53 protein-coding genes and 1 pseudogene (1 of these 54 running past the window's edge) are annotated in these 56651 nt (G+C 64.6%); 25 read left to right on the top strand and 29 right to left on the bottom strand.

Features of this window, described 5'->3' with window-relative positions; genetic code table 11:
- Positions 1 to 248 precede the first annotated feature (248 nt).
- The 6 genes from XI09_RS38130 to XI09_RS38155 form a co-directional block, all read right to left on the bottom strand.
- Complete coding sequence (locus XI09_RS38130) at positions 249 to 1217, bottom strand: NAD(P)H-dependent flavin oxidoreductase (protein ID WP_271571497.1); 969 nt, start codon at positions 1215 to 1217, stop codon at positions 249 to 251.
- A gap of 261 nt (positions 1218 to 1478) precedes the next feature.
- A complete protein-coding gene (locus XI09_RS38135; RefSeq protein ID WP_271571498.1) occupies positions 1479 to 2879 on the bottom strand; it encodes an aspartate ammonia-lyase in 1401 nt (466 codons plus the stop codon).
- A 36-nt stretch (positions 2880 to 2915) separates the two neighbouring features.
- Positions 2916 to 3446, bottom strand: coding sequence for a hypothetical protein (locus tag XI09_RS38140; RefSeq protein WP_271571499.1), 531 nt, complete (start codon positions 3444 to 3446; stop codon positions 2916 to 2918).
- A 47-nt stretch (positions 3447 to 3493) separates the two neighbouring features.
- Positions 3494 to 4096, bottom strand: coding sequence for a YqaA family protein (locus XI09_RS38145; protein WP_271571500.1), 603 nt, complete (start codon positions 4094 to 4096; stop codon positions 3494 to 3496).
- A 45-nt stretch (positions 4097 to 4141) separates the two neighbouring features.
- Complete coding sequence (gene hisE, locus XI09_RS38150; protein ID WP_271571501.1) at positions 4142 to 4546, bottom strand: phosphoribosyl-ATP diphosphatase; 405 nt, start codon at positions 4544 to 4546, stop codon at positions 4142 to 4144.
- Between the two features lie 118 nt (positions 4547 to 4664).
- The gene (locus tag XI09_RS38155) at positions 4665 to 5042 is read right to left on the bottom strand and encodes a hypothetical protein (RefSeq protein ID WP_271571502.1); all 378 of its coding nucleotides are present in this window, start codon (positions 5040 to 5042) and stop codon (positions 4665 to 4667) included.
- A gap of 228 nt (positions 5043 to 5270) precedes the next feature.
- Between XI09_RS38155 and XI09_RS38160 the strand changes: the two genes are divergently transcribed.
- The 6 genes from XI09_RS38160 to XI09_RS38185 all read left to right on the top strand — a co-directional run bounded on the left by XI09_RS38160 (position 5271) and on the right by XI09_RS38185 (position 12896).
- A complete protein-coding gene (locus tag XI09_RS38160; protein WP_271571503.1) occupies positions 5271 to 6320 on the top strand; it encodes an ABC transporter substrate-binding protein in 1050 nt (349 codons plus the stop codon).
- Positions 6321 to 6406: 86 nt separating this feature from the next.
- Positions 6407 to 8215, top strand: a complete 1809-nt coding sequence (locus tag XI09_RS38165; protein WP_271571504.1) for a glucan ABC transporter ATP-binding protein/ permease — start codon at positions 6407 to 6409, stop codon at positions 8213 to 8215.
- A gap of 190 nt (positions 8216 to 8405) precedes the next feature.
- Positions 8406 to 9854 (top strand): serine hydrolase, encoded by a 1449-nt coding sequence (locus tag XI09_RS38170; protein ID WP_271571505.1) that lies wholly within the window; start codon positions 8406 to 8408, stop codon positions 9852 to 9854.
- A 192-nt stretch (positions 9855 to 10046) separates the two neighbouring features.
- The gene (locus XI09_RS38175) at positions 10047 to 11732 is read left to right on the top strand and encodes a long-chain fatty acid--CoA ligase (protein ID WP_271571506.1); all 1686 of its coding nucleotides are present in this window, start codon (positions 10047 to 10049) and stop codon (positions 11730 to 11732) included.
- A 15-nt stretch (positions 11733 to 11747) separates the two neighbouring features.
- Positions 11748 to 12302: a DUF924 family protein gene (locus XI09_RS38180; RefSeq protein ID WP_271571507.1), complete on the top strand. Its 555-nt coding sequence runs from the start codon at positions 11748 to 11750 to the stop codon at positions 12300 to 12302.
- A 108-nt stretch (positions 12303 to 12410) separates the two neighbouring features.
- On the top strand, positions 12411 to 12896 hold the full coding sequence (locus tag XI09_RS38185; protein WP_271571508.1) for a peroxiredoxin: 486 nt from the start codon (positions 12411 to 12413) through the stop codon (positions 12894 to 12896).
- 119 nt (positions 12897 to 13015) lie between these two features.
- Here the strand turns inward: XI09_RS38185 and rnhA are convergent, their stop codons facing one another.
- From rnhA to ispH, 3 genes are read right to left on the bottom strand one after another with little or no spacing between them, the layout of a single operon-like run.
- A complete protein-coding gene (rnhA, locus tag XI09_RS38190) occupies positions 13016 to 13480 on the bottom strand; it encodes a ribonuclease HI (RefSeq protein WP_271571509.1) in 465 nt (154 codons plus the stop codon).
- A complete protein-coding gene (locus XI09_RS38195) occupies positions 13477 to 14460 on the bottom strand; it encodes a homoserine kinase (protein ID WP_271571510.1) in 984 nt (327 codons plus the stop codon). Before XI09_RS38195 ends, rnhA begins: the two co-directional genes overlap by 4 nt.
- 6 nt (positions 14461 to 14466) lie before the next feature.
- On the bottom strand, positions 14467 to 15435 hold the full coding sequence (ispH, locus tag XI09_RS38200; RefSeq protein ID WP_271571511.1) for a 4-hydroxy-3-methylbut-2-enyl diphosphate reductase: 969 nt from the start codon (positions 15433 to 15435) through the stop codon (positions 14467 to 14469).
- Between the two features lie 254 nt (positions 15436 to 15689).
- On the opposite strand from ispH, the gene XI09_RS38205 reads away from it, so the two are divergent.
- Complete coding sequence (locus XI09_RS38205; RefSeq protein WP_271571512.1) at positions 15690 to 16385, top strand: DUF1013 domain-containing protein; 696 nt, start codon at positions 15690 to 15692, stop codon at positions 16383 to 16385.
- A gap of 294 nt (positions 16386 to 16679) precedes the next feature.
- Complete coding sequence (locus XI09_RS38210) at positions 16680 to 16865, top strand: hypothetical protein (RefSeq protein WP_027546983.1); 186 nt, start codon at positions 16680 to 16682, stop codon at positions 16863 to 16865.
- A 69-nt stretch (positions 16866 to 16934) separates the two neighbouring features.
- Here XI09_RS38210 and XI09_RS38215 read toward each other — a convergent pair whose 3' ends face one another.
- From XI09_RS38215 to XI09_RS38235, 5 genes and pseudogenes are all read right to left on the bottom strand, one after another.
- The gene (locus tag XI09_RS38215; RefSeq protein ID WP_271571513.1) at positions 16935 to 17681 is read right to left on the bottom strand and encodes an OmpW/AlkL family protein; all 747 of its coding nucleotides are present in this window, start codon (positions 17679 to 17681) and stop codon (positions 16935 to 16937) included.
- A 183-nt stretch (positions 17682 to 17864) separates the two neighbouring features.
- A complete protein-coding gene (locus XI09_RS38220) occupies positions 17865 to 18134 on the bottom strand; it encodes a hypothetical protein (protein WP_092186583.1) in 270 nt (89 codons plus the stop codon).
- Positions 18135 to 18364: 230 nt separating this feature from the next.
- Positions 18365 to 20275 carry a propionyl-CoA synthetase gene (locus XI09_RS38225; RefSeq protein ID WP_271571514.1) on the bottom strand — a complete coding sequence of 637 codons (1911 nt, stop codon included), beginning with the start codon at positions 20273 to 20275 and terminating at the stop codon, positions 18365 to 18367.
- A 324-nt stretch (positions 20276 to 20599) separates the two neighbouring features.
- A pseudogene (locus XI09_RS38230) lies at positions 20600 to 21071 on the bottom strand (tetratricopeptide repeat protein); the annotation flags it as partial.
- 181 nt (positions 21072 to 21252) lie between these two features.
- On the bottom strand, positions 21253 to 22014 hold the full coding sequence (locus tag XI09_RS38235) for a tetratricopeptide repeat protein (RefSeq protein WP_271571515.1): 762 nt from the start codon (positions 22012 to 22014) through the stop codon (positions 21253 to 21255).
- A gap of 70 nt (positions 22015 to 22084) precedes the next feature.
- Between XI09_RS38235 and XI09_RS38240 the strand changes: the two genes are divergently transcribed.
- Together XI09_RS38240 and XI09_RS38245 are read left to right on the top strand one after the other, a co-directional pair.
- Positions 22085 to 23662, top strand: a complete 1578-nt coding sequence (locus tag XI09_RS38240; RefSeq protein ID WP_271571516.1) for a cation:proton antiporter — start codon at positions 22085 to 22087, stop codon at positions 23660 to 23662.
- Positions 23663 to 23875: 213 nt separating this feature from the next.
- The gene (locus XI09_RS38245; RefSeq protein WP_271571517.1) at positions 23876 to 24646 is read left to right on the top strand and encodes a hypothetical protein; all 771 of its coding nucleotides are present in this window, start codon (positions 23876 to 23878) and stop codon (positions 24644 to 24646) included.
- A 103-nt stretch (positions 24647 to 24749) separates the two neighbouring features.
- On the opposite strand, the gene XI09_RS38250 is transcribed toward XI09_RS38245, so the two are convergent.
- The 5 genes from XI09_RS38250 to XI09_RS38270 form a co-directional block, all read right to left on the bottom strand.
- Positions 24750 to 25556: an SDR family NAD(P)-dependent oxidoreductase gene (locus XI09_RS38250; RefSeq protein ID WP_271571518.1), complete on the bottom strand. Its 807-nt coding sequence runs from the start codon at positions 25554 to 25556 to the stop codon at positions 24750 to 24752.
- A 93-nt stretch (positions 25557 to 25649) separates the two neighbouring features.
- Complete coding sequence (locus XI09_RS38255; protein ID WP_271571519.1) at positions 25650 to 26027, bottom strand: DUF1850 domain-containing protein; 378 nt, start codon at positions 26025 to 26027, stop codon at positions 25650 to 25652.
- Positions 26024 to 28135 (bottom strand): TRAP transporter permease, encoded by a 2112-nt coding sequence (locus XI09_RS38260; protein WP_271571520.1) that lies wholly within the window; start codon positions 28133 to 28135, stop codon positions 26024 to 26026. Before XI09_RS38260 ends, XI09_RS38255 begins: the two co-directional genes overlap by 4 nt.
- Before the next feature lie 156 nt (positions 28136 to 28291).
- Entirely contained in the window at positions 28292 to 29239 is a 948-nt protein-coding gene (locus XI09_RS38265; protein WP_271571521.1) for a TAXI family TRAP transporter solute-binding subunit, read from the bottom strand.
- Positions 29240 to 29432: 193 nt separating this feature from the next.
- Entirely contained in the window at positions 29433 to 29912 is a 480-nt protein-coding gene (locus XI09_RS38270) for a hypothetical protein (RefSeq protein ID WP_271571522.1), read from the bottom strand.
- Between the two features lie 195 nt (positions 29913 to 30107).
- On the opposite strand from XI09_RS38270, the gene XI09_RS38275 reads away from it, so the two are divergent.
- Positions 30108 to 30410, top strand: coding sequence for a hypothetical protein (locus XI09_RS38275; protein ID WP_092186570.1), 303 nt, complete (start codon positions 30108 to 30110; stop codon positions 30408 to 30410).
- Positions 30411 to 30630: 220 nt separating this feature from the next.
- Here the strand turns inward: XI09_RS38275 and XI09_RS38280 are convergent, their stop codons facing one another.
- The gene (locus tag XI09_RS38280; protein ID WP_271571523.1) at positions 30631 to 31845 is read right to left on the bottom strand and encodes a hypothetical protein; all 1215 of its coding nucleotides are present in this window, start codon (positions 31843 to 31845) and stop codon (positions 30631 to 30633) included.
- 56 nt (positions 31846 to 31901) lie between these two features.
- On the bottom strand, positions 31902 to 32531 hold the full coding sequence (locus tag XI09_RS38285) for an NUDIX hydrolase (protein ID WP_271571524.1): 630 nt from the start codon (positions 32529 to 32531) through the stop codon (positions 31902 to 31904).
- 68 nt (positions 32532 to 32599) lie between these two features.
- On the opposite strand from XI09_RS38285, the gene XI09_RS38290 reads away from it, so the two are divergent.
- From XI09_RS38290 to XI09_RS38315, 6 genes are all read left to right on the top strand, one after another.
- Positions 32600 to 33025, top strand: coding sequence for a PaaI family thioesterase (locus XI09_RS38290; RefSeq protein ID WP_271571525.1), 426 nt, complete (start codon positions 32600 to 32602; stop codon positions 33023 to 33025).
- A gap of 306 nt (positions 33026 to 33331) precedes the next feature.
- Positions 33332 to 34342, top strand: a complete 1011-nt coding sequence (locus tag XI09_RS38295; protein WP_271571526.1) for an aldo/keto reductase — start codon at positions 33332 to 33334, stop codon at positions 34340 to 34342.
- Positions 34343 to 34357: 15 nt separating this feature from the next.
- Positions 34358 to 35671 carry a tetratricopeptide repeat protein gene (locus XI09_RS38300; RefSeq protein ID WP_271571527.1) on the top strand — a complete coding sequence of 438 codons (1314 nt, stop codon included), beginning with the start codon at positions 34358 to 34360 and terminating at the stop codon, positions 35669 to 35671.
- Positions 35672 to 35704: 33 nt separating this feature from the next.
- Complete coding sequence (locus XI09_RS38305; RefSeq protein ID WP_271571528.1) at positions 35705 to 36523, top strand: CoA transferase subunit A; 819 nt, start codon at positions 35705 to 35707, stop codon at positions 36521 to 36523.
- Positions 36523 to 37266, top strand: coding sequence for a CoA transferase (locus tag XI09_RS38310; RefSeq protein ID WP_271571529.1), 744 nt, complete (start codon positions 36523 to 36525; stop codon positions 37264 to 37266). The genes XI09_RS38305 and XI09_RS38310 overlap by 1 nt, the downstream gene beginning before the upstream one ends.
- 203 nt (positions 37267 to 37469) lie before the next feature.
- Complete coding sequence (locus XI09_RS38315) at positions 37470 to 38048, top strand: hypothetical protein (RefSeq protein ID WP_271571530.1); 579 nt, start codon at positions 37470 to 37472, stop codon at positions 38046 to 38048.
- A gap of 4 nt (positions 38049 to 38052) precedes the next feature.
- Here the strand turns inward: XI09_RS38315 and XI09_RS38320 are convergent, their stop codons facing one another.
- Positions 38053 to 39612 (bottom strand): oleate hydratase, encoded by a 1560-nt coding sequence (locus XI09_RS38320; RefSeq protein ID WP_271571531.1) that lies wholly within the window; start codon positions 39610 to 39612, stop codon positions 38053 to 38055.
- 274 nt (positions 39613 to 39886) lie between these two features.
- Positions 39887 to 41707 carry an AMP-dependent synthetase/ligase gene (locus XI09_RS38325; protein WP_271571532.1) on the bottom strand — a complete coding sequence of 607 codons (1821 nt, stop codon included), beginning with the start codon at positions 41705 to 41707 and terminating at the stop codon, positions 39887 to 39889.
- Positions 41708 to 41816: 109 nt separating this feature from the next.
- On the opposite strand from XI09_RS38325, the gene XI09_RS38330 reads away from it, so the two are divergent.
- From XI09_RS38330 to XI09_RS38340, 3 genes are all read left to right on the top strand, one after another.
- Positions 41817 to 42164, top strand: a complete 348-nt coding sequence (locus XI09_RS38330; protein ID WP_271571533.1) for a DUF3088 domain-containing protein — start codon at positions 41817 to 41819, stop codon at positions 42162 to 42164.
- Between the two features lie 170 nt (positions 42165 to 42334).
- On the top strand, positions 42335 to 42904 hold the full coding sequence (locus XI09_RS38335) for a cysteine hydrolase family protein (protein ID WP_271571534.1): 570 nt from the start codon (positions 42335 to 42337) through the stop codon (positions 42902 to 42904).
- Between the two features lie 162 nt (positions 42905 to 43066).
- Entirely contained in the window at positions 43067 to 43387 is a 321-nt protein-coding gene (locus XI09_RS38340; protein ID WP_271571535.1) for a hypothetical protein, read from the top strand.
- A gap of 82 nt (positions 43388 to 43469) precedes the next feature.
- Here the strand turns inward: XI09_RS38340 and XI09_RS38345 are convergent, their stop codons facing one another.
- The 6 genes from XI09_RS38345 to XI09_RS38370 form a co-directional block, all read right to left on the bottom strand.
- A complete protein-coding gene (locus XI09_RS38345; protein ID WP_271571536.1) occupies positions 43470 to 44741 on the bottom strand; it encodes a flavin monoamine oxidase family protein in 1272 nt (423 codons plus the stop codon).
- Between the two features lie 9 nt (positions 44742 to 44750).
- A complete protein-coding gene (locus XI09_RS38350; RefSeq protein ID WP_271571537.1) occupies positions 44751 to 45461 on the bottom strand; it encodes a RibD family protein in 711 nt (236 codons plus the stop codon).
- Positions 45462 to 45480: 19 nt separating this feature from the next.
- Positions 45481 to 46149, bottom strand: coding sequence for an FABP family protein (locus XI09_RS38355; RefSeq protein ID WP_271571538.1), 669 nt, complete (start codon positions 46147 to 46149; stop codon positions 45481 to 45483).
- Between the two features lie 493 nt (positions 46150 to 46642).
- A complete protein-coding gene (locus tag XI09_RS38360) occupies positions 46643 to 47266 on the bottom strand; it encodes a hypothetical protein (RefSeq protein WP_271571539.1) in 624 nt (207 codons plus the stop codon).
- A gap of 53 nt (positions 47267 to 47319) precedes the next feature.
- The gene (locus XI09_RS38365) at positions 47320 to 48195 is read right to left on the bottom strand and encodes a hypothetical protein (RefSeq protein ID WP_271571540.1); all 876 of its coding nucleotides are present in this window, start codon (positions 48193 to 48195) and stop codon (positions 47320 to 47322) included.
- 4 nt (positions 48196 to 48199) lie between these two features.
- Positions 48200 to 51241 carry a patatin-like phospholipase family protein gene (locus XI09_RS38370; RefSeq protein ID WP_271571541.1) on the bottom strand — a complete coding sequence of 1014 codons (3042 nt, stop codon included), beginning with the start codon at positions 51239 to 51241 and terminating at the stop codon, positions 48200 to 48202.
- Positions 51242 to 51699: 458 nt separating this feature from the next.
- On the opposite strand from XI09_RS38370, the gene XI09_RS38375 reads away from it, so the two are divergent.
- From XI09_RS38375 to XI09_RS38395, 5 genes are all read left to right on the top strand, one after another.
- Positions 51700 to 53007 carry a hypothetical protein gene (locus XI09_RS38375; RefSeq protein WP_271571542.1) on the top strand — a complete coding sequence of 436 codons (1308 nt, stop codon included), beginning with the start codon at positions 51700 to 51702 and terminating at the stop codon, positions 53005 to 53007.
- Between the two features lie 170 nt (positions 53008 to 53177).
- Entirely contained in the window at positions 53178 to 53807 is a 630-nt protein-coding gene (locus XI09_RS38380; protein ID WP_271571543.1) for a SapC family protein, read from the top strand.
- Between the two features lie 363 nt (positions 53808 to 54170).
- Positions 54171 to 55310 carry a TRAP transporter substrate-binding protein gene (locus XI09_RS38385; protein WP_271571544.1) on the top strand — a complete coding sequence of 380 codons (1140 nt, stop codon included), beginning with the start codon at positions 54171 to 54173 and terminating at the stop codon, positions 55308 to 55310.
- A 93-nt stretch (positions 55311 to 55403) separates the two neighbouring features.
- Positions 55404 to 56072: a TRAP transporter small permease subunit gene (locus XI09_RS38390; RefSeq protein WP_271571545.1), complete on the top strand. Its 669-nt coding sequence runs from the start codon at positions 55404 to 55406 to the stop codon at positions 56070 to 56072.
- Positions 56069 to 56651, top strand: the start of a protein-coding gene (locus XI09_RS38395; RefSeq protein WP_271571546.1) for a TRAP transporter large permease. It continues 1169 nt past the right edge of the window; only the first 583 of its 1752 coding nucleotides appear in the window; the start codon lies at positions 56069 to 56071; the stop codon falls past the right edge of the window. Before XI09_RS38390 ends, XI09_RS38395 begins: the two co-directional genes overlap by 4 nt.

The raw sequence follows: 56651 nt of genomic DNA on the forward strand, positions 1-56651 counted from the left end.
ACGCTCCGACGGCATCTACGCGAGCCACCAAGACGAAAACGGCGCTATCAAGCAATGCAACTATTTTAGCGCCTGTGGGCGAAAGCCAGGACCCATTACCACAGGGAGAAGTTGTAGCGCGTAACTCTCAACTCCAAGTCTTCGCCAGACTACGCCCTGTGCTCCGCTCCAGACAACGCTACGCGTTGTCGGAGCTGCGCTTGTCCAGGACGACGGAGGAAAGATACGCGTACTGCAATCGCCGCCGATCACAACGGCGGATCGATCGCCTCGTCGTACTCCTTCTTGAAACGCGCGATCAGGTCGGCGGCGGGGACGACGCCGTCGATGCTGCCGATGCCCTGGCCCGAGCCCCAGATCTCCTTCCACGCTTTCGGTTTGGCGCGCTCGCCGGAGGCGTCGGTGCCGAAGTTCATCTTGGACGGATCGGACGTCGGCAGGTTCTCCGGATCCATGCCGGCGGCGAGGATCGAGGGCTTCAGGTAATTGCCGTGCACGCCGGTGAAGAGGTTGGAATAGACGATGTCGTCGGCCGTCGAGCCCGCGATCATCTCCTTGTAGCGCTCGACCGCATTGGCCTCCTTGGTCGCGATGAAGGCTGACCCGATATAGGCGAAATCGGCGCCGAGGATGCGCGCGGCGCGGATCGCCTTGCCGTTGCCGATCGCGCCCGACAGCGCGATCGGGCCGTCGAACCACTTGCGCGTTTCGGCGACGAAAGCGAGCGGCGAGATGGTGCCGGCGTGGCCGCCGGCACCGGCCGCGACCAGGATCAGGCCGTCGGCGCCCTTCTCGATCGCCTTGTGCGCGAATTTCTGGTTGATGACGTCGTGGAAGATGATGCCGCCCCAACCGTGCACGGCCTGGTTCAGCTCCTCGCGCGCGCCGAGCGAGGAGATGATCATCGGCACCTTGTACTTGGCGCAGAGCTGCATGTCGTGATCGAGCCGGTTGTTCGACTTGTGCACGATCTGGTTGACCGCGAACGGCGCCGACGGCCTGTCGGGATGCGCGCGGTCATAGGCCGCGAGCTCTTCGGTGATCCGCGCCAGCCACTCGTCGAGCAGCTCGGGCGGGCGCGCGTTCAGCGCCGGAAACGAGCCGACCACACCCGCCTTGCATTGCGCGATCACGAGATCGGGCACCGAGATGATGAAGAGCGGCGAGCCGATCACGGGGATCGACAGGCGTCCTTTGAACAAGGCAGGCATGGACATTGCGAAACGATCCTCTATTGGCGGTCAAATCGAAGTTGGGAGCCATACCAACAAGGCAATCTTTCCACTGTCAAGTATTGCGTTTTGGCGCCGTGGCGGATGCCGTTACCGCAATTCCAAACCGCGGAATTCCTCTTCCGTCATTCCGGGGCGCGCCGAAAGGCGCGAGCCCGGAGTCCATCGGACCTCAGCACGCGCGGCGAAATGGATTCCGGGCCTGCGCCTGTCGGCGCATCCCGGAATGACGAGAGGAGAGACTGTCTACCCAATCAAATCCGGATTGATCAGCCGCTCGAACGAGAACATCTCGTCCCACTTCTCCTGCGTCAGCAGCTTGCGCTCGACCACCACGATCTGGTGTAGCGACTTGCCGCTCTTGTAGCCCTCGCGCGCGATCTCGGCGCACTGCTTGTAGCCGAGCAGCGGTTTCAGCACGGTGACAATGCCGAGCGAGTTCAGCACCATGTTGCGGGTGTGCTCCTCGTTGGCGGTGATGCCGACGATGCAGTTCTCGCGCAGGCTGTTGACCGCGCGCTCCATGGTGCGGATCGAGAAGAACAGCGCGAACGAGATCACCGGCTCCATCACGTTGAGCTGGAGCTGGCCGGCGGAAGCGGCGAGCGTCACTGTGGTGTCGAGCCCGATGACGAGGAAGCTGGTCTGGTTGACGACCTCGGGGATCACGGGATTGACCTTGCCCGGCATGATCGAGGAGCCCGGCTGGAGCTGCGGCAGGTTGATCTCGTTGAAACCGGCGCGCGGGCCCGAAGCCAGCAGGCGGATGTCGTTGCAGATCTTGGTGAGCTTGCTCGCGGTGCGCTTGAGCACGCCGGAGAGCTGCACATAGGCGCCGGTGTCCGAGGTCGCCTCGACGAGGTCGCCGGCGAGAATGAAGTCGATGCCGGTCAGCGCGCTCAGATGCCGGACCGCGAGCTTGGGATAACCGTGCGCCGCGGTGACGGAGGTGCCGATCGCGGTCGCGCCGAGGTTGATCTCGCGCAGCAGCGCCCGTGCCTCGGAGATACGATCGACCTCCTCGCCCATTGTGGTGCCCCATCCGCGGAATTCGGCACCGAGCGACATCGGCACGGCATCCTGAAGATGCGTACGCCCCATCTTCAGCACGCGATCGAACTCCCTGCTCTTGGCGAAGAACGCCTCCTGGAGCTGGCGCAGCGCCGTCATGTAGCTCTCGAGCCGCAGGATCAGCGCCAGCCGAAAGGCGGTCGGATAGGTGTCGTTGGTCGACTGGCCGTAGTTCACATGATCGTTCGGGCTGACGTGCTGGTAGTCGCCCTTCTTGAAGCCCAGCGATTCCAGCGCGAGGTTGGCGATCACCTCGTTGGCGTTCATGTTGGTCGAGGTGCCGGCGCCACCCTGGATGAAGTCGGTGACAAACTGATCCATCATGTCGCCAGCGATCACGCGATCGCAGCCGAGAATGATCGCATCGGCCACCTTGGCGTCGATCGCGCCGAGATCGCGATTGGCCATCGCCGCGGCCTTCTTCACGTAACCCAGCGCCTTCACGAAATAAGGCTCCTGGCTCATCGGAATGCCGGTGATGTGGAAGTTCTCCTTCCCGCGGATGGTCTGGACGCCGTAGTAAATGTCGTCGGCGATCTCACGCTGTCCGAGGAAATCCTGCTCCGTACGGCTCATGGGCGCTCCTTGTTGCTCGCGCGCGGCGTCGTCACGTCAGTTCTGGCACAGAGCGCTGGTCACGAAAGTATCGGTGCGGCAGTCGTCCGGTTTGCGTTGCCTGCCCGGGATGAGAACCTTGGCCGAGCATTTCTCGGCGGAGTCGGCGTTGAGGCTCTTGCCTTCCCTGTAGCCCCTGCCCTGGCAGAGCTGGTCGGCGGCCTGCTTGCAGTCCGGCGCGCCGTTCGACGAGACCGGACAGGCCACGCGCCCCGAGACCATGGTCGAGGGTTTGGCCAGCCGCGACAGGTCATTCATGGTCTCGCTCGGGCTTTTGATCGGCGGCAGGATCGAGGGCAGCTTGTCGAACAGCTTGCCCATTTCGTTGATCAGCCCGGGATTTTCCTCGCGTGCCGGCGGGGCAGGCGTTGATGGCGGCGGCGCAGCCTGCGGTCCCTGCTCCTGCAAGCCGAGCGTAGGCGGCGCGGATTGCGGCCATCCAGTCCCGCCTGCACCCAGCAGGAGCAGCAGCACTGCTGAAGTCAGCGTCCCGAGCCGCACGGCCGGATTGCCGGATCGAACCATCATGACGGCAACCGTAGCCGAAGCCGGCGCAGCGGCAAAGCGCTGCGGCTCTAGATCAGCTTGACCGCCACCACGAAGCCCAGCACCAGCACCGCGGCACCGATCGCCACCCACAGACCGAGATGCTTCTCGATCCGGACCCGGATCCAGTCGCCATAGCGGTTGAGCAGGATGGCGACGATGAAGAAGCGGCCGCCGCGGGCCACGATCGAGCACAGGATGAACAGGACGAGATTATAGCCGGCAAAGCCCGAGGTGATGGTGACGAGCTTGTAGGGGATCGGTGTCAACCCCTTGAGCAGGATGATCACCGCCCCCCACTCCGCATAGGAGGCGCGGAAGGCCTCGACCTTGTCGCCGAGGCCATAGACCTGGATCAGCCAGTGACCGACCGAGTCGAACAGCAGTGCCCCGATGGCGTAGCCGAGAAGGCCGCCGAGCACCGAGGTCGCGGTGCAGACCGCCGCGTAGACCCAGGCGCGCTGCGGGCGCGCCAGTGACATCGGGATCAGCATCACATCCGGCGGGACCGGAAAGAAGGAACTTTCTGCAAAAGCCACGGCTCCCATGATCCAGAGCGCATAGGGCTTGTGGGCGGCGTCGATGCACCAGTCGTAGATACGTTTCAGCATGGCGCCGCGATGAAGCACCATGGGACGGATTTGTCCATGCCGAGATTGAGGCGAATTATGACGCTTCTAGTGGCGCTTGCGTGCCGTACGGCCCTCGAGCGCGACAATTGGCCGCCGCGCGGCGACGCGCGGTGACGCAACTTTGGGCAGCTTCATCGTCGACTTCGGCAGCTTCTCGGCGATGCCGAGCATATCTTCCCGCCGCGTCATCTCGCGCCAGACGTCCTCGGGGCGCACGCCGGCCGAAGCCCAGAGCACGGTGAGATTGTAGAGCAGGTCGGCGCTTTCCCGGATCACGGCATCGGTGTCGCCATTGACGGCATCGATGACGACTTCAATGGCCTCTTCGGCCAGTTTCTTCGCCATTTTGGAGGGGCCACGCTGAAACAGCCGGGCGGTGCGCGATGTTGCCGGATCAAGGTCCCTGGCCGCGAGCACAGCCAGATATAGCCGCTCAAGCGAATCACTCATGGTACTCAAAACTACTCTAAACTAATGGCGAGCGCGTTAACGCCCGGCAATAAAAGCAAAAAACAGGCCGGCGCGGCAGGTGCGACGGCCTGTTCGTCGATGACGTATTACCAACCGGTTAATAGCAGCCGTAGCCGGAATAGCCGTGGGCGCAGACCTTGGTGTAGCCGCCATAGCGCTCTTCGTAGCCCGAGCCGTAATAATAGGGACCATAGCCGGGGCCGCTGTAGTAGCCGGGGCTGCTGTAGTAGACCGGGCCGCTTTCGTAATAGTAACCCGGGCCCGGATCATAGGCGTAGGCATCGCGGCTGGCTGCGATCGCGAGGCCGGTCGCGGCCAGGCCGAACATCGCAGCGGCAGCGGCGCCACCGCCACCATGATGCCAGTGACGACCGCCCGCGTAAGAGGCGGTGGGTGCAACGGCAGTCAGAGCCACCACGGCCGCAGTGGCAAGAACGGCCTTGCGGCCGGTGAATTTCGAAAAGCTGTCAAACATCTCCTGGACCCTCCTTGGGACCTCGAATGGCGCCTGCAGACAGGCTCATGTCTTTCAAACACCCACGTCCCATGTTGGGTTCCCCAACCCCAACACAAGCTGAACGGGGTTGCGTGATCATGACGCAACCCCCGCTCATCCACCGTTCATGTTGGCGCGCGCACGCTCAGCGCGGGCCGGCGCTGCGAGCGTCACGAAACCACAACAATGCGGGGACCGGCGCAACTGATGTCAGGATTCAAGACGACCACTTTTCGCTGCCTGCTGGCGCTCTCGATCTCGCTTGCGACACTGACCGCACGCGACGTCACGGCGGCCGAGACCGCCGCGCCCTCCGTCGCGATCCACTTCACCTTCGACCGCCCGATCGATGCGAGCATGGCGCCGTTCTTCCTCGCCGCGAAGGACGGCCAATTCGGCGCCGAGCATCTCAACGTCTCCTTCAACACCGCGCCCGGATCGCCGGAGACGCTCGCGCGCGTCGCCAAGGGCGACAGCGAGCTCGCGCTCGTCGACATCAACGAGCTGATCCGATTTCGCGACAAGGACGATGCGGCGCCGCTCAAGGCGGTGTTCGTGCTGTTCAACCGTGCGCCCTACGCGATCGTCGCGCGCAGGAGCCGCGGCATCCATCTGTTGCCCGATCTCGACGGCAAGACCGTCGGCGTCGCCGACAGCGATCTGTCGATGCGGCTGTGGCCGGCGCTGGCGCAGCAGAACGGCATCAACACGTCGCGCGTGAAATTCCACAAGATAAGTGCCGCGGTGCGCGAGCCGATCCTGTCCGCGGGGCAAGTCGATGCCGTCGCCGGCTTCAGCTATCTCTCGGCGGTGAACCTGCGCGACCGCGGCGTGCCAGGCGACGATCTCGTGGTGCTGCGTTACGCCGACTATGGCTGCGAAGCCTATGGCTTTGCCGTGGTGGCCAACCCCGCTTTCGCCGCGGCGAAGCCGGACGCGCTGAAGGGATTTGTTCGCGCCTTGATCGCCGGTATCAACGCGACCGTCAAAGAGCCCGCCCGTGCGGCGGCCGAGGCCACAAGCCGTATCGACGACGGCGACCACGACCTCGAACTGGAGCGCCTGCGCACCGTGCTCGTCGACAACATCCTGACCGACGAGGTCAGGCGCAACGGCCTCGGCGGCATCGACCCGGCGCGGCTGGACCGCTCGATCGACCAGATCGCCCAGAACTTCAAATTCCGCAAGCGGCCGGCCGCGGGCGACATCTTCGACGACCGGTTCCTGCCGCCGGTCGCGGGGCGGCTGATCAATTGAGCAAAACCGATAGCTTCCGCTGTATCTCGCGGGCGATCCCTGCTTAGAATACGGGCCCCCGTTATCCGCCCGAATTGCTGGTCCGCATGTCCATTTTCAGCCTCTACACCCGCGTTCTCGAGCTGCTCGGCAAGGAGGCGCGGCTGGGCTGGCTGCTGGCATTTGCCAATCTCCTGCTCGCCGCCTCGCAATTCGCAGAGCCCGTACTGTTCGGCCGCATCGTCGACGTGCTCTCCGGCAAGTCGGTCGCCGGTTCGAACTCGGCGTGGCCGTTCCTGCTGGCCTGGGTCGCGTTCGGGCTGTTCACCGTCGCATGCAGCGCGCTCGTTGCGCTGCAAGCCGACCGGCTGTCCCACCGCCAGCGCCAGGCGGTGCTGACCGACTATTTCGAGCACATCCTGCAACTGCCTCTGACCTTCCACTCCGGCACCCATTCGGGCCGGCTGATGAAGGTGATGCTCAACGGCACCGATGCGCTGTGGCGGCTGTGGCTCGGCTTCTTCCGCGAGCACTTTGCCGCGATCCTCTCGGTCGTGGTGCTGCTGCCGCTGTCGCTCTATCTGAACTGGCGGCTCGCGATCCTCTTGTTCGTGCTCTGCATCGTCTTCACGGCGCTGACGACTTTCGTCGTGCGCAAGACCTTCGGCATGCAGATGGAGGTCGAGGAGCACTACAGCGAGCTCTCGGCGCGCGCTTCCGATGCGCTCGGCAACGTCGCACTGGTGCAGAGTTTCGTCCGCGTCGAGTCCGAGGTGAAGGGACTGCGCTCCGTCGCCGACGAGCTGCTGGCCGCACAGATGCCGGTGCTGTCCTGGTGGGCGCTCGTCACCGTCATCACGCGCGCCTCCACCACCATCACGGTGCTCGCGATCTTCTCGCTCGGCATCGCGCTGCACGACCAGGGGCTGACCTCGGTGGGCGAGATCGTGATGTTCGTGAGCTTTGCCACGCTCTTGATCCAGAAGCTCGAGCAGGTCGTGAGCTTCATCAACAACGTGTTCATGGAAGCGCCGCGCCTGCGCGAGTTCTTTGGCGTGCTCGATGCCGTGCCGGCGGTCCACGACCGTCCCGACGCGATCGATGCCGGACGCCTGTCCGGCCTCGTCGAGTTCAACGACGTCACCTTCTCCTATGACGGCAAGCGGCCGGCGGTCGAGGATCTCTCCTTCACCGCGCTGCCCGGCCAGACCATCGCGCTGGTCGGCCCGACCGGCGCCGGCAAGTCCACCGCGATTGCGCTGCTGCATCGCGCCTTCGATCCGCAATCCGGCTTCATCAGGATCGACGGCATGGACGTGCGCGGCGTCACGCTGACCTCGCTGCGGCGGAACATCGGCGTCGTGTTCCAGGAAGCGCTCTTGTTCAACCGCTCGATCGCCGAGAATTTGCGCGTCGGCAAACCGGACGCGACCGAAGCCGAGATGCGCAAGGCGGCCGAGCGCGCCCAGGCGCTCGAATTCATCGAGCGCAGCGGCGGGTTCGAGACCAATGCCGGCGAGCGCGGCCGCATGCTCTCCGGCGGCGAGCGGCAGCGGCTGTCGATCGCGCGTGCGCTGCTGAAGGACCCGCCGATCCTGATCCTGGACGAGGCGACCAGCGCGCTCGACGCCGTCACCGAGGTCAAGGTGAACGCCGCTCTCGACGAAGTGATGAGGGGCCGCACCACCTTCGTGATCGCCCACCGCCTTTCCACCATCCGCAACGCGACGCGGATCCTGGTGTTCGAGAACGGGCGCGTGACCGAAACCGGAACTTTCGATGAACTCGTTGCCAAAGGCGGCCATTTTGCCGAGCTCGCCAGGGCCCAGTTCATGGTGCAGGAACAGTCACAGGCCAGTACACGGGCCAGCGTGACGGCGGCCGAGACTGTCGCGACTGCGGCCAAATCCCCATAGCAAGTCCCCGTAGGACCGCCGAAATTCGGCCTATTTCATTGAGGAATACCGCGCCGAAACCCCTATTCTCGACGCAAGAGCCGGTATAGGTTTGCGACGCCGCAAGCGGCGGCGCCGGAATTCAAAACCCGAAACTCAGATCACGAGAACCGTCCGGAACCGGCGGATCTCCAAGGACCGGAATCGGATAGTGCACGCCTTTCGCCCGCTGCTTCGCAAGTCCCTGTTCAACCTGTTCGCCGCGGCCCTCGCATGTGCCGCGCTGCTCGCGCCACGCGCGGCAAGCGCCGAAGCGCTGCTGCTGATCGAAGCCGACAGCGGCAAGGTGTTGCAGGCGGATAACGCGACCATCCCCTGGTATCCGGCCTCCGTCACCAAGATCATGACCGCCTATGTCACGTTGAAGGCGGTGAAGGACGGCAGGCTCACGCTCGACACGCTGCTCACGGTGTCGCCGACGGCGGCCTCGCAGTCGCCCTCGAAAATGGGGTTCCGTCCGGGAACACAGCTCACCGTCGACAACGCGCTGAAGATGATGATGGTCAAGTCGGCGAACGACATGGCCGTGGTGCTCGCCGAAGGCGTCGGCGGTTCGATCGACGGCTTCTCCGCAATGATGAACGATACTGCCAGGAAGCTCGGCATGACGCAGACGAGCTACGTCAATCCGAACGGCCTGCCCGCCGATGGCCAGATCACGTCCGCGCGGGATCTCGGCATTCTCGCGCGCTCGTTCCTGCGCGACCTGCCGGAATACGAATACTTCGTGCACATCCCGGCGATCCGCTTCGGCAAGCGCATCACGGGGAATTTCAACAAGCTGATCGGCCGCTATCCCGGCGCCGACGGTTTCAAGACCGGCTTCATCTGCGCTTCGGGCTACAACCTCGTCGCCTCGGCCACGCGCAACGGCCGTCGGCTGATCGCCGTTGTGCTCGGCGCCAATTCCGGAACGGCGCGCGCGGTGAAGGCGGCGCAGCTGCTGGAGCGCGGCTTCAGCCAGGACAATCTGTCGTGGCTGCGTCCCTCGCTCGGCACCGTCGAAAACCTCGTGCCGGTCGACGCCTCGCCGCCGAACCTGCGCGACGACATGTGCGGCGGCCATCGCAAGCGGCCGGCGAGCGACGACGACGATGCGCTGATCGCGGCCAATGGCGGCACGACCGGATCGGCCTCCGCCACCGGCGGCGAAGCCCAGGTGACCTTCTTCACCGCCGGGCTCCAGCCGCCCCTGATGAAGGCTTCCGAGCTGATGGCCTCGGCGCCGGCGGCGGCCGAGCCCGTGCTGGTCTATACCGGCCCGACCCGCACCGGCACCGCCCTGATCGCTGCGGTCGCCGCCGATGCCGACCAGCAGGCCACGCCGAAGGCGCGTGGCAAGAAGTCGCGCGTCGCCAAGAAACCTGACGCAACCGACAAGCCGAAGGACACCAAGACGGCGGCAGCGAAGCCAGATGCCAAGGGGGATGCGAAGGGCGACGCGAAAGCCGACACCAAGACCGCAGCCAAACCCGCCGGCACCAAGCATGCCACGGCGAAACTCGCCGAGAAGCCCGCAGCAAGTGGCGATCAGGCGGCGAAGCCCGCCAAGCCCAAGGCCGCGACCAAGCCTCCCGCCAAGCCGGCCAACAACAGTTAACGCCCCTCGGAATTGAGCGGCAGCCCGCACTTCGCACCTGCGGCAGCGCGGCTTGCGACGATTCCAGTAGCCACTTTCCGACCTTTGCCCTAAGCCTCGACGGCTTGCCACCCGTTCCGGCAGGCTCGATACTGGCGGTAATGAGGCAAGCCCGAGACACAACGGGCTCTGGTGCAAGAGAGGGGAGTTTCCATGGAGCGCATCTGGCTTAAGCAATATCCGCCCGGCGTGCCCGCCGATATCGAGCCGACACAATACGCATCGCTGGTCGACCTTCTGGAGGAGAGCTTCACCAAGTTCGCCGACCGCAAGGCGTTCATCTGCATGGACAAGTCGATCAGCTACCGCGACCTCGACCAGATGTCGGTTGCGCTGGCCGCCTATCTGCAAGGCCGCGGGCTCCAGCGCGGCGCCCGGGTCGCCATCATGATGCCGAACGTGCTGCAATATCCGGTCGCCACCGCCGCGGTGCTGCGGGCCGGCTTTGCGGTCGTCAACGTCAATCCGCTCTACACGCCGCGCGAGCTCGAGCATCAGCTCAAGGATTCCGGCGCCGAAGCCATCATCGTGCTGGAGAATTTTGCCCACACCGTCGAGCAGGTGATCACGAAGACGTCGGTGAAGCACGTCATCGTCGCCAGCATGGGCGACCTGCTCGGCTTCAAGGGCGTGATCGTCAACCTCGTCGTCCGCCGCGTCAAGAAAATGGTACCGGCCTGGTCGTTGCCGGGCGCGGTGTCCTTCAACGACGCGCTGTCGGCCGGCCGCGGCATGACGTTCAACAAGCCAAAGCTGTCGCCGGGCGACGTCGCCTTCCTGCAATATACCGGCGGTACCACCGGTGTCTCCAAGGGCGCGACGCTGCTCCACCGCAACATCGTCGCCAACGTCCTGCAGAACGATGTCTGGCTCCAGCCGGCGCTTGCGGCGCCGCCGCATGTCGATCAGCTCATGATCGTCTGCGCGCTGCCGCTCTATCACATCTTCGCGCTGACGGCCTGCTACCTGCTCGCGGTACGCGCCGGCGGCTGCAATCTCCTGATCCCCAATCCGCGCGACATCGCGGGCTTCGTCAAGGAGCTGGCGAAGTACCAGGTCAACAGCTTCCCGGCCGTCAACACCCTCTACAACGGCCTGATGCACCATCCCGACTTCAAGAAGCTCGACTTCTCCAAGCTGAAGATCTCCAACGGCGGCGGCATGGCCGTGCAGCGTCCCGTGGCCGAGCAGTGGAAGGCGGTGACCGGCTGCTTCATCGCCGAAGGCTATGGCCTGTCGGAGACCTCGCCGACGCTGACCTGCAATCCGGCGACCACGAACGATTTCTCCGGCTCGATCGGCATCCCCGTGCCCTCGACCTATATTTCCATCCGCGACGACGACGGCAACGAGCTGCCGCTCGGCCAGCCGGGCGAGATCTGCGCCAAGGGCCCGCAGGTGATGTCGGGTTACTGGAACAGGCCGGAAGAGACCGCCAAGGTGATGACCGCGGACGGCTATTTCCGCACCGGCGACATCGGCGTGATGGACGAGAAGGGCTACACCAAGATCGTCGACCGCAAGAAGGACATGATCCTGGTCTCCGGCTTCAACGTCTATCCGAACGAGATCGAGGAAGTGATCGCGAGCCATCCGGGCGTGCTCGAATGCGCCGTGATCGGCATCCCCGATTCCAAGTCGGGCGAAGCGGTGAAGGCCTTCGTGGTGAAGAAGGACCAAAGCCTCACCGCCGAGGCCGTGATCAAGTTCTGTCACGAGCAGCTCACCGGCTACAAGGTGCCCAAGCACATCGAATTCCGCACCGACCTGCCGAAGACCAATGTCGGCAAGATCCTGCGCCGGCAGCTCCGCGACGAGAAGAAGGCGGAGGCGGCGTAAGGCTGCCTTTGAACCATGACTGACGTCGGCGACATCACGCCGGCCGGCATTCTCGCCTTCTGGCGAGAGGCCGGCCGTGAGCGTTGGTACCAGCGCAGTGACACTTTCGACGCAGAGGTCAGGCGCCGCTTTCTCGCCCTCTGGCAGAAGGCGGCCGCCGGCGAACTGGCGTCATGGGAGGCAAGCGACGACGGCGCGCTCGCGCTCGTCATCGTGCTCGATCAGTTCCCCCGCAACATGTTTCGCGGCGATCCCAGGACCTTCTCCAGCGATGCGCTGGCGCGCGATGTTGCCCGCCGTGCCATCGATCGGGGCGCGGATCGCAGGATCGATCCTGCCCTACTCGAATTCCTCTACATGCCGTTCATGCATTCCGAGCACCTGCCCGACCAGCTGCGCTGCATTGCGCTGTTTCAGGACGCCGACAATGCCGAGAACCTGAAATACGCGCGGGAGCACGCCGACATCATCCGCCGGTTCGGCCGCTTCCCCCACCGCAACCGGGTCCTCGGACGCCCGACCACCGCGGAAGAGCAGGCCTTCCTCGACAATGGCGGCTTTTCCGGCTGATGACATCAAGGTGAAGGGCGGCAACCTTCGCCGCTTTCCCTGCCGGCAATATTGTGCAGGCCCGCCGCACGGTCTAAAAAGCGGGATCGATTTTCAGGGAGACTGACGATGGCGATCCAGACTGGCGACAAGCTGCCCGAGGCGAAATTCCGCGTGATGACGGCGGAAGGCCCGCAGGTGAAGACCACCGACGATATCTTCAAGGGCAAGAAGGTGGCGCTGTTCGCGGTGCCAGGCGCCTACACCGGCACCTGCCACAAGATGCATCTGCCGAGCATCTTCCTCAACGCCTACGCCATCAAGGACAAGGGCGTCGACACCATCGCCATCATCTCCGTCAACGACGCCTTCGTCATGAACGCCTGGAAGCGCGACACCGACCAGCGCGACGAGGCCATCTTCCTCGCCGACGGCAACGCCGACTTCACCAAGGCGATCGGCATGGAGCTGGACGCCTCCGCCAACGGCCTCGGCATCCGCTCCAAGCGCTATTCGATGCTGGTCGAGGACGGCGTGGTCAAGAAGCTGAACCTCGAGGCGATGCCCGGCAAGGTCGAGGTGTCAGGCGGCGATACGCTGCTCGGGCAGCTCTGAGATAGATGTCATTCCGGGGCGCCTCGCAGAGGCGAACCCGGAATCTCGAGATTCTCGGGTGCGCAATTGCGCACCTGAGTTCGGTGCTTTGCACCGCCCCGGAATGACGGAGCAAACTGCTACTCCGCCACCCTCTGCTGCAACCTCGCCTTCACGATCCCGTCCCGCGCCAGCTGATCCGCACGTTCGTTCTCGGGATGGCCGGCGTGGCCCTTGACCCAGTGCCAGCGGACCTCGTGCGCCTTCAGCGCGGCATCGAGACGCTGCCATAGCTCGACATTCTTGACCGGCTTCTTGTCGGCGGTGCGCCAGCCGTTGCGCTTCCAGCCGTGGATCCAGCCGGTGATGCCCTGCCGGACATACTGGCTGTCGGTGTAGAGGTCGACGGTGCACGGCTTCTTCAGCGCTTCGAGCGCGGAGATCGCCGCCATCAGCTCCATCTGGTTGTTGGTGGTGTGACGCTCGCCGCCGTTCAGCTCCTTCTCCTTGTCGCCGAACTTCAGGATCGCGCCCCAGCCGCCGGGCCCGGGATTTCCCGAGCACGCGCCGTCGGTATAGATCGTGACAACCGGAAGCTCGCTCACGCGACCAGTCCCGACGGCATCAGCCCGTAGTCGCGCACGCTCGAAACGCTCTGGTGGAAGCGCAGCTTGCGGACATATTCCAGCGGATCCTTCGGCCTCACCAGCGCACCGGGCGGCACGTTGAGCCAGTCGACCAGCCGCGTCAGCAGGAAACGGATCGCGGCGCCGCGCGCCAGGAGCGGCAGCGCGGCCTCTTCCGCCTCCGAGAGCTTGCGCACGCGGCCATAGGCATTGAGGAAGGCGCGCGCCTTGGTGACGTTGAAGGAGTGATCCGGCTCGAAGCACCAGGCGTTGAGGCAGATCGCGACGTCATAGGCCAGCATGTCGTTGCAGGCGAAGGTGAAGTCGATGATCCCCGAGAGCTTGTCGCCGAGGAAGAAGACGTTGTCGTTGAAGAGGTCGGCGTGGATCACGCCCTCAGGCAGATTGGTCGGCCAGACCCCGCTCGCGAGATAGTCGAGCTCGGTTGCGAGAAACGCGCGCAGGTCCGGCTGCACCTCGTCGGCGCGGCTTGCGGCCGCATCGAACAACGGCCGCCAGCCCGCGACCGAGAGCGCGTTCGCGCGCCTGATCGCGAAATTGGCGCCGGCCAGATGCATCCTGGCCAGCCCCTCGCCGACGCCGGCGCAATGGGCCGCGTTCGGCTTGCGCGGCCAGACGCCTTCGAGAAAGGTGATGATCGCGGCCGGACGGCCCGACAGCTCGCGCAACGCCTCGCCGTCTCGTCCCTTCACCGGCAGCGGACAATTGACGCCGTGCTCGGCGAGATGCGTCATCAGCGCGAGGAAGAACGGCAGATCGTTCTTCGCCACGCGCTTCTCGTAGAGCGTGAGGATGAACGAGCCCTTGGTGGTGTGCAGCAGGAAGTTGGAGTTCTCGACGCCCTCGGCGATGCCCTTGTAGGAGAGCAATTCGCCGAGATCGTATTGGCTCAGGAAATCCGCAAGCTCGTCGGCGGCGACGTCGGTGTAGACCGCCATAGAGGTCTACTCGGCGGCGGCTTCGGGGCGCACCTGGCGCGGCAGCGGGAAGAACTCGTTCTCTTCCGCGGCCGAGACCGTCTCCACGTGCAGCGTGAAGCGCTCGGCGAACGCGTCCATGATCTCCTCGACGATCACCTCCGGCGCCGAGGCGCCCGCGGTGATGCCGAGGCTGGTGATGTTTTCGAACCGCTTCCAGTCGAGGTCGGCGGCGCGCTGCGCCAGCACCGCGATCGGGCAGCCCTCACGCTCGGCGACCTCGCGCAGGCGCTGCGAGTTCGACGAGTTCGGCGCGCCGACCACGATCAGCGCGTCCACCACCGGCGCCACCTTCTTCACCGCAAGCTGGCGGTTGGTGGTGGCGTAGCAGATGTCTTCCTTGTGCGGCCCGTTGATGTTCGGGAAACGCTCCTTGAGCAGCGCGACGATCTCCGCGGTATCGTCGATCGACAGCGTGGTCTGGGTCACGAAGGCGAGGTTGTTGGGGTCCTTCGGGGTGATGGTCTTGGCGTCCTCGGCGGTCTCGATCAAGGTGACGGCACCGACGGGGAGCTGGCCGAGCGTGCCGACCACCTCGGGGTGATGGGAATGGCCGATCAGGAAGATCTCGCGGCCGCGCTTGAAGTGGATCGCGGCCTCGCGGTGGACCTTGGTCACCAGCGGGCAGGTCGCGTCCAGCGAGAACAAATTGCGAGACTGGGCGTCGGCGGGAACCGATTTCGGCACGCCATGGGCCGAGAACACCACCGGCGCGGTGGTGTTTTCCGGGATTTCGGCCAGCTCCTCGACGAAGATGGCGCCCTTCTTCTTCAACCCGTCGACGACGTATTTATTATGCACAATCTCATGGCGAACATAGACGGGAGCGCCGTATTTATCGAGCGCCCGTTCCACGGTGTCGATCGCCCGGACCACCCCGGCGCAGAAGCCGCGGGGAGAACAAAGCACGATCTTGAGGTCTGGTTTTGCTGACATTGGGCGATCTCGGGACCGAATCACCTCGCCAAATGGGGCGGGAAGCGGTCGATGGATGAATAGGGCTTAGGTACGGGCTTACGGCGACTTCAGAGGGAATTGGGCCCCCTTTCGGGCGCTGTCAAGGCACTATCTATAGCAGAACCATTGCGTGGCTACCCCCTCCGGGCTTATATAGCGCGAATTCCCAGTCATCGCTGATGACCACCGGCTTCGCCTCCAGAGGGGTGGGCGAAGCACAAAGGAGATTTGCCATGAGCAACGCACCTCTGATGCCCAAGGCGACCGCCGTCTGGCTGCTCGACAACACCGCGCTGACCTTCGACCAGGTCGCCGATTTCACCAAGATGCATCCCCTCGAGGTGCGCGCGATCGCCGACGGCGACGCGGCCCAGGGCATCAAGGGCATGGATCCCCTCTCCAACGGCCAGCTCACCCGCGAGGAGATCGAGAAGGGCGAGAAGAACCCGGATTACCGCCTCCGCCTCCAGGAGAGCAAGGTGGTGCTGCCGCCGCAGCCCAAGCGCAAGGGCCCGCGCTACACCCCGGTCTCGCGCCGCCACGAGCGCCCGAGCGCCATCCTCTGGCTGCTGCGCAACCACGCCGAGCTCAAGGACGCCCAGATCATGCGCCTGGTCGGCACCACCAAGAGCACGATCGCGAGCGTGCGCGACCGCACCCACTGGAACACCTCCTCGCTGACCCCGATCGATCCGGTCACCCTCGGCCTCTGCTCGCAGATCGAGCTCGATTTCGAGGTGGCCCGCGCGGCCAAGGAAAAGCCGATCGACACAGCCTATGGCGGCGCCACCCTGCTGCCGGCCTCGGAGACCACCAAGAAGGACGAGTTGGAGCCAGCCGAGCGATCGAGCGACGACCTCAACGTCGATGCCGTGTTCGCCAAGCTGAAGACCCTCGGCGGCAAGAAGCAGGACAACGAGGAGGAGTAATTCTCCGTCCTCCGGACGTCATCAAAACGCGGCGGGCCACCCCGCCGCGTTTTTATTTGGGCGCGCTGGCCTGCGGTCGCTGACACGCTCGCACGGCGGGGAATTGAGGGCGCGACGATTGGCGTGCTCGCAATCGACGCACTGGAGCGGGCGTGCGTCGAAACCTGCCTGGCGGCTTCGCTGAGGCCGAGGCAAGAGGCTGCATAGTCTCAACAGCCAGCCGGCAAGGCGTACCTGGCCGCCGTCGGGAACGATGCGTCTGATGTCGCATTGTTCCCGCGCGGAGGATCAGAGATGCAAGTCAACGAAGAACGCTTTGCCTTGATGCTTGGTCACGCGGCGCTGTCGGTCTGGGGGGAGATGCCCCGGGACATTCAGGAATCGCTGTTCGAGATCGCCGTACAAGGGCACCCCGAGGATCGCGACCCGCTCGCGAAGCTCCTGCACGATCGGCATCCCCGCACCGTGCATTCGGACTGACCGAATGCAGGATTGGTCGAGCGGATCGACGCGGCGCCGGGGCCCCCGCCCGGCGCCGCGAGGGCGGCATCAGAACTTGTAGGTGACGCCGGCGCCGACCAGCCACGGGTCGATATGCGCGGTGCCGGTGACGGGCAGGCCGCTGACGGTCGCGCTGTAATCCGGCCGCAGCCAGAGCTTCTTGACGTCGACGTTGAGACCCCAGTGCCGGTCGAGCATGTAGTCGAAGCCGAACTGCACCGCGCCACCGAAGGCATTGCTGACGTGCAGGCTCGTGGTGGTGGCGACGATCGCGGGCGGGCCGACGATGGCGGCCGGCGCATTGGCGGCGGAATTGTTGAAGAACACGGTGTAGTTCACGCCGGCGCCGATATACGGCTTGAACGCACCGAAATTGTCGAAGTGATATTGCAGCGTCAGCGTCGGCGGCAGCAGCGTGGTCTTGCCGATCGGCAAATTCGCGAGCGAGCCGGTGCCGCTGATCGAATGCCTGGTCACACCGAGGATCAGCTCGGCCGCGATGTTCTTGGTGAAGAAATAGCTGATATCGAGCTCGGGCACGACCTGATCGCTGATCGAGAGGCCGGAATTCGGCGACGACAGCGACGGCACGCCCGCGACGTTGACGGTCGAGCCGCCGGCATCGGGCAACACGCCGAGCACACGCAGGCGCACCATCCAGGGATTGAACGCCTCCACGGGCGGCGGCACCTTCTTGTAGACCGGCAGGTCCGCGGCCTGCGCTGCGGCAAAAGTCCCCGCGAGCATCGCACCGACCATCGCGATCCGCGCCAAGTTTCTTGTCGTTCTCTGCATTTCAATCCCCTTCAGCCGTCTCTCGCGCTTCGTTGCGCGACATCAGCGTGAGAGCAGAAAGGGGACGGTGAAGGATTTGACGCCGATCAAATCAGGCGAAATGCGGCACGATTTGTGTCGCGGCGTTGCAGATGTGTCACGACCAATGCGAGTGAATGGCGCAGGATAGTACCACGCCCGATCTCACGGCCGCTCGGGATGGTTCAGCATGTACTCGCCGAGATCGCGCTGGCGGCGGTCGGCGCGGGCGGTAGCGGCGCTGCGCTGGACGTCACGATCCTTGCGGCAGGCCACATATTCCGGCGAGCCCGCCGCATAACCGCGGCTCTGGCACACCGCGTCGTCATCGTCGCCCCCCATCGCCACCGGCGTCTGGTAGCGCGCCGAGCAGGCGGAGAGTGCGATGGCGAAGAGTACGGCAGTGAGCAGGCGCGGCGCGGCGGCGAGTGGCATTCGAGGTCCCCTGTTGGCCGGCCCTGTTTAGCGCGGAATGAGGAGATTGTAAGTCCCCGGACACCGTTCCCCGCTCGCTGTCATTCCCCGCGAAGGCGGGGAATCCAGTACGCCGCGGCGAACATTGGGTCACAACTCCGGCCGCAGATTACTGGATCGCCCGCCTGCGCGGGCGATGACAGCGGAGAGTGGTGAGGCAGCGTCGCCTCTCACCGGCGCAATGCTTCGCCTCACACCCTCCCCTTCAGCGCTTCCCCGATCTCGTCCAGCACCTTGGGGTCCTCGATCGTCGCGGGCATGGTCCAGGACTCGCCGTCGGCAATCTTCTTGATGGTGCCGCGCAAAATCTTGCCGGAGCGCGTCTTCGGCAGGCGGCCGACGGTGATGGCGAGCTTGAAGGCGGCGACGGGGCCGAGCTTGTCACGCACCAGCGCGATGATCTCCTTCTCGATCTCGCTGGGTGCACGCTTCACGCCGGCCTTGAGCACCAGGAAGCCGCAGGGCACCTCGCCCTTGATCGCGTCCTTGACGCCGAGCACGGCGCATTCGGCGACGTCGGGATGCGAGGCAAGGATCTCCTCCATGCCGCCGGTGGACAGCCGATGGCCGGCAACATTGATGATGTCGTCGGTGCGGCCCATCACCCAGACATAGCCGTCCTCGTCCTTGTAGCCGGCGTCCGAGGTTTTGTAATAGCCGGGGAACTCGCTGAGGTAAGCCTCCTTGAAGCGCGAATCCTGATTCCACAGCGTCGGCAGGCAGCCCGGCGGCATCGGCAGCTTGATGACGATCGAGCCCATCTTGTTGGGACCGACGGGCTTGGCCGCTTCATCGACCACGTCGACCTGGTAGCCCGGCATCGGCACTGTCGGCGAGCCGTGCTTCACCGGCAGCATGCCGAGGCCGACCGGATTACCGGCGATGCACCAGCCGGTCTCGGTCTGCCACCAATGGTCGATGACAGGCACCTTCAGCTGCTGCTCCGCCCATTCCACCGTCGGCGGATCAGCACGCTCGCCGGCGAGGAACAGGGTGCGGAATGTCGAGAGGTCGTATTGCCGGATGAACTTGCCGTCCGGGTCCTCCTTGCGGATGGCGCGGAATGCGGTCGGCGCGGTGAACAGCGCCACCGCCTTGTGCTCGGAGATGACGCGCCAGAATGCGCCGGCATCGGGCGTGCCGACCGGCTTGCCCTCATACATGATCGAGGTCGCGCCATGCAGCAGCGGGCCGTAGATGATGTAGCTGTGGCCGACCACCCAGCCGATGTCGGAGCCGCACCACCAGACCTCGCCCGGCTTGACGCCATAGAGGTTGAACATCGACCATTTCACCGCGACCAGATGGCCGCCATTGTCGCGCACCACGCCCTTGGGAATGCCCGTGGTGCCCGAGGTGTAGAGGATGTAGAGCGGATCAGTCGCGGCGACCGGCACGCAGGCCGCCTTCTTGCCGTCGTTGATCGCCTTGCGGCGCAGGCTGGCCCAATCGTAGTCGCGGCCCGGCGTCAGGTCACAGGTGAGCTGCGGACGTTGCAGCACGATGCAGGCCTTCGGCTTGCTGCCGGCAAGCCTGATCGCCTCGTCGAGCAGCGGCTTATACTGCACGATGCGGCCGGGCTCGATGCCGCAGCTCGCCGACAGGATCAGCTTCGGCTGTGCGTCGTCGATGCGGGTGGCGAGCTCCTTCGCGGCAAAGCCGCCGAACACGACGGAATGCACCGCGCCGATGCGCGCGCAGGCGAGCATCGCAACCACCGCCTCCGGCACCATCGGCATGTAAAGGATGACGCGGTCGCCCTTGGCGACGCCGAAATCCTGCATGATGGCGCCGAGCGCCTGCACCTCGTTCAGCAGCTCGGCATAGGTGAGTTTGGTGATCGACTTCGTCAGCGGCGAATCATGGATTAGCGCGACCTGGTCGGCGCGGCCGCGTTCGACATGGCGGTCGAGCGCGTTGTAGCAGGTGTTGACTACGCCGCCGGTGAACCAGCGGCCGTAGGTTCCTTGCGAGGCATCGAAAATCGTCGTCGGCGGCTCGATCCAGTCGATCTCCTTGGCCGCCTCGGCCCAGAAGCCCTGGGGATCAGCCAGCGAGCGTGCATGGACCTCGTGATAGCTGCTCTTGCCCTGGATGTTCATTTCCCGCGCTCCCGTTTCCCTTTATTCGCCTGGCCTTGACCTGACGACAGGACAGCCGTCCCGCCATGACCAGGATCAATTGCCAGCGTTGTTTGGGGGCTATTTTCCCGGGAACGGGCCGCGGTTCAAGCTGAAAAGGACCGATCTTCTCCCTCTCCCCGTTCTTACGGGGCCGCGACGAGCTTCGCTCGCGCTGAGAGGGTTGGGGTGAGGGGCTCTTTCCGCAGACACCGTAAGAGTCGGATTCGCGGAGGCTCCCCCTCACCTGGAATTTGCCACGCAAATTCCGGCCTCTCCCCGCAAGCGGGGAGAGGCGAAGAGCGACTAGCTGTCCATCGCGTTCAGCCGCTGCAACCGCTCCTGCATGACCTTCCTCAGATCATAGCCGGGCCGGCCAAAGCTGGCGTTGCGGGTGGTGAGGAAATCGCGCTGGGTACGGCGCAGATCGCCGGCCGAACGCTTGCTCGCGGATTTCAGCACGCGCTCGTAGGTCTCGGCGATCTGGCGGTCGAGCACGCCCAGCTGCGGATCGGCGCAGATCACCTTCTCGACCTCGCGCTTTGCAGTCGCGCAATCAAACGAGGGACCGTTGCCGGAATTCGCCGCGAGCGGACGCCGCGGCTCATCGCCGAATTTCGCGATCTCCGCGATCATGGTGCGCCGGCCGTTGGCCGCGGTTGTTGTAGGTCTGCGCGAAATTCGGGTCGAGCCTCAGCGCGGCTTCATAATCGCTCAACGCCGCTCCGAGCTCGCCCTTGAGCTGATAGGAATCGCCGCGGTTGGTGAAGAAGTTCGGCCCTACAATCCCGGAGCCGCCGGGCAGCGCCTCGACATCGCGCTCGACAATGCTGCAGTAGACGCCGGCAGGACGGATCGTTGGCGGAACGGCAAGAGCATGGTCAGTCCGATCATGCTCTTGATCCTTGTTTGACGCGTTTTCCTCATGCGAACCGGTATCCACTTCGCTCGAAAACGCTCTAGTAGCCGTCCACCCCGTTCAGCCGCTGCAGCCGCTGCTGCATCGCTTTTTTGAGATCATAGCCCGGCCGCCCAAACCCTGCGTTGCGGCGGGCAATGAAGTCTTCCTGCTCGCGCTGGAGCGCCTTGGCCTCGCCCGCATTGCGCGCCTCGCGGATCACGCGGGCATGCGATGCAAAGATCTCCCGGTCGAGATCGGCGAGCTCGCGATTTCCGCAGATCGCCTTCTCCACGGCGCGGGTCGCGCGGGCGCAATTGAAGCTGGGCTTGCCCGCGACTGCCATCTGCGCGCCGATCCGCTCGAGCTCGCGCGCCATCGCCTTGTGATTGGCCTTGGCCTTCTCGTGGTTCGGATCGATCTTCAGCGCAGCCCCGAAATCCTGCACTGCCTTGGGTTTGTCGCCTTTCTTCAGCCACAGCTCGCCCCGCGCGTTGAAGACATCCGCGAGCGTGGGATCGAGCACAAGAGCGCGGCTGTCGTCGGCAATCGCGCGGTCGACCTGATCATGCCGCGCGTAAAGCGCGCCGCGCGCCACGAGCGCCTTGATCAGGTCCCCCTTCGCCGTCTTCTCATTGTCGATCACGTCTGCGCAGGCGGAATTGGCCTTGTCCAGGTCGTCCCCAGCGGCAGCCGTGAGGCATGGCGCGATGTCGACCTGTGTGACGGCGACCGGCTCGCCGCCGGTCGCCGCCAGAGCCATGCCGAGCGGGAGCGCGCAGAGCAGTACGGCACCGGACAATTGAATGAGAAGAGAACGCATGGTCCTTGCAGTCGGAAAGGCTTGCCTTGAGGCCCTACTATCCAGCATACGGCCGGATTGGTGTTAGCTTGTGGCGCCGCTCAACTCGGTTTCGGGGATCGTCGTGTCGACATTCGAATGGATCATCGCGCTGCTGCTCGGCGCTGTTGCCTTATCGGCGCTGGCGCGGCGGATCAAGGTCCCCTACCCGACCTTTCTCGCCATCGGCGGCGCGCTGATCGCCTTCGTGCCGTCGAGCCCGACCTGGGCGCTGGAGCCGGACCTGGCATTGGCACTTTTTGTCGCACCGGTGCTGCTGGATGCGGCCTTCGACACCTCGCTGCGGGATCTGCGCAACAACTGGGTTCCAGTCTCGACCCTCGTGGTGGCCGCGGTCGGCCTGACCACGGCCGGCGTCGCCTACGTCGCGCACCGGCTGATGCCTGACATGCCCTGGGCCGCCGCGGTTGCGCTCGGCGCCATCGTGGCGCCGCCGGACGCCGCGGCTGCGGTCGCGATCCTGAGCCAGGTCAAGCTGCCCCACCGCATGGTGAAGGTGCTGGAGGGCGAAAGCCTGCTCAACGACGCAACCTCGCTGCTGATCTATCGCATCGCCGTCGGCGCGGTCGCCACCGAGCATCTGACGTGGAGCCAGGTCGCGCCGACGATGGCGCTGGCGCTGGTCGGCAGCGTCCTCGCCGGCCTTCTCGCAGCCCGCCTCATCCCGCCCATCATGGAGCGCGTGACGGAAGCCCCGAGCGCGATCATCGTGCAATTCGCCACCACCTTCATGATCTGGATCGCCGCCGAACATCTCGGCCTCTCCGGCATCCTCACCATCGTGGTCTATGCCATCACCATCGCGCGCACCGCACCGGCGCGGATGCCGGCACGGCTGCGGGTGCCGTCCTATGCGGTGTGGGAGACGATGGTGTTCGTGCTCAACGTGCTGGCGTTCATGCTGATCGGCATGCAGATGCGGCCGATCTGGACGCGGTTGGACGCGGATGTGCGCTGGGAATATTGCGTGGCGGCGGCCTGGATCCTGCTTACGGTGGTCCTGGTGCGGCTGTTCTGGGTGACGTTCTACCGGACAACGCTGCGCGTGCTGATCGCGCACGGGCTCTACCACCCGAAGGATCCGAAGCAGGTGGCCTCGCCGAAGGGCGGCCTCATCATCTCCTGGTGCGGCATGCGCGGCCTCGTCACGCTTGCCACCGCCTTTGCCCTGCCGGAGAACTTTCCCTATCGCGACTTCATCGTCTTCATCGCCTTTGCCGTCGTGCTCGGTTCGCTGGTGATCCAGGGTCTGACGCTGCGGCCGCTGATCCTGGCCTTCGGCCTCACGGACGACGATCCCGTCGGCGCCGAGGTCGCGCGCGGCCGCACTGTGGCCTATCGCGCGGCCCTCGATGCGATCGAAAGCGACCCGTCGGAGGAGGCGGAGATCCTGAGGCTCGAATATCGCGCCATCCTGATGCAGGCGGATCACGATCCGAACGGCGGCATCGCCAATGGCGAATTGCCCGCCGATCCCCTGCGCCGCCGCGCCATCGAAGCTGCGCGCAAATCGATCTTCGACCTGCGCGCCACCGAAGTGATCGGCGACGACGCCTTTCACCGCCTCGAGGAGGAACTCGATCGCGCAGAATTGAGCGCGGGAGGATGAGACTCTCGATGCATCCACAAACTCGGTGTCGTCCCGGCGAAGGCCGGGACCCATAACCACAGGCGGATGTGGTTACGACGACTCGGAGTTACCGCTTAGCAACCAACTGCTACCTGTGGTTATGGATCCCGGATCTGCGCGCGCTTGGGGCGCGCTTGTCCGGGACGACAGCGGGGCGTTGAACCAAACGCCCCCTCCGCAGACTCACTCCAGATGACGACCCTGACCGACGACCGTCGTGTCCGCGCGCGTGATGCGTCGCCTGCACGATATTTTTATCTCCACATGGCCCTGGCCTGCGCGGCGACCGCTTTTCTCGGCTTCGCGCCGACCTATTGGGTGCCGCTCGTCCACCGGACGTTTTCCGCAAGCCCCGTGATTCATTTTCATGGCCTCTTGTTCTTCACCTGGTCTCTCTATTTCGTGATCCAGACCTGGCTCGCGGCCTCAGGCCGCGTGGTCAATCACCGTGCGATCGGCATCGTCGGCGTTTCGCTCGCGACCGCGATGACGATCTTCGGCTTCCTCGCCTCCGTGCACGTGATGCAGCACTCCGCCGCACTCGGGCAGAAAGAGGCCAGCATCGCCTTCTCGATCGTGCCGATGAGCGGCATCGCGTTCTTTGCGGTGGTGTTCGTGCTCGGCATCGTGAACACGCGCAGGCCGGAAGTTCACAAGCGCCTGATGCTGCTCGCCGCGGTCTCGATCCTCGACGCCGCGATCGCGCGCTGGTTTCTGACCTTCCTCGCTCCTCCCGGACCGCCCGGCCCGCCGCCGGTGCCGGTGACCATCGCGCCGGCCGTAGTGGCCTCTCTGTTGCTCGTCGTCGCCATGGTGCGCGACTGGCGCGCCGAGGGCCGCGTGCATCCGGTCTACATCTACGGCACGCTCGCGATGCTGGCGGTGAAGGTGCTGAACTGGCCGATCAGCGAAACCGCGGCATGGCACGCGTTCGCCGGCGGGATTCTGGCGCTGGCGCAGTGAGCAACCCAATACTCCGCTGTCGTCCCGGACAAGCGCAGCTCCAGACAACGCGCAGCGTTGACTGGAGTGGAGCGCCGATCCGGGACGACGGCGGAGATTGGAGCTACGCCCCCGCCTTGCACGTGATCCCGCCGTCCACGATCAGCTCGATCCCCGTCACATATTTCGACTCGTCCGACGCCAGGAACAGCGCGGCATTCGCCACGTCCCAGGCATCGCCCATGTGGCCCATCGGCACTTGCGCATCGCGCGCGCGCCACATCGCCTCCACGTCGCCCTTGGCGTAGCTGGCGGCAAGGCCGGCGGAATGTTCGACCATCGGCGTCTTCATCAGGCCGGGCAGGATCGCGTTCACGCGCACATGATGTCGCGCGAACTCGATCGCGGTGGTGCGCGTCATCTGGTTCATCGCCGCCTTCGAGGTGCCGTAGGTGACGTAGGAGATGCCCATGTGGCGGATCGAGGCGATCGAGGAGATGTTGATGATCGAGCCGCCGCCCTGCTTCACCATCACGGGGATGACGTGCTTCATGGCGAAATAGGCGCTCTTGAGGTTGACGCTGAAGACGCGGTCCCAGCTCTCCTCGGTCACCTCGACCACGCTGCCCATCTCGGCGATGCCGACATTGTTGTCGAGCACGTCGATGCGGCCATAGGCTTTCAGGCACGCCGCGACCATCGTCTCGATCTCGGCTGACCGCGAGACATCGGCGGTGAACGCGGTCGCCTTGCCGCCTTCGTCCTTGATGATCTTCGCGGTCTCCTCGGCAGCAGTGCCGTTGCGGTCGACGCAGAACACCTGCGCACCCTCGCGCGCAAAGGTCACCGCGGTGGCCTTGCCGTTGCCCCAGCCCGGTCCGATCGAGCCGGCCCCCACCACCATCGCAACCTTGCCCTTGAGCCGATCCATCGCGTGTCTCCCGTGTTGTTGTTGATTGTAGCCCGGATGAGCGAAGCGATATCCGGGGCCGCTGTTTCCCGGATATCGCTGCGCTCATCCGGGCTACGGATCGTTGCACACTTTCATCGTCGTAACGTTAGCACCTATGGGATGCCCGACAATCTCCGACAGCGTCCGGCACGCGCCCTCATGGCAGAGCCGCCATTCCCCGGCCGCGCCGGAATTGCCGAGCACGACCTCCCGCATCGGCGCACGCTTCGGCTGCCATTGAAACCAGCCATCGACGAGCCGCGCCTCGGGCGGCGGCTCCATGCCGGCGCCGGTGCCCTTGACCCGCGCCTGCACCAGTTCGAGACCATCAGGCGTGACGCGCCAGTCTTCCTGCCAGTCGACCTTTTCGATCGAATGCGTCCACACCAGCGTGAAGGCGGACAGCGCCAGCGCCTTCACGCCCGACGCTGTGGCGAAGCAGAGGCTCACACCGCCTCGACTGTTGCCGGCGGGCGCTGCCGCCACTGCCACAGCACCAGCGCGGCAGAGAGCACGAAGCCCGCGGTGTCGCTGAACGGGAAGTCGCCGAGCAGGCAGAACGCGGCACCGAGCGCGACCAGGCGTTCGACGAATGTCAGCCGCGTGAACAGGAAGCCGATCGCCACCATGCCAAACAGGCCGATCGCCATCAGTGCCTTGAAGGTCGCGAGCGCGACCGCGCCGTAGAAGCCGAGCTTGGCCGCCATGGGATCGCCGGCCTGGAGCATCAAGGCCGGCGAATAGACGAAGATGAAGGGGATGACATAGCCGGCGAGCGCGATGCGCATCGCCTCCCAGCCGATCTTGTCCGGATTTTCCTTCGCGATCGGCGCGGCCGCGAGCGCGGCGAGCGCCACCGGCGGCGAGAGGTCGGCCATGATGCCGTAGTAGAACGCGAACATGTGGCTGGCGATCAGGGGCACGCCGAGTTTCGCCAGCGCGGGCGCCGCGAGCGCGGCGGTGATGATGTAGGTCGGGATGGTCGGAATGCCGGTGCCGAGCAGGATCGACAGCAGCATCGTCATGATCAGCGCCAGGAACAGGCTCTTCTCCCCGAGCCCGATCACCCAGCCGCCGAAGATGGTGCCGACACCGGTCTGCGACATCATGCCGATGATGACGCCGACGATGGCGCACGCCATGCCGACGGTGATGGCGGACTTGGCGCTCTCGGCCAGCGCGTCGCGGCACTCGCGCAGGGCCTTGAACCCGCCGCGGATGAAAGCGGTGATCACGATCAGCCCGGCGACGACGCTCGCGACCGGCACGATCTGAAGGCCGTCGCGCGACAGCGCCGCGACGACGAGCGCGAGCCCGACCCAGAAGATGGTGCGGATCACCATGGAGGACGCACCAGCCGTGATGCTGGCGCCCAGGATCAGCGTCACCGTGAGCGCGAGGCCCATGCTGCCGGCATAGAGCGGCGTAAAGCCTTCGAACAGCATGTAGACCAGCGCGGCGAGCGGCAGCACGAGGTACCAGCGCGTCACCAGCGCCTTCCAGGCGCTCGGGATCTCCGAGCGCTTCATGCCGACAAGGCCGTGCTTGCCGGCTTCCAGATGCACCATCCAGAACGCGGATGCGAAGTAGAGGATGGCCGGGATCGCCGCCGCTTTCACGATTTCCGAGTACTGGACGCCGAGCGTCTCCGCCATGATGAAGGCGACCGCGCCCATCACCGGCGGCATGATCTGCCCGCCCATCGACGCCGTGGCCTCGACGCCGGCGGCAAAGGCGCGGCGATAGCCGAACTTGATCATCAAGGGAATCGTGAACTGGCCGACGGTGACGACGTTGGCGACACCCGAGCCCGAGATCGTGCCCATCATGCCCGAGGCGAACACCGCGACCTTGGCAGGTCCGCCGCGGGTGCGGCCGAACAGGCCGAGCGAGACGTCGGTGAAGAGCTGGATCATGCCGGCGCGCTCGAGGAACGAGCCGAACAGGATGAACAGGAAGATATAGGTCGCCGAGACGTAGATCGGCACGCCGTAAAAGCCTTCGGTGCCGAACGACAGATGCGTGACGATCTGGTCGAAATCATAGCCGCGATGGTTGAGCGGCGATGGCAGATACTGGCCGAAGAACCAGTAGAGCAGGCACGCGCCGCACATCAGCGGCAGCGCCGCGCCCATCAGCCGCCGCGTGCCCTCGAAGATCAGCACCGCGAGCAGCGTACCGACGGCGAGATCGAGCCTGGTCGGATCGCCATCGCGCGCGATCAAATCGGCATAGAAGATCCACTGATAGAGGCCGCAGAAGAAGCCGGCGCCGCCGATCACCCAGCCGAGCGCGCGGCCGACATCGCTCCTGGCGGTGAAATTGCCGATCAGACCGAAGGTGAGGAGAACGAGGAAGCCGACATGGACGCCGCGCACCACCTGGCTCGGCAGATAGTTGAAGGCGGCGACATAGAGCTGGAAGGTCGCAAAGGCGATGCCGATCCAGTAGGCGAGACGGCCCCACCAGCCCGGGCCGAAGCCCTCCGGGAAACCGTGCTCGAAATTGTCGAACTCGACCTTGATGGGCTCTGCGGAGCCCTCTGCCTTTTCCAGCATCTAATTCGTCCTCAGCCCCGCGAGGCAATCATAACACCGGCACCGCCGCCGCACACGTCATGGCCGGGCTTGTCCCGGCCATCCACGGCTTACAGTGCCTCTAAGAACGTGGATGCCCGGGACAAGCCCGGGCATGACGCCGATTGATGAAGCTAATTACTTGATCAGCCCCTTTTCCTTGTAATAGCGGATCGCGCCGGGGTGCAGCGGAACCGGGCTGCCGGTGGCGGCCGTCTCGAGCTTGATCTCCTTGCCGGCCGCGTGGGCATTCTGCAATTCCGGCAGCGACTCGTAGACCAGTTTTGTCATTTGATAGGCGAGGTCGTCTGAGACGGCGGAGCTGGTCACGAGATAGTTGACCACGGCCGCGGTCGGCACGTCCTTGTCCTGGCCCGTATAGGTGTTGGCCGGGATGGTCGCCGCGATGAAGGGCGGGCCGATCTTGTCGACGGTTTCCTTCGGCACCGACACCACCGTGATCGGGCTCGAGGTCGAGAGATCCTTCAGCGAGGCAACACCGAGCCCAGCCGATTGCAGCGTCGCACCCAACTGGCGGTTCTTCATGAGGTCGACGGATTCGGCGAACGGCAGGTACTCCACCTTGCCGAGGTCCTTGTAGCTCATGCCGGCCGCGCTGAGGATCGCGCGCGAGTTCAGCTCGGTGCCCGACTTGGGCGCGCCGACCGACAGGCTCTTGCCCTTGAGGTCCGCCAGCGTCTTGATGCCGCTCTCGGTGGTCGCGACGATCTGGATGTAGTTCGGATAGATCGCGCCGATGGTCCTGAGCTTGTCGAGCTTGGACTTGAAGCCCGCTTCCTCTTCGCCGTCCCAGGCGGCCTTGAGCGAATCGCCCAGCGTGAACGCCAGCTCGCCACGGCCCTGCTGGAGCAGGATCAGATTCTCGACCGACGCCTTGGTGGCCTGCACCTGCGTCTTCACGTTCGGAATCTTGTCGCCGTAGATCTTCCCGATCGCGACCCCGAGCGGATAATAGACGCCCGAGGTGCCTCCGGTCAGCACGTTGATGAAGGATTGCGCATGCGCGCAAGGCGCCGACGCCGCCAGAGCAAGAGCCGCGGCCACGCCGAAAATCGTCCGTTTCATGATTTCTGTACTCCCCAAACCGGCGGGGAAATTGGCCGGATGAGGGGAGCGGGTCAACCCATCCAATAGGCAAAACAGGACTGCGGTAAACGGCCGTTCCGGCTCAACTTTTGGGGAACCCGGCGGGTGCGGCGAGGTGGCGCAGCCGGATCGCGGCGCGCCCGAACGCATCGGGTTCGAGCGCGCGGTCAGCTCACTGGAACGTCATGTCCAGGCACTTGGAGATGTCGGAGCCGAGGCCGGAGGAGATGGTGATGCAGCCGCGCACCTTCTGCGCGGTGACGTCGGCCGCCCAGATCGAGTAGCCGCCGGGACCGAAGAACGAATTGGTGTTCGGCGGCTCGGTCTCGGTGGCGTCGAAGTCGTAATGGCCGTCGGTCTCGAAGATGCGCGGCTTCTTGGTGCAACCGCCGTCGGTCTGGACGTTGATGACTTCCTTGTTGTCCCGGGTCAGCGCCAGCGAGACCTGGCAGCGGAAATATTCCGAGGTCTTGGTGTTGAAGAGATAGGTGTAGGATTTGCAGGTCGCCGTGTTCAGCTTGCCCGGGGCAAGGCCGCGGCTGCACGAAATCCGCTGGTTGTGGCTGAGCTGGTAATCGTCGGCCCGGGCGGCCGGCGCCAGCGCCGTCAGCGACAATGCAGCAGCCCAGCAAAATTTAGTCACGTGGCGCATCCGAATCATCCCTACCAATAATTTTGTCGAGTTGCGTTCTAGACGGAAAGCGGAACATAGTCGCGAGGGGACGAAGGGAAAATCACAAACTGCTGGGCAAGACGTGATGCGCCGCGGCGCTTTCGCGAATTGACCCGGCAATACCGTTCGTGATTTGTTCAAGCCGGGTGCCCCGACGATGGGGAGGATGGGATCATGGCATTTTCAACGAAGGCATTTGCAATCGCAGCCGCGCTCGGCGCATTCACAGCACCCGCATTGGCACAGGCCGAGGCGACACCCTGGGAGCTCAAGCCCGACATGGGCTACGCCTATGACAAGGAAGGCAAGACCTATTCCTACAAGATGGGCACCAGCAATGCCGGCGAGCTGCTGAAGGGCGCCAAGAAGGTGCCGAAGGGCACGCTGTTCTTCATCGGCCACAACGGCCAGCTCTACATGCGCAGCGGCCCGTATCTGGAAGGCGACGGCAAGTTCAAGTTCGGGCCGGATCAGTAGGCCCGGCGCGGCGGGGGCGAAGCCCGCGCCACATACCCGGTGTCGTCCCGGCGAAGGCCGGGACCCATACCGCGTGATCTAACGGTTGCGCACGGTAGGAGTACCGAACGACTAATCTTCGCCAAACCACATCCTGTGGCTATGGGTCCCGGCCCCCGTGTGCAATTGCGCACTAGGCCGGGACGACACCTTTAAAGCGCAACCGTCAGCTCACCTACGACTAAAACGCCCCCGCCAATTCCCGCGCGCCGGCATTGTTGCTGTTGCTGTCCATCCGCGTATCCGTCACCGCGAGCAGCTTCGCCACCGTGTTGTGGCGGATCGCGACCGGGTTGCGCTCGTAGCCGCCGCGCTGAAAGAAGTTCGAGGTCGGCACCTGCTCGCGCATCGTCTGCGGCATCGTCACCATGTCGAGCCCGGTGCCGTCGCCGGTGAGGTTCATCATCTCGAGCTCGGCCGCGCTGAGCGGACGGGTGTAGCCCTTGGCGCGCGCGAACAGCACCGACGTCAGCAGCTTGTGGGTCTGGAGCATCGGCCCGACGTCGATGTCGAGCACCATGGCATGCATCGCCCAGCCCTGCGCGGTGTTGCCGATCTTCTCGTGCTCCGACCAGGTGTCCGGCACCGACTTGGCATGCGCTACCATTTTCTTCAGCACGACGAGCTTGTGCTCGAGCGACTGGCGCGCCGGCCCGGAGACCCGCGCCACCTTGTCGGAGAGCACGCGAATGAATTCATGACCCTGCTCGGCCAGCAGTTCGACGCTGTTGGTGGTCAGGAGCTGGTTGTAGCCCATCGCGGTCGAGATCGCGCGCTTGCCGCCATGCTCGATGCCCGCCTGCACGTCGTAACTGCCGGTGCCGCCAGTCTCGAACGAATAGACCCGCACCGCCTGCTCGCGCGTCAGGCCCGAGGCGAGCGCATAGCGCGCATAGGCGCGCTTGAACTCGACCTCGCTGGACGGACGCTGCGGCGTGAACTGGTAGAGCTCCTGCGCCGCGCGCAGCAAATCGGCGACGACCGGTATCGGCTTTTTGGTCGGGCGCTCCGGCGTTTCCTCCGGCTCCGGATTCACCGGCCGCTTCGGCCCGTTATAGAGCGGCGGGTGCTCCAGCACGTAATCGTCGAGCGTGATCTGCTGCCCGCTGCGCCGCTTGGCATTGCGGGTCTTCCGCTTCTCGGAGATCTGGCTCCAATAGGCGCCGGCTTCCTCGTCGAAGGCCGCGCGCGCGGCCTGATATTCCCCGAGCTTGCGGCGATATTCGAGCACGGCGGGCGATGCCCCGCCTTGCGCAAAAAACTGCGACAGGAGCTGGGCTTTGGCATCGCGGACGGCGGGCGGCAGCGCATCGGACGCGCCGCCACGCGCGGCGGGCGCGAGCAGGACGAGCGCGAATGGAACCAGCGCAAGGCTCTTTCGAATCGAATGATGCATGCCGCCCTCTTAACAGGCATCCGGTAACCGTCACGTTAACGCGCCGTTTACCATCGTCACTTCCAGGCGAACACCGGCTGTTCCAGCTCGGTCACGCGGGTCTGCCGCCCCGCCAGCACCTCGCGGAACTGGTAGATCAGCGCCGCCGTCGGCGCGTGGATCAGGCTCGCCTGATGATGGAAGCGGATGACGCGGCGCGCGCTCTCGGGGATCGCAACGAAGTCGAAGGCGTCGTCGCGCTCGATCGTGGCAAGCGCGATGCGATGAACGGAGGCGACCTCGTCCGGGTTCGGACGGATCGCGGCGCTGTCCGTGGCCCAGACCACCACCGGTGTGATCAGATAGCCGGAGCGGGTTGGATAATCGTCGAGCGTGCCGAGCACCTCCGCGCTGGTGAGGCGAAGGCCGAGCTCCTCGTCGAGCTCGCGCAGCGCCGCCTCGACCGGCGTCTCGCCGGCATCGCAGCGTCCACCCGGCAGGGCCCATTGGCCGCGATGGGCGCGCAGATGCGATGCGCGGAGCGTGAGCAGGAACGCGGTGTCGTCCCCCTTGCCCGCCGCGGTCAGCGCGACCGCCACCGCGGCGCGCTTCAGCGCCGGCGCCGCGCCATCTTCCGGCAGCCGCGTGAAGGCCGCGCATGCGGCCGCGATATTCCGCCGTGTGGCATCGTCGAACGGTCTCATCATGCTTGACTACACCACGTCCGCCCCCGATGAAATGAGATCGCAAGGCCCGCAGAGGAATGGACGACGAGATGACCAACAAGGCCGCCGCAAGGCTGAAATCGGAGGGCTGGACCATCCTCGAGACCACGGGCTTCATGCATCTGATCGGCCCCTTGTGGGAGCGCAAGGTCGACGGCCACTACGAATTCGCACTCGCCACCGAGGACAAGCATCACAACCGCCGCGGCATGGTCCAGGGCGGCGTGATGATGACGTTCGCCGACCGCACCTGCGGCATGACCGCCCGCTACGTCTCCGGCAAGGAGTTCATGGCGACGGTGCAGCTCGACACCCATTTCGTCGAGGCCGGCCAGATCGGCGACATCCTGATCTCACGCCCGCGCGTGGTGCGCTCGACGCGCAGCCTCATCTTCATGAGCACCGAAGTCACCGTCGAGGGCCGCTGCATCGTGATGGCCAACGGCGTGTTCAAGATCTTGAAGGGGCCGGCGTAGGCACGGCCGGTCAGGCCGACGCTGCCGACCACACCCACCGCTGTCATTCCCCGCGCAGGCGGGGAATCCAGTACGCCGCGGCTTCTCGATTGAACCACAGCTGTCTCGGAGTACTGGATCGCCCGATCAAGTCGGGCGATGACAGTTGAGAGTGTGGCAAGCAGCGTCCCCAACCTCGTCATTGCGAGCGCAGCGAAGCAATCCAGACGCGTTCCGCGGACGCATCTCTGGATTGCTTCGCTGCGCTCGCAATGACGGCGCGGGATGGCTATGCTGCCGGCTTCGACAGCGTTGAGGAAGCAGCCCATGCAATACCGCCAGCTCGGCCGCACTGGCCTGAAAGTCTCGCCGATCTGTCTGGGCACCATGATGTTCGGCGGGCCGACCGATGAGGCCGCATCAAAGCGGATCATCGCGAAAGCCCACGAGGCCGGGATCAATTTCATCGACACCGCGGACGCCTATTCGAAGGGCGGATCCGAAGAGGTGGTGGGCCGCGCGATCGGTAACAACCGCCATGGCTGGGTGCTCGCGACCAAGCTCGCCAATCCCATGGGGGACGACCCCAACCGGGTCGGCCTGTCGCGGCGCTGGGTGCTGCAGGCCGCCGACGAAAGCCTGAAGCGGCTCGGCACCGACCACATCGACATCTACTATCTGCACAAGGAGGACCATGCGACGCCGCTGGAGGAGACGGTGCGCGCGATGGGCGATCTGATCCGATCAGGCAAGGTGCGCTATTTCGGCGTCTCGAACTATCGCGCCTGGCGCGTCGCCGAGATCTGCAACATCTGCGACCGGCTCGGCATCGACCGGCCCGCGGTGAGCCAGCCCTATTACAACGCGATGAACCGCATGCCGGAGGTCGAGCACTTTCCGGCCTGCTCCTATTACGGCCTCGGCATCGTGCCCTACAGTCCCCTGGCGCGCGGCGTGCTGACCGGCAAGTACAAGCCGGATGCAGCCCCGGACAAGGAGACGCGCGCGGGACGCAACGACACCCGCATGATGCAGACGGAATGGCGGCCGGAGTCGCTCCAGCTCGCGCAGGAGATCAAGAGCCACGCCGAGACGAAAGGCATCACCGCCGGCCAGTTCGCGGTCGCCTGGGTGCTGAACTCCGCTTTCGTGACCTCCATCATCGCCGGCCCCCGCACCGAGGAGCAGTGGGACGACTATATTCGCGCGCTCGACTATCGCTTCACCAGCGAGGACGAAGCCCTGATCGACCGCCTGGTGACGCCGGGCCATCCCTCGACACCGGGCTACAACGACCCGGCCTATCCGATCGAAGGCCGCCGCGCGCGGACGGCATAAGAGCGGGAGGTGACGATGGCGCATGAAGACCGCTACGGCCTGCCGCTTTCCACCGCATCCGATGCCGCGGCATCCGCCTATCGCGACGGCGTCGACCTCATGCTGGCGGGCTGGACCGGCACCGCAGAGACGCTGGAGCGCGCCATCGCCGCCGATCCGGACTTTGCGCTTCCCCTCATCGCCCGCGCCCGCGTGCATGCCTTCTACCAGCAGGGCGACCTCGCGCGGCAGAAGGCGGCACGTGCGCGCGAGCTCGCGGCGAAACGCGGCACGGAGCGTGAGCGCTCGCATGTCGAGACCCTGGCGCTCGCGATCGAGGGGCGGCTGCCCGAGGCGATTGCGGCGACGCTGAAACACGTCGAGACATGGCCGCGCGATGCCGTGGTGCTGTCGCTGCCGCTCGGCGCGTTCGGCCTGTTCGCCTTCTCCGGCATGGCCGATCACGACCGCGCACGGCATGAGCTGTGCGAGCGCGTCGCGCGGCATTATGGCGAGGACTGGTGGTTCCTCACCATGTCCGGCTGGGCGATGACCGAGAACGGCGACGTCGCCCGCGGCCGCGGCATCACCGAGCGCGGCTTCGCCCTGCGCCTGCAGAATGCCCACGCCGCACACGCCGTGCTGCATGCGCTGTTCGAGGACGGCTCGATCGAGGCGGCCGACCGTCTCGTCGACGCGTGGATTCCGACCTACGACCGCGCCGGAATCCTGCACGGCCACATCCGCTGGCATCAGGCGCTCGGCGCGCTGGAGCATGGCGATGCGGCACGCGCACTCGCGATCTATGCCGACGTGCTCCAGCCCTCCGCCACGCAGGCGCCGCCGCTCAACGTCATCACCGACGGCGCCTCGCTGCTCTGGCGCCTGTCCGCTTACGGCCACGCCGTGCCGAAGGCACTCTGGCTTGATGCCGACGCCGCCGCGCAAAAGCTGTTTCCGAAATCGAGCCTGCCGTTCGCCGACGTCCACATGGCGCTGTTCGCCGCCGCAACGCAAAACCGCGGCGCGCTCGCCGCACGCCTTGCCGTGATCGAGCAGCGGGTCGCCGAGGGCAAGCTGCCGGCCGGCCCCGTGGTGCCGGCGATCTGCCGCGCGCTGGCTGCCTTTGCGGACGAGGACTATGCGGCCTGCGTGCGGACGCTCGCGCCCGTGCTCACCGACGTCGTCCGCATCGGCGGCAGCCACGCCCAGCGCGAGCTGATCGAGGATACTTTTATTGTCGCCCTCATGCGCGGCGGCGAGCTGCCGCGCGCCCGCAGCATGCTCGACGCCCGCCTGCATCGCCGCCCCTCCCTGCGCGATACGCGCTGGCAGGCGGCGATGGCTTGAGGCAGGATAAGAAAAACAAAGCGGAGGACGCCCATGACCGAGATCGTTGCGCTGGAGGCGCTTGTCGCGCGCGTGACATCGGGGCAATCGCTGGCAGTTCCCGTCGACGGCTCCGGCGTCGCGATTGCCGCGACCGCGGCACTGCTCGAAGCCGGCATTCGCGATCTCAAGCTGATCTGCGTGCCGATCTCGGGCCTCCAGGCCGATCTCCTGATCGGGGCCGGCGCCGTCGCCTCGCTCGAGACCAGCGCGGTGTCGCTCGGTGAAGCCGGCGCCGCGCCACGCTTCACCGCGGGCGTCAAGAGCAGCGCGTTTGCGTTACGCGACTCCACCTGCCCTGCGATCTACGCCGGCCTCCTCGCGGCGCAAAAGGGCGTGCCGTTCATGCCGATCGCCGGCATCATCGGCAGCGACCTGCTCAAGGTGCGGCCGGACTGGCAGGTGATCGACAGTCCCGTCGGCGAAGCACGCAAGGTGGTCGTGGTGCCCGCGATCTCTCCCGATGTCGCGCTGTTTCACGCGCCCGAGGCCGACCGCGCCGGCAATGTCCGGATCGGCCGCCACCGCGAGCTTGCCGGCCTCGCCTATGCCGCAAAACGCACGCTGGTCACCGTGGAGCGCATCGTCGATCGCAATCTGCTGGAGACGGAAGACTCCGCCGCCGGTGTGCTACCCTCGCTCTATGTCGACGCCATCGCGGTTGCCGTGCGCGGCGCCTGGCCGCTGGCCCTCTGGGACGAATATCCGGCGGACGAAGCCGAGATCGCGCGCTATGCGGCGATGGCACGCAGCGAAGAAGGCTTTCGTGCCTATCTCTCCGGCTTCCTGACGCATCGCAAGCAGGTGGCCTGATGTCATCGGAACGCGAACGGCGCGAAATCCTGATCGCCACCATCGCCGACCTGCTCGACGGCATCCGTCACGTCGCGGTCGGCGCATCGTCGCCGATCCCCGCGGCCGGTGCGATGCTGCTGCGCGCACGCAACGAACGCGACGGCAAGCCGCCGGTACGCATCTCGATCCTGGGATCGCAGGCGCATAATTTCTTCACCAATGGCGGCATCGAGTTGTTCGACTGCGCCGCGCAAGGAAGGGTCGACGCCTTCTTCCTCGGCGGTGGCCAGATCGACGGCGCGGGCAACATCAACCTCGTCGGCACCGGCGATTACCCGAAGACCGATGTGCGCTGGCCCGGCTCGTTCGGCTCGGCCTATCTCTACCATCTCATTCCGCGCGTGATCCTGTTTCGCGAGGAGCACACCCCGCGCGTGTTCGTGCCGAAGGTCGATTTCGTCAGCGCCCGGGCGATCACACCGGGGGTCGCTCGCCGCGGCGGGCCATACGCGCTCCTGACCAACATGGCGCTGTTCGACTTCGACCGCGAGGCAGGCGGCTTTGCGCTACGCTCGGTGCACCCGCCCTTCACGCCGGCCGACGTCAGGGAAAATACCGGCTTCACCTATGAAGAACCGGAGGTGGTGCGGGAAACCGCGCGGCCCGATACCGCAACCCTGGCATTGTTGCGCGGCCGGATTTTCGACGAACTCGCCGAGACTTACCCGGCCTTTGCAAGGACGATGAAGCAGGCGGCGTGATCCTTCGGCTCTGCCACGAAAAAAACACCGGCCTGACGGCAAGTGCCTGCCGGGACGGTTGGGCGATTTTGGGCGAATCGCCGATGGGTGGCGCGGTGGTATTCCAGTCGGGCTTGGTGACACAAACGGGATCGCAACCAATTTGCGGTTCGATGGTTATTGAACGGAACTTTTCCGCGGTCCCCTGGCATATGAGCCCCACGATGCGCCTCTGCCGATCGGCCCTCGCAGCAGCGTTCGTTGCCCTCGCAAGTCCTTGTTTTGCCGACTCTTCCAGGCCGATTCCCGTCAACAATCCGCCGGTGCAGCAGAGCGCCTTCATCGATCTGCTGGCGCTGATGTCCGGCCACTGCAAGACGCTCAAGGTCGCGGGGCGTACCCTTGCCTGCAAGACGGTGGCCTACGCCCATGGCGACAAGGGGCGGGTCAATTTTGCCGTCGCCGTCGACGACCCCACTGATGCGAACCACGTCGTATCGTTCTCCGGCGAGAACGGCAAGCGGGCCGACGACAACTCCTACGAGCTGCCGATCGACCGCATGCTGCTCAATTCCAAGGACCGGCCCAAGGTCGACGGCCTGCCGGTGCCGGCGGAGCAGACCTCCACCGGAATCTGCCGCCAGACCGGCAATTTCGCCGCCCGGAAGGTGACTGACGTCACCTGCTCCGCAACCGACAGCGAGGGCCGGAAGTACGAACTCCTGTTCGTCTCCGACGGCACGCCGGTGAGCGTGCGCCGCATCAGGCAGTCGTCGCCGTCGATCCAGGATCCGTTCAAGTAGACCTTCACGCGAACGCCTTCTCCAGGGTCGCGAAGATCACCGCGAGCGACTTGTCGTGGCGGGTCACCGGCGGCACCGGGCGGTCGATCTTCATGAGCTGATAGACCGCCATCTGCGCCGCGCGCACCGAATATTCGACGGTGAACACGACATCGTCGGGGATTTCGACAAACTGGCTGACGAAGGCGAGGTTGACCGAATTCCTGGGCACCGGCAGCGGCCGATCGGTCACGTTGCGCGGCATGAACATGCTGGTGATGTAGGGCATGCGGCAGGGAACGCAGATCGCATTCTCGAACACATCGCGATCGAAATTCAGGTGTCCGCACAGCTCGTTCAGGATGTCGGCGCCGCCGCAATCGGACATCGGCCTCCCGACGAAATTGCCGACGCGGTCCGGATGCAGCGCATAGCCCCAGAACACCTGGACGTCCTTCGGCTGACCGACGAAATGCGGCTGATGATACAGCACCGCCGACATCAGCCAGTTGGAATCCCTGAACGTCACCAGCCCGCCGGTGCCGGCCCTGTTGCCCGAGAACGCTTCCATCCTGTCGAAAAAGCGCGGATCGCGGCAGGTGACCGTGAAGGACAGCCAGTACGATTCCGGGATCGAGCTGTTGAACGCGGACGGATTGCCGAATTCGGGACGTCCCTGCGCGATCGTCTCCCACAGCGCCCAGCCCTGGCTGTCGGCCTTGGTCAGGTGCGGCGGCGGCTCGGTCATGGTGCCCAGGCTCGAGGCATCCGTCATCGAGCCGTTCTGGAAGAACACGAGATCGCCGTCCTCGAGGCGGACGTTGGCGGCGCGGCCGTCGCGATCGAGCACGAGCTGGCGCACGCGCACGCGTCCGGCCTCGTCTTCGAGCGTCATGTCGGTGACGCGGGTGCCGCGCACGAACTGCACGCCCTGCCGCTTCAGCCAGTCGGCAAGCGGCCGCACGATCGCGTCATACTGGTTGTAGACGGTACGCTTGACGCCGGCGAGGGTCTCGATGCGCGGGAATTCGTTCATGAAGCGGTGCAGATAGCGCTTCAGCTCGACCGCGCTGTGCCAGGGCTGGAAGGCGAAAGTGGTCTGCCACATGTACCAGAAATTGGACTCGAAGAATTTTGGCGACAGCCAGTCTGTGATGCGGCTGTTGCCGAGGGTCTCCTCCGAGGCCTCGGTGAGCCGCAGCAGCTCGAGCCGGTCGCGCGCGGAGAAGCCCATGTGGGAGACGTCGATCTTGAAGCGGTTGCGGTCGACCAGCCGCGCCTGCGAATGCGCCGGGTTCTCCTCGTTGAACGCGACGGTCTCGTCCCGCACGCTCAGGCCCGGACGTTCGAGCGAGGGGATGCACGACAGCAGGTCCCAGGTGCATTCGTAGTGATCGGTGGTGAGCATGCGCCCGCCGCGCAGCGAATAGGCGCCGTTCGCGAGCAGCGCGCCGTCGAGGCTGCCGCCGAGCAGCGGCTGCGCCTCGTAGATCACGATGTCGCGTCCCTGCAGCTGCGCGTCGCGAACCAGGAACGCCGCGCCCGCGAGCGATCCGATGCCACCACCGATGAAATACGCCTTCATGACTTGCCTCGATTGCAATTCGAATTCCCGCGGCGAGATTGCATGGGGGCCGGTGGCCGAAGTTGCGCTGGATCAAGCGCGGCGGAAGCGGCGTTCAAGAGGACGTGAGCGCTCTCTCTTCCGATATCGGCATGGACATTCACAAGACGTCGTCATGCCCGGGCCTGTCCCGGGCATCCACGTTCTTCGCGCCACGGAGCAGCGCGTGGATGGCCGGGACAAGCCCGGCCATGACGCTGTGGAAACTTCGCGCTCCAAGCAGGAAGACGCGAGCTCAGGACGCACTTGCCGGCTTCTTCGCATAGATCTGCGCGATCTCGTCGGCGAAGCGGTGTTCGAGCGCGGGGCGCTTGTTCTTCAAGGTCGGCGTCAGCAGGCCGGCAGCAATGGTCCAGGGGTCCAGCGTCCACCACACCGCGCGCGGCGTCGCGTAGGACGGATAGGCCTTCACCGCCGCCGCGATTCTGGCAAGCAGGGCGGCCCGCTCCGCCGCGCCGCCTCGCTTGCCGCTCGCAGCGAGCCTTTCCTTCTCCTGCACCCAGGCTTTTGCATTGAGCACGACCAGCGCGGTGAGGAACGGGCGCTGCTCGCCGACCACCAGCGCCTGCTCGAACAGGGGATCGGCCAGGATCGCGGTCTCGAGATCCACCGGCGCGATCTTCTCGCCGGTGGACGTCACGAGGATATCCTTGATGCGGCCGGTGATGGTGATGCGCCGGTTCTCGATGCGGGCCTGATCGCCGGTGTGCAGCCAGCCATCGGCCTCCTTCACGCGGCGCGTCTCCTCGGGTTTGTGCCAGTAGCCGAGCATCACGCTCGGACCGCGCACCAGCAGCTCGTCGTTCTCGCCTAACCTGACCTCGATGCCGTCGAGCACGTGGCCGACCGAGTGCGGATCGTTGTCCTCGGGGGTGTTGACGGAGACCACCGGCGAAGTCTCGGTCATGCCGTAGCCCTGAAGGATGTCGAGCCCGAGTGCGAGAAACAGGCGAATGACGGGCTCGGCGATCGGCGCACCGCCGGAGACCGCGACGCGCAACCGGCCGCCGAGCTGCGCCAGCACCTTGTCGGCGACGAGCCGCTTCAACAGCGGCCAGGCCAGCCGGTCGAACAGCGAGAGTGCGCCGCGTCCCTGCCGCGCATCGAAACGCCGGCCGCCGACGGCAATCGTGAGGTCGAGCAGCGCCCGCTCGATGCTTCCGGCCGATGCGCGATGCTGCATGATCAGCGCATGGACGCGCTCATAGATCCGCGGCACCGAGATCAGCACCGTCGGCCGCACATGCTTGAGGTCGTCCCCGAGCTGCGGCACCGAGCGCGCATAGGCGACGCAGGCGCCGGCCGCGATCGGATAGTAATAGCCTCCGGTGCGCTCGAAAGTGTGCGAGAGCGGCAGGAAGGACAGGAAGACGTCGTCCGGCGACGCCGCGATGCGACGCGCGATCGCCTTCACATTGGCGACGACGTTGTCATGCGACAGCATCACGCCCTTCGGCCGCCCGGTCGTGCCCGAGGTGTAGACGATGGCGGCAAGATCGTCCGGCTTCACCGCGACGTCGGGCAATGGCGCAGCCGCACCAGGTGCGGACGCAAGCCATTGGTCGAGCGCGACGATGCGTGCATCGGCCGGCACCGGCCCGGTCATCTCAGTGCAGACGATGCGCTTGAGCGCATCGAGCGGCTGACCGGTGGCCACGATCGCCTGCCAACGCTCCAGCGTATCGACGAACAGCAGCAGCGCGCCGGAATCGGCCAGGATGTAGGCGATGCTGTCGGGATTGTCGACCGCATGCATCGGCACCGGCACGAGACCGCGCGACAGCGCCGCCTGGTCCATCGCGATGTGCGGAATGCCATTCGGCATCAGGATGGCAACGCGCTCGCCGGGCGAAAAATCCTCCGCGGCCAGCGCCCGCCGCCACAGCTCGAATTCCGCGTCGATCTCGTGCCAGGACTGGCTGACCCAGCGTCCCGCATTTGCGTCGAAATGGCGATAGGCCTCCGCCGCCGGCGTCGCCTTGATGCGCCAGCGCAGCAGCTCCGGCAGTGTCTTTACGTCAGCGAGCGTCTGCGGTTGACTGATCGGCCCCGGCATGGCGTCCTTTCCTGACCGTCGATTCCCATGAATCTGGGGGCTCGACACTAGGCTGGCCAGTCCTCGCCGCCTTGATCCTCAGCAAGGCGGCCATGCTTCGGAGCGATCCATGACGCGCGACCTGCTGTTTCTGCTACGCCCGGGTTTCGAGGACCCGGCCTATCCCGGCCGGCGCTTCTATTGCTGGCATTGCGCGCTGATGGAGGGCGTGCTCGCCTCGTTTCCACAGCTTGCCGACAAGTTCGACGTCGAGCGCATCGCGTGGCCGCAGCCGAGGCAGGCCGTGATCGCGCTGGTCGGCGCGGAGAACCAGTCGCTGCCGCTGCTCGTGCTGGCAGACGGCGCGACATCGCGGCACCAGACCGGCAGCCACCGCGGCCGCGCCTTCATCGCCGACAAGGACGCGATCCTCGCCGCGCTGTCCGAACGCCACGGCTTTCCCGATCCGCATCCGTAGGACGAGGTTCGTAGCCCGGATGAGCGAAGCGATATGCGGGAACCGCCTCCCCGGATATCGCTTCGCTCATCCGGGCTACGGGTCCCGTCTCGAAACGAGGGAAAATCGGCATTGCCTGCCACGAAGGGCAGTCCGCATACTCGTCGCAACAGAACTGAAAGCTGCTCGCTATGACCAACCCCCTTTCCGCCCTCATCGTCGTCGACGTCCAGCGCGCGTTCGACGAATGGGAGGCGGCGGGCAAGCGCCGCAACAATCCGGATGCGGTGGCGCAAATTGCCGCTCTCCTGAGGGCGTTCAGGGCGAGCGGTGCTCCGATCCTTCATATCCGCCACGAGGGCACGAAACCGAATTCGTCGTTTCTGCCATCGCGTTCCGGCTACGCCGTCAAGGACGAGGCACGCGAACAGGACGGCGAGCCCGTGATCGTCAAGCGCGTCAACAGCGCCTTCATCGGCACGGACCTCGAGACGCGCCTGCGCGCAAGCGGCATCACCACGCTCGTCATTTGCGGCGCCACCACCAACCATTGCGTGGAGACGACGACGCGAATGGCCGGCAATCTCGGCTTCGACACGCGGCTGGTGCGCGATGCGACCTGGACCTTCGACCGGATCGGCCCCGATGGCGATGCGCATTCCGCCGAGGAGATTCACGCGATGACGCTGTCGAATCTCAACGACGAGTTCGCGCGCATCGTCACCACGGATGACGTGATCGCATCATTCGCGGCGAAGTGATGGCAGCAGTGCGATGAACGCCGGTGATGCGACAACAAATCTCACGACACGCGATCATCCGCACGAAATCGGACAGCGCGCTGCGTCGTTTCGACGCCCGCACTGGCCGGAACGCAACCAGCGCCCATGTGTTGTCACACGACATTCAACTGGAGTGATGACATGAAGTATCTCATTGTCGCGATGGTCGTCGGTGCTGCGGCGCTTGCCGGCGGATCGGCGGCGAACGCGGCCAACACCACAAGCGCGAAGCAGAGCGCGCAGGGAGGCCAGCCGACCGACATCAGCGCGCAGCACCGGCACCACCATCATGGCTATCGCCATCATCACTGGCGCCATCACCACCACGGCTACTATCGTCCGCACTACCGGAGCTACGGCTATTACCCGCGGCACCACGGTTATTACGGCGGCGGGCCGTACGGCTATTACGGCGGCGGCGGTCCGGGCGTGACCTTCGGCTTCGGCGGCAGCCGCTGGTAAGCGAAAGGTCCGCAGAGATGCGGGCCTTTTCTTAATGGTTCCCTGATCGTCATGGCCGGGCTTGTCCCGGCATGACGGGCAACTACCCCCGCAAGATCGTCCCGGCCGTCTCCAGCCCGCTCGCCAGCGCCGCCTCGACCGTGCCCATGTCGCGGCCGCGATAGAGCGCTTCGCCGGAGAACAGCACCGCTCCGTCGGCGCGCGCGAGCATCATTTGCGCCGCGCGCGTCCGCGGCGTGGCCCAGGAATAGGCGCCGCGGGCGAACGGATCCTGCCCCCAATTGGTCGCCGCAGCCGCGACGAGGTCGCGCGCGACGTCGTCGCGCGACAGGCCGAAGATGGTGGCGAGCGAACCAAGCCCGGCCTCGATCAACGCCTGCGGATCGAGGCCTTGCAGCTCCGCCGTCCGCGGGCCCCCGAACCAGCCGGTGAGCACGGGATGCTGCTCCGGATATCGCGTCCACCACACCGGGATGGTCTGGTCCGACAGCAGGAAGGTCATATCCGCAAGATCCGGCCTTCGCTCGCGCCACCACGGCCGCGCGAACCGCAGCAGGATCTTGACGACGTTGCCGAAGCCGATGTCGTCGGCAGCCGCCGCCTTCGCACGCACGCTTGCCGGAAGCGCGATCTCGCGCAGCAGCGGCAGCGGCACGGTGAGGATCGCGCGATCGCAGCGATGCACGTCGCCGCCGGCACCGCGAACGACCACCGCACCGCCCTCCTCCTCGATCGCCGACACCACGCAGCCAAGGCGGATCGTCACGCCATGCCTGCGGCACCCGGCCGCGAGAAAATCGATCAGCGCGCCGTAGCCGCCGTTGATGCGCGCCTGCCTGTGGAGCCCGCCGTCCATCCATTCCTCGCGCAGCGCCAGCGTGGAGGCGCGCTCGGGATCGGCGGCATCGTAGCCCTCGACCATCCGCTCGATCGAATAGCGCAGCCGATCATACTCGGGTCCGGCAAAATGACGGCGCAGGAAATCGGCGACGGTGAGGTCGTCCTTCAAATCCCCGAGCACGGCATGCAGCTCCGCCTCGTGCGGATCGTGAGGGTCCTCGCGCGAGAAATTTGCGCCGTCAAAACTCCATAGCGTGCCTTCGATCTCCTGAAGGAACAGCCCCGCCTCGCCCAGCAGGGCGCGCGTCACCGGTGCCTCGCCATGGACGAATTCGGCGCCGCCGTCGGCGGGGTAGCCGAACTCTGCCGCCGGCAGCGGGTGGATGCGCCCGCCGCAGCGTTCGCGTGCTTCCAGGATCGTCACCCTCTTGCCGGCGCGCGCAAGCTCGCGCCCCGCCATCAGGCCAGCCGCGCCTGCGCCGACGATGACGATGTGCTCGGATTTGTCCGACATGCCGGCGCTTTACCTGACGAGGCCCTGCGGATCGTTCTTGATCAGGTACCGCAGCAGCAGGACACCGCCGCCAAGCTCGCGCGTGCTCTCCAGCGTCATCGCTGTGATGGGGGCGCGCTTGTCGCTGTCTGGGTCCGTCGAGTCGAAGACGAAGGGTGCGCCCTTGGCGCCATCGATCGCGGGGCTGAGGATCAGATTGAATTCGTCGATGAGACCGGCGCGCAGGAACGCGCCATTGGCGACGCCGCCGCCCTCGACCAGCAGGCGTTTCACACCAAGCTCGCGATTGAGGATATCCAGCGCCAGCGCGAGATCGATCTCCGACCTGCCGGCAAAGATGTAGGACACGCCCTCGCCGCGCAGGCCTGCAAGATGTGAATCCGGCACGCTCTCGGTCAGCACCACCACAATCGGATCGCCGCCGATGTCGGAGCGGCCCCAGCCGATCTTGCCCTGCGCGTCGAGCACGACGCCATAGGTCCTTGCATCACGCCGGGCAAACCACGGCTCTCGCGGAAACGTCTCGGCCGTTCCGGTGGGATAGGGCTTGCCCTTGGCGAACTCCGAGCCGGTGACGCGGCCGATCACCCAGGCATCGCCGCCGAGCTCGTCATGGATCTTCTCGAACCAGTCCGTGCCCGCGCCCTTCGGACGCCAGCGGCTGGGGTGCGTGCGGCCGTCCAGGCTGGAATGCATCAGACAGATGACATACGGCTTCATGCAAATCTCCGGACTGCGCTCAAGCCGCCGTTCCGCTGCCGCCGCTCCTGGCGCGATCGTTGACGATCACCGCGAGCGGATTGAGCTTTGGCGGCGCGACGAGCTTCAGCGTGTTGGTGTCGTGATGATTGAACGGCGCGCCGCGCACGAACAACTCGGTCTGGATCAGATAGGTCCAGCTTCCGTCGTCGTTGAAGGTGATGTCGCAGCGGTAAGCATCGGTGCGGAAGGCCTGTTCCAGGAAGTCGGTCGAGCAGATCCCGTAAGCGGTGTCGCCACGCTTGGCCGTGACGGAAATTTTCCTGTCGTCAGGCCCGGCCTTGCCGGAGGCGAGCAGCACCTGCCCGCGCGGGATCGCCAGCGTCTGCATGATCAGCCCGGTCGCGGGCTCCCACAGCCAGTAGCCGACCTGGTCGTGGAAGGTGATGTCCTCCTCGGGCGTGTTGATGTGGATGTGATAACGCAGGCCGTAGAACAGCTGCGGCCCGTTGGCCTGCGGATCAATCGGGTCCATCCGAACGCGCTCGATGAAGGTCCGCCGCTCCGGCCCCTCCGCCTTCGGATTGACGTCGATCCCCTTGTCCGCCAGCCACGTGCCGGCGAGACGGCGGAGCGGGCCGAGATTGGCGAGACTGTCGGGCGAAACGTCCTCGGGCTCGGTGAAGATGTCGGCGGGAAGGGGAAGCATGGGTGTCCTCGCGGGAAGTTGCGGGGAGCAGCAATAGCACGGCGGCGGGAACGTGGCTCGTGCTCAAGCCTCACAATTGCGAATGGACATAGGCGCCACGCGCAGACGATTGTCGGGCTTGAAGGGAGTTCGCGAGGGGAAAATACGACGCCCAGTCTCGATGGCTCGGGGCAAACCCTCGCAAAACAGCGATGACCAAGACAGTGCATCTGGTTCGGCGATCTTCAGACCATCAAACCGGCGACCGGTTCGAACGTGAATTGCGCATGAGTCTTGTCCTTTGCCTGGTGGCTCACTGCGAGCCACCTGACGACAAGCTAGCTTGGCCAGCTGGATTGATATGTGCCGGCGATCACGCGCTGATTGTCGATGCGCTGGCGGCCGGACCCTCGTCCGATCGGAGGAGAGACCAGGCGACGGTCGGCGCGATCCGCGGTGCATCATTGTGGCGAGAGGGCCTAAAATCCGTCGGCGCCACCGCTCCGCGCTCTCGTCAGCCACCCGTGGTGATCAACCACTGAAAGAACGTCATCAGAGCAGCGACCACGATGGCCACGACAAAAAGGTTCGGCTCCTGGAGCGGGCGGAAATCTTCGTTGCGCGCCGCCTTGATGCGAGCGCAGCCATGAATCAGCATGGTCAGCAGCACGGCGCCGGTCAGCGCATAAACGGAATAGATGAGCAGGGGGTGCATCCACTTCGAGTCGCAGACTGCCCTTATGTAGGGAGCCGGCTCGGGCAGACACAGGAAATTCTCGACGACGTCACTGGGGCGCGAGTCACGCCATTGAGTGAGCCCGAACGACAGGCACACCAGTGCCAGCGCGAAGGCCCATGTGCCCAGCATCGACGAGATCAGGGAACGTGCGGCGTCATAATAATATTTCGAGCGCGGGTACAGCATTGCGATGATGCCGGCGACGCAGACCATCGACGCCACCAGAACGACGACAAGAGCTGCCGACGGCAGATAGCTGTCGATGTTGAAACCCGCCGGCAGCTGCCGCGCGTGATAATATTGAAGCGGAACGACCAGCCACAGCAGCTTTGGGAATACCTGCTGCATCCATTTGATCTGGAGCAGCTTGTTGATCGGCAGAAGGCGCCATTTGAACAAGCGCTTCCAGCCAATCTTTGGCGCTATCGGGACCGCGCGTTCTGCTTCCGCGTTCATCGGTCGGCCCAAGTGATCGTCTTTGACGTCACCGGAATGACCCGCCGCCCCTCGACCCGCTTGATGACGAGCAGCGTCGACTTCGGCTTCCAGGCGGCGGCTGCCTGCATGGCGTCGTCATAGGCATTGCTGAACCAGCCGCCGCGCGGCACTGGTCCGGTCGGGATCGGCGACGCAAAGGAGACGCAGGCGCCATTCGGCGTGTCGCGATAGGCGAACTCCGAGCTCAAACCCTGGTAACTCACGGACGAGGCATAAGCGCGCGGGACGATCGTCATGGCGGCTTCAAAGCCCGAATCCAGGTCGCGCCGGCTCACATCCGAGAAGCTGTATGTGTCCCTGAGGTCGTAAGCCCTCTCGTCGTCGGTCCAGACGCAATCACGTGCCGCCACATCCTCGACCGGCATGTGAAAGCGCCGGGTCAGATCGTAGTTCTTCTGGCGCGGGTGATTGGGATCCGACAAATGATGATCCAGATACGCCGTCAGTGTCACGAGCCGGTCGCCCCCCTCGAATGCCGGGAGCACGTCCCGGGAGCAGCGCGTCTTGACCGGCGGACGGTAGATATGGGCCTTGTTCGCCCGCTTGCTCAGTTCGGCAATCGTCTGGGTGCGTACGTGCCACACGCCCTCGTAGTCGCGGCCCGGCCGTGGCAGCACCGGCGTCGTGATCAGGACGAAGCGGGCATCCCGGTCGTAGGAGAGCGGCATGCCGTTCACCGGCGAGTACTGGTATGGCGGCTGACTGCGGGCGTAGAACAGCCCGGGCTTGTTGATGGCGGCGCAAATCGCCTGCTCATCGAATGTCTGCGCGAATATCGGCCCTGCGGAGACCGGCAAGAGAAGTGCCGCGACGAAGAGTTTCATGCGCATCACATCATCCTCCTCGAGAGCCAGTCACGGTGTCGGCGTCGGGACCAGCCGCGGACGCTGCGGCAGACGCGGCTGTTTGGGGCTGGGGCTGTCGCTGCGGCTGTAGCTGAGGCTGAGGCTGCGATGGCGGCGGCGGGGGTGGCGGTTGCGGCGGTGGCGCTACTGATGCCGGTCCCGCCGCCGGCGCCGCCGCCTTGGCGGCGTGCGCCCTGATCTCCGTGACGAACGCGTTGACATCGGAATAGGGCTTGCCCGCGGCGCCATCGATATGGTCGATCGCGAAGCGGCCAAGCGCGCGATAGGCTTCGAATTGCGACTCGCCGAAGAATTGATCCGCCGTGCTTTCGTGCGGGAACACCGTTGCCTTCAGGGCGTAGCTGCGGACCGAGATCGGTTCGATGCCCTGGAAGTTCGGCTTGATGTAGACAAGGAGGCCGTCCTTGGCGCCGTGACCACGGTATTTGATCCTGGCGACCGCAAAGTAAGGCCCTTCGACGGGTGGCGTCTTGCGGGACACCATCTTCAGCGCCTCGAATTCGATATCGACGTCCTGATCGATCGAGATTTTCCGGCACGCATTGCCGAGATCCTCGAATCCGAAGTCCGGATCGCATCCTGCATCGCTGATGATGATCAGCCGGCAGCGGCGACGCACCATCTCGTAGAGGCCGAGATTGTCGAAGTGCCCGCCGTCGGAAAGATAGACGTAGCCCCTCGTCCCGTCGGTCAAACCCAGCGCTTCCTGGATCATCGGCCAACCGGCGATCATGGGACCCGCATGCCGCCAGGTGCGTTTCCCGGCGGAGTTGGGATTGCCGAGCCAGGCACCGAGGCGGACGTTGAAGAAGGTCAGCAGCAGGCTGAGGGCAGGCGAGGAGTGATAGCCCATGTTGGGGCTTGCGGCGGCGCCGGAGATCGCCATCGAGGTTCCGACGCTGATGCCCTTGCCGTAATGCTGCGAAGGCCGGTAGCACCCCGAAGCTCCGGTGAGATCGGCACGCAAGACCTGCGATTCGCGGTTCTGATCACCGCATCCGCACCACCACGGCGTCACGACGAAGGACATCGCCTTGCGTTCCTGCCATGCCAGCTCACGCGTCGCGACGATATTCATCGCGATGTTCTGCACGAGATATTGCGGCGGAATTCTCTTCTTGTTGTCCGGCGCGGCGTTGGGCCAGAGGCTGCTCAGATTGAGATTGTCCTTCTCGTCGAAATCGGTGAACGCATTGGGTTTGCGTTTCTCCGCGGAGGCGCCGAGGAAGGTCCTGATCAGTCGGTTGCGATAGACACCGTGAAGCGAAAAGCGGTTGGTATTGACGAGCAGCGACGCGACTGCGCCGACCAGCACCGTCCAGAACAGCCCCTTGGCGAGCGGCCACAGCACATCGAATTTCTTGTCGAACCAGAGAGCCCTGCGCTCGGGTAACTCGGGCAGAACGAGCCAGTCGACCGCCGCGGAAAGGACGCTCGTCAGGACGACGATGAACACGGTCGCGGCGACCGCGAGGACGAAATTGAGCGAACGGCTGGCAAGGGTCGCGTAGCCCTTCTTGAAGACAGCCATGGTCGACGACGATTTTCCGACCAGGCTCGCGACCACGCCGGCGATCCCGCCGCTTGCAAGCAAGCCGCTGAGCGAGGGAATAGACCAATTATAGAGATAATTGACGCTGTACGAACCGAGATAGACCACAGCAAGCGCCAGCGACCAGAACACCGCCGCGCGCGCATGATAGCCCGCGGCCCGGCCGAGCCACTCCCGCTCGGCGTCGCCCCAGGAAACGCGGCCGGTCAGCGCGCAGTAGAGCAGTTCGGCGAGAAACACCGCGACCATGAACACCGACGGTCCAAGGCACATCAGCAGGAACACCCTGAGCGGCGAGACCCCCGTGTCGGGCGAGATCGTGTCCGGCGGCGAGGCACCGATGGCGTCGATGATCCTGGCAAGCAGCAGGCCGACGACGGCGCCCGAGGCCGTCAGCGCCAATACGATCGATATCCCCTTGAGAAGCGTCGCAGAGCGTATGTTCTCCGACGTCGATTTGTCGTCGTTGTCGCGGTCGCGCGGCGGTGAGAAGGACAAGGCGAGGACAGCGGCAACGAAGTAGGTGCCGGCCGCGACCACCGCGACGTTCCCGTACCATTGGAGTTCCGTCAGAAACGTCAGCAGTCGGCTACCGCCTCCGACCTGCGTGCTATCCACCGACTGCTGATAGATCTTCAGCGCGGCAACGCTGATCAGCAGCCCCGCGAGGAGCGTCGGTAGCAGTTCGAGCGCAAGGAAGCGCGAACGGCTGGAGGATTCGTCGCCCCAGCCGGGACGCTGCTGGAGGGAATCGACCATCGAGGAGCCGGCAAGAGCCACGGCCAGGAGGCCAAACAGCGCCACCTTCACGCCGCCGGCCTGGAACGTCCAAGCCCATTGCGTCACCCATTTCAGCGTGATGATCGCCGCCAGCAATATGGGAATCAGCACAAACCAGTTCAGCAGCAGGTTGCGGATATAGAGCGCAACCAGCGCCAGCATGTCGGTCGAGAGCAGCCCGGCGCTCGGCGACAGGTAGCTGCTGTACCGGCGCAGGTGCTGCAGCGGGGAGATGGTCGCATCGCTCCTGGGACCGTCGATGAGGTCCTTCTCGACGCTGTCGTAACCGGCACGCTGCACCCAAGCCGTCAGCATGGCGCCGGTGTATCCACCGCCGGAAACCGTCGAGAGGTAGTCGAACCTCCTCAGGATCTTGCGCGCGGCGAGCCCCTGCACCACACCGAGCGCGAACGCAGCGCTGCGAATGCCGCCGCCCGACAGACACAACGCCGACAGATCGAGGTCTGCGGCCCTGGTGGCGAAATTCTCCAGTTTGTCTTCCGGCGGAGCGCTCGGATTGTGCGCCGGTCTGGCGATGGGCCGTGACTCGCGCGCAGGATCTGCAAGCAGCGCACGCCGTTCCTCGATCGCGTCCAACTCGCCCAGGAGCACATCACCGTTATCGAAAATATCCGTGACAACGGGCTCGACGGGGTCCGCGGCGACCGGCTTCAGCATGGCCAAAAGTTCCTGCAGGCGTAGCCTCCGCCGGATCGAAGGTCCGGCGAGCTCTACACCGAAATGAAAACATCACCCGAAATATCCCGCTAAGATTGCATGAAGTTTTTGTCTGCGCCAGCACAATTTTAATGATGCGCGCCCCCGGCAAACGCAACAGCGACGATGCACCACAGCAACGATCAATCGGGATGGCCCAGGAATTTCCAACGCCGCGCCCAGCTGGCCGCCTCTTGCAGGGGCCGATTGCGGAGGAGGGCTTCAAGTCCTCGCCGGCCGGCCCCGCCGCAACGCGAAAGCGGAACGGCTATCTTCGGTAGAACAATAAGTAATTACAATCTCTGTTACTCAACCTTAGATTATCATCCCTAGACCGACGAATGTCTGCTTTTGAAGCAGCAGGTCCAAAAGGCATGGCGGACCTTTGGCCGTCCGTTTCGATTGTAAGGGGCTGAACGATGGATGCGCGCACTGCCTGGAGCGATTCCAGGCAAGACGGCAGCCCCAATACCGTCAAGCCGTGGTCGAACATCGGAACCTATGTGTTCCTGACAACCTTTGCCTGTGTGTTTTACGTTTCCAACGCGCCGCTTCTGCTTGGCCATTATGACCTGGGATGGCACCTGGCCGCCGGGGACTTGATTAGAGAGAGCGGGCGTATTCCCCTTCAGGATCCCTGGTCGTTCACCCTCGGAGACAAGCCTTGGTATAATCTTTCCTGGCTTTGGGACGTGATCGCCAGTGTCCTGCTGCAGTACGCGGGCTTGAGTGGTCTTGTCCTGCTTGTCGTCGCTTGCGGCGGAATGATAGTTGGGTGCCTCGCATCCGCCTGCTTGCGCGGCGGAGCTTCGGCGATTGCCGCTTGCATCGCCGTCTTCTCTGCGTGCCTCCTGTATCCCGCCTATGAGGCGGCCCCCAACATGTATCTCGCCGCTTCGCCGAACATCTCGACGATGCTGTTTTGCGTGATCTTCTACAGAGTGTGCATCGAGGGAGCGAGATGGCTGCTGTTGTTGCCGGCGATGATGGTCATTTGGGTCAATCTGCACGGCGGTTTCTTGATCGGCTTTCTTATCATGGGCGTGTTCTGCGGCGTCTCGCTGCTCAAGCAGGATTGGCCGGATTTCAAGAGATATGGTCTTGCGGGAATTGGCTGCGCTGCCGCAGTGCTCGTCAATCCTCTTGGCTGGCACGTCTATGACGGCGTGACGGCTACGATGGGTCACTTCGTGCAGGCCAATATCGGTGAGTGGTTACCCTACTCCCACAACCTGGAGATACCGGGAAGCATCCCCGGCATGATCTACATGGCAACATTTGTTGCGCTCGAACTGTCCTGCGGAAGGCAGAGCCCCATTCCCCTGCAATCGCGGCTGCTCGCTTGGCTCTTCCTGCTGCTGGGGCTTCATCAGTTCAGATACATGTCCTTCTTCTTTATTTTCTCAGCGCTTCCACTGGCTCTCCACATCGATCAACTCCTTCTCAAACAACTGCCAAAACTCCAGGTTCAGAAAATCGCTGCTGCTTGCCGGCCTCATCGGCGCGTTGGCGCTGCCGCTGATCTTCTTGCAGTCGGTGCTGGCTCTCGAGCTGCCGCAGATGCTTTCGGAGCAGGACGCCAACTATCTCAACGCACACCTCTCGCATGCGCGGCTTCTGAACCACTGGAACGTCGGCGGACTTTTGATTTTCCACACCCGCGGCAGGGTACACGTATTCGTCGACGGTCGGGCGGCGACCGCCTATCCCGACGACTTGTTGCGTGATTATTTCAAGCTGGTTCGGAAAGAGATTGATGAGGCTGCGTGGGACTCGGTCATTGAAAAATATCGTATCGATGCGGTTCTCTGGATACGGTCGCATGAGCAGTTGAGGCGGTTTCTCGTCGATCGGCGGGGTTGGAAGGAGGATTATACGGGTTCGTATGAGAGTGTTTATGTCAGACCGTAGCCGCCGCAGCGCTCCCCAAGTGCCGGTCTTGCCGGCAGCAGTGCTCGGCGTCCGACCGGATCAGAACCTTTTCCTGTCGGAGGATTCCAGATGGCAAGCGAACTACATACCGGCCTTTATCGGCCGCTACCCGTTTGTGTTCTCGGCTACCAACGAACGAAAGATCGTGACGCTGTGCGTCGAGGAGTCCCATCCCGGCTTGAATAGCGAAGGCCGCGGTCAGCGCTTGTTCAATGACGACGGCAAGCCTTCGCCTTACACCGAAAAGGTGTTGAAGTTCTTGAAGGAATACCAAATCCATTTTGAGCGCACGCGCCGGTTTGGCAGGCGCCTGAAGGAGTTGGGATTGCTCGAGCCGATGCGGGCGCAAGTGACGACGCCAAAGGGAGAGACGCTGACACTCGGCGGCTTCATGGCCGTCCCACGCAAGAAGTTGCGCGCACTCGGGGGCGACGCGCTGGCCTCATTGGCGAAAACCGATGAACTGGAACTATTGTATTTGCATTTGTATTCGATGCGAAATTTCAAAGGCGTGAGAGATAGGCTCATTGACTCGCCGTTGTCGGAGGATACCGAGCCGGAAAACGCCGGAGCATCCGCAGCCTCCGTGCATTGATCGCCGCCGGCAGTAACAGCGTCACATCCGCGCCCGTACCGCTGACCACAAACCGGCTCCTGGCTCTTATTGGCCAGGTCGAGGAGTAGGCGCGCAGGCCGATCTTCGCTTTTCATTTGTAGATGCTGGCGTCGCTGACGCCATGCTTGCGGCACATCGGCGACCGAAACGTCGGCCTCATGCTCTTTCAAAATTCCGATGATCTGCGCTTCCGACGTGCGGCGCAGCATTGCCGCAACCCGCGTCGTAGCGTCGCATCATCCTGAACATTCCTTGCCAATCCCCTGCGCAAGTCTTTGACTTCTCCCAATAAAAAAGGGGCTGATCCGCCAGGGATCGCCATTCCAACGGGAGGAGGAAACCATGACCAAGTCAAACAAGGGGAATACTTCCAGCCGCCGCCGCTTTCTCAAGATTGCGGCTGCGGGGGCCGCCGCGACGGTAGCCGCGCCGACGATCGTTAGCGCGCAGGGCCCAATTAGTATGCGCTTTCAGAGCACTTGGCCGTCGAAGGATATCTTCCACGAATACGCACTCGACTACGCCAAGACGGTCAACGACATGACCGGCGGCGACCTCAAGATCGAGGTGCTTCCCGCCGGCGCCGTGGTGCCCGCGTTCGGGCTGATCGATGCCGTGTCGAAGGGCACGCTCGACGGCGGCCACGGCGTGCTGGTCTACCACTATGGCAAGCAGAACGCGCTGGCGTTGTGGGGCTCGGGTCCGGGCTACGCCATGGACGCCAACATGCTGCTCGCCTGGCACAGGTGGGGCGGCGGCAAGGAGCTTCTCGCCAAACTGTATGCATCGGTCGGCCTGAACGTCGTGTCGTTCCCGTACGGACCGATGGCGACGCAGCCGCTCGGGTGGTTCAAGAAACCGGTCGCCAGCGTCGACGATCTCAAGGGCCTCAAATACCGCACCGTCGGCATCTCCATCGACATGTTCACCGCCATGGGCGCCGCGGTCAACGCGCTGCCGGGCGGCGAAATCGTGTCGGCGATGGACCGCGGCCTGCTCGACGCGGCCGAGTTCAACAACGCCTCGTCGGACCGCCTGCTTGGCTTCGCGGACGTCTCCAAGGTCTGCATGCTGCAGAGCTATCACCAGAACGCCGAGCAGCTCGAAATCACCTTCAATAAGTCCAAGTACGACGCGCTGCCGGACAAGATGAAGGCGATCATTGCCAATGCGGTCAGCGCCGCCTCGCAAGAGATGCAATGGAAGGCGATCGACCGTTATTCGCAGGACTACATCGAGCTGCAGACCAAGGACAAGGTGAAGTTCTACAAGACGCCGGACTCCATCCTCAAGGCTGAGCTCGAGATTTACGACGAAATCGTCAAGAAGAAATCGGCGGAAAATCCGCTGTTCAAGGAAATCGTCGAATCGCAGATCGCGTTTGCCAGGCGGGCGACGCAATGGGAACAGGACACCGTCGTCAACCGCAAGATGGCGTTCGATTACTACTTCGGGCCAAAAGGAACCGCGAAGAAGACCTGACGGCATATTGAATCGGCAAGGCACCGTTCGGGACGGCGACCGAACGGTCGCATTGTCATTTCATTCTTTCCTCGGATTAATCGGCGGCGACCAATGACCGTCCATAAATTTCTACTCGTCATTGACGAAATCAGCACGTGGTGCGGCAAGGTCGCGGCCTGGTTGATCATGTTGCTGATGGCCGTCGTCTGCGTCGAAGTGTTCAAGCGCTACATCATGAATATGCCGACGGCGTGGATCTTCGATCTTGATAATATGCTGTACGGAAGCGCGTTCATGCTGTGCGGCGCCTACACGCTGGCCCAGAACGCCCATGTCCGCGGCGACTTCCTTTACAGCTCGATGCGACCGCGCATGCAGGCGTGGCTGGACATCGTGCTCTATGCGGTTTTCTTCATCCCTGGTATCGCCGCCCTCATATACGCGGGCTTTGACTACGCAGCCGACTCGTGGCGGATCGCGGAGCATTCGAACGTGACGGCAGATGGGCCGCCGGTTTATCACTTCAAATCCGTGATCCCCATCGCCGGCGCGCTGGTGATGCTGCAAGGCGTCGCCGAGATCGTGCGTTGTGTCGTCTGCCTGAAGACCGGCGAATGGCCCAGCCGGCTGAGGGACGTCGCGGAGATCGACGTCATCGAGCAGCAGCTCGCCCACAGCGAATATGTCGACGAGGAGTCGCGCAAGATCGCCATCGAGCGGGCGCATGAAATCGACGAGAGTGCGCGCCAGCGCGGTATGGGCGGAGACGTGAACACATGAGCGATCCGGCACTCGGGCTCTTGATGCTCACGCTCATCGTGGTCGTGATCATGATGGGCTTCCCGACAGCGTTCACGCTGATGGGCCTGGGCATATTTTTTGGCTACATCGCGTTCTATGACCCGACGCATTCCTGGGCCGACAACCGCGTGTTCGATTTGATGGTTGAGCGCACCTACGGCGCCATGACCAACGACGTCCTGATCTCCATCCCGCTGTTCGTGCTGATGGGCTACGTGATGGAGCGCGGCGCGCTGGTCGACAGGATGTTCTACTCGATCCAGCTCGCGTTCCGCCGCGTGCCGGCTTCGCTTGCGGTCGCGACTCTGATCGTCTGCACGTTTTGGGGGATCGCGAGTGGCCTTGTCGGCGCGGTGGTGGTGCTGATGGGCGTCATCGCATTCAATCCCATGCTCAAGGCGGGGTACGACGTGAAGCTCGCCTCCGGCGTCATCACGGCGGGCGGTACGCTCGGCATTCTGATTCCGCCGTCGGTCATGATCATCGTCTATGCCGCGGTCGCCGGTCAGTCGATCGTCAAGCTGTACGCGGCGGCGATGTTCCCGGGCTTCTTTCTGT

The sequence above is a fragment of the Bradyrhizobium sp. CCBAU 11386 genome (genome assembly GCF_028128955.1).
Taxonomy (GTDB): Bacteria; Pseudomonadota; Alphaproteobacteria; order Rhizobiales; family Xanthobacteraceae; genus Bradyrhizobium.

What these genes read in the sequence shown, in the direction of transcription:
- XI09_RS38340 (WP_271571535.1), top strand. Translation starts at nt 43,067, where the DNA reads ATGAAGTATCTCATTGTCGCGATGGTCGTCGGTGCTGCGGCGCTTGCC.
- XI09_RS38215 (WP_271571513.1), bottom strand. Translation starts at nt 17,681, where the DNA reads ATGCAGAGAACGACAAGAAACTTGGCGCGGATCGCGATGGTCGGTGCG.
- XI09_RS38300 (WP_271571527.1), top strand. Translation starts at nt 34,358, where the DNA reads ATGGCGCATGAAGACCGCTACGGCCTGCCGCTTTCCACCGCATCCGAT.
- XI09_RS38175 (WP_271571506.1), top strand. Translation starts at nt 10,047, where the DNA reads ATGGAGCGCATCTGGCTTAAGCAATATCCGCCCGGCGTGCCCGCCGAT.
- XI09_RS38195 (WP_271571510.1), bottom strand. Translation starts at nt 14,460, where the DNA reads ATGGCGGTCTACACCGACGTCGCCGCCGACGAGCTTGCGGATTTCCTG.
- XI09_RS38165 (WP_271571504.1), top strand. Translation starts at nt 6,407, where the DNA reads ATGTCCATTTTCAGCCTCTACACCCGCGTTCTCGAGCTGCTCGGCAAG.
- XI09_RS38205 (WP_271571512.1), top strand. Translation starts at nt 15,690, where the DNA reads ATGAGCAACGCACCTCTGATGCCCAAGGCGACCGCCGTCTGGCTGCTC.
- XI09_RS38290 (WP_271571525.1), top strand. Translation starts at nt 32,600, where the DNA reads ATGACCAACAAGGCCGCCGCAAGGCTGAAATCGGAGGGCTGGACCATC.
- XI09_RS38220 (WP_092186583.1), bottom strand. Translation starts at nt 18,134, where the DNA reads ATGCCACTCGCCGCCGCGCCGCGCCTGCTCACTGCCGTACTCTTCGCC.
- XI09_RS38245 (WP_271571517.1), top strand. Translation starts at nt 23,876, where the DNA reads ATGACGACCCTGACCGACGACCGTCGTGTCCGCGCGCGTGATGCGTCG.
- XI09_RS38180 (WP_271571507.1), top strand. Translation starts at nt 11,748, where the DNA reads ATGACTGACGTCGGCGACATCACGCCGGCCGGCATTCTCGCCTTCTGG.
- XI09_RS38370 (WP_271571541.1), bottom strand. Translation starts at nt 51,241, where the DNA reads ATGCTGAAGCCGGTCGCCGCGGACCCCGTCGAGCCCGTTGTCACGGAT.
- XI09_RS38160 (WP_271571503.1), top strand. Translation starts at nt 5,271, where the DNA reads ATGTCAGGATTCAAGACGACCACTTTTCGCTGCCTGCTGGCGCTCTCG.
- XI09_RS38315 (WP_271571530.1), top strand. Translation starts at nt 37,470, where the DNA reads ATGCGCCTCTGCCGATCGGCCCTCGCAGCAGCGTTCGTTGCCCTCGCA.
- XI09_RS38155 (WP_271571502.1), bottom strand. Translation starts at nt 5,042, where the DNA reads ATGTTTGACAGCTTTTCGAAATTCACCGGCCGCAAGGCCGTTCTTGCC.
- XI09_RS38235 (WP_271571515.1), bottom strand. Translation starts at nt 22,014, where the DNA reads ATGCGTTCTCTTCTCATTCAATTGTCCGGTGCCGTACTGCTCTGCGCG.
- XI09_RS38265 (WP_271571521.1), bottom strand. Translation starts at nt 29,239, where the DNA reads ATGAAACGGACGATTTTCGGCGTGGCCGCGGCTCTTGCTCTGGCGGCG.
- XI09_RS38140 (WP_271571499.1), bottom strand. Translation starts at nt 3,446, where the DNA reads ATGATGGTTCGATCCGGCAATCCGGCCGTGCGGCTCGGGACGCTGACT.
- ispH (WP_271571511.1), bottom strand. Translation starts at nt 15,435, where the DNA reads ATGTCAGCAAAACCAGACCTCAAGATCGTGCTTTGTTCTCCCCGCGGC.
- XI09_RS38295 (WP_271571526.1), top strand. Translation starts at nt 33,332, where the DNA reads ATGCAATACCGCCAGCTCGGCCGCACTGGCCTGAAAGTCTCGCCGATC.
- XI09_RS38375 (WP_271571542.1), top strand. Translation starts at nt 51,700, where the DNA reads ATGGATGCGCGCACTGCCTGGAGCGATTCCAGGCAAGACGGCAGCCCC.
- XI09_RS38330 (WP_271571533.1), top strand. Translation starts at nt 41,817, where the DNA reads ATGACGCGCGACCTGCTGTTTCTGCTACGCCCGGGTTTCGAGGACCCG.
- XI09_RS38185 (WP_271571508.1), top strand. Translation starts at nt 12,411, where the DNA reads ATGGCGATCCAGACTGGCGACAAGCTGCCCGAGGCGAAATTCCGCGTG.
- XI09_RS38355 (WP_271571538.1), bottom strand. Translation starts at nt 46,149, where the DNA reads ATGCTTCCCCTTCCCGCCGACATCTTCACCGAGCCCGAGGACGTTTCG.
- XI09_RS38225 (WP_271571514.1), bottom strand. Translation starts at nt 20,275, where the DNA reads ATGAACATCCAGGGCAAGAGCAGCTATCACGAGGTCCATGCACGCTCG.
- XI09_RS38260 (WP_271571520.1), bottom strand. Translation starts at nt 28,135, where the DNA reads ATGCTGGAAAAGGCAGAGGGCTCCGCAGAGCCCATCAAGGTCGAGTTC.
- XI09_RS38305 (WP_271571528.1), top strand. Translation starts at nt 35,705, where the DNA reads ATGACCGAGATCGTTGCGCTGGAGGCGCTTGTCGCGCGCGTGACATCG.
- XI09_RS38310 (WP_271571529.1), top strand. Translation starts at nt 36,523, where the DNA reads ATGTCATCGGAACGCGAACGGCGCGAAATCCTGATCGCCACCATCGCC.
- XI09_RS38325 (WP_271571532.1), bottom strand. Translation starts at nt 41,707, where the DNA reads ATGCCGGGGCCGATCAGTCAACCGCAGACGCTCGCTGACGTAAAGACA.
- XI09_RS38275 (WP_092186570.1), top strand. Translation starts at nt 30,108, where the DNA reads ATGGCATTTTCAACGAAGGCATTTGCAATCGCAGCCGCGCTCGGCGCA.
- XI09_RS38270 (WP_271571522.1), bottom strand. Translation starts at nt 29,912, where the DNA reads ATGCGCCACGTGACTAAATTTTGCTGGGCTGCTGCATTGTCGCTGACG.
- XI09_RS38345 (WP_271571536.1), bottom strand. Translation starts at nt 44,741, where the DNA reads ATGTCGGACAAATCCGAGCACATCGTCATCGTCGGCGCAGGCGCGGCT.
- XI09_RS38350 (WP_271571537.1), bottom strand. Translation starts at nt 45,461, where the DNA reads ATGAAGCCGTATGTCATCTGTCTGATGCATTCCAGCCTGGACGGCCGC.
- XI09_RS38390 (WP_271571545.1), top strand. Translation starts at nt 55,404, where the DNA reads ATGACCGTCCATAAATTTCTACTCGTCATTGACGAAATCAGCACGTGG.
- XI09_RS38320 (WP_271571531.1), bottom strand. Translation starts at nt 39,612, where the DNA reads ATGAAGGCGTATTTCATCGGTGGTGGCATCGGATCGCTCGCGGGCGCG.
- XI09_RS38385 (WP_271571544.1), top strand. Translation starts at nt 54,171, where the DNA reads ATGACCAAGTCAAACAAGGGGAATACTTCCAGCCGCCGCCGCTTTCTC.
- XI09_RS38250 (WP_271571518.1), bottom strand. Translation starts at nt 25,556, where the DNA reads ATGGATCGGCTCAAGGGCAAGGTTGCGATGGTGGTGGGGGCCGGCTCG.
- XI09_RS38210 (WP_027546983.1), top strand. Translation starts at nt 16,680, where the DNA reads ATGCAAGTCAACGAAGAACGCTTTGCCTTGATGCTTGGTCACGCGGCG.
- XI09_RS38130 (WP_271571497.1), bottom strand. Translation starts at nt 1,217, where the DNA reads ATGTCCATGCCTGCCTTGTTCAAAGGACGCCTGTCGATCCCCGTGATC.
- XI09_RS38365 (WP_271571540.1), bottom strand. Translation starts at nt 48,195, where the DNA reads ATGCGCATGAAACTCTTCGTCGCGGCACTTCTCTTGCCGGTCTCCGCA.
- XI09_RS38335 (WP_271571534.1), top strand. Translation starts at nt 42,335, where the DNA reads ATGACCAACCCCCTTTCCGCCCTCATCGTCGTCGACGTCCAGCGCGCG.
- XI09_RS38285 (WP_271571524.1), bottom strand. Translation starts at nt 32,531, where the DNA reads ATGATGAGACCGTTCGACGATGCCACACGGCGGAATATCGCGGCCGCA.
- hisE (WP_271571501.1), bottom strand. Translation starts at nt 4,546, where the DNA reads ATGAGTGATTCGCTTGAGCGGCTATATCTGGCTGTGCTCGCGGCCAGG.
- XI09_RS38135 (WP_271571498.1), bottom strand. Translation starts at nt 2,879, where the DNA reads ATGAGCCGTACGGAGCAGGATTTCCTCGGACAGCGTGAGATCGCCGAC.
- XI09_RS38145 (WP_271571500.1), bottom strand. Translation starts at nt 4,096, where the DNA reads ATGGTGCTTCATCGCGGCGCCATGCTGAAACGTATCTACGACTGGTGC.
- XI09_RS38280 (WP_271571523.1), bottom strand. Translation starts at nt 31,845, where the DNA reads ATGCATCATTCGATTCGAAAGAGCCTTGCGCTGGTTCCATTCGCGCTC.
- XI09_RS38380 (WP_271571543.1), top strand. Translation starts at nt 53,178, where the DNA reads ATGTCAGACCGTAGCCGCCGCAGCGCTCCCCAAGTGCCGGTCTTGCCG.